Source organism: Sphingomicrobium sediminis (assembly GCF_023805295.1).
Classification (GTDB): Bacteria; Pseudomonadota; Alphaproteobacteria; order Sphingomonadales; family Sphingomonadaceae; genus Sphingomicrobium; species Sphingomicrobium sediminis.
In genome coordinates this window covers 1,123,018-1,176,276 of record NZ_JAMSHT010000001.1, presented here as the reverse complement: position 1 = coordinate 1,176,276, position 53,259 = coordinate 1,123,018, and the positions used below count along the sequence as shown (strand labels likewise).

Genomic DNA, 53,259 nt, shown 5'->3' with positions numbered 1-53,259 from the left:
GAGGACGGCCAGATAGCTCTCGCCCGGTACCGAGAAGATGCGATCGACGCCCTGCGCGATCAGTTGGTCAACGAGGATGCGTCCGCCGGTTCGTTTGGTCATGCGCATCGCTTAGCCCCCGCGCGACAAAGCGTCACCCCCATGTGCGTTTCGTTAACCAATTTTGAGGGACCGAGCGGTTAGGCCTTCGGCATGGATCCGAAAAGCTTCCTTGTCGCGCTCTATGCGCAGGTCGCATTCATCGCGCCCTTTCTGCTCGTCATCACGCTTGTCGAGATGCGTTTCGAGCGCAACAGTGTCGACATGAAGACGCGGATGCGCGGCGTGCCTCAGAACATCATCCAGCTAGGGATGCGCATTTTTGCGGGCTGGGCATTCTTCGTCGTCTATCGCGAGCTTGGCCTGTCGCCGGTTGTGGCACCGTTCAAGGAGATGGGGCCGGTCCTCGGCACGATCCTCACCAGCGTGCTCGCCTATCTGTGGCTCGATTTCCTGATCTACTGGGTGCATCGCTTCATGCACCGCTTCACCTGGCCGTTCCACGCGCCGCATCACAGCCTTGAGCAACTCTCGGCGATCAACAGCCACAATCATTGGGTCGACCCGCTTATCGTCGGTGCGCTCGTCGGTTTTGTCGGGGCGCTGGTCGATCGCGGCTACGAGATCATCATGCCGGTCATGGTCCTGATGATGCTGCAGACCTACTGGGTCCACTCGGATCTCAAATTTGGCGCCGGACCGCTCAAATATATCATCGTGGAGCCGGCCTTCCACCGCATCCACCATTCGCGCGACCCCAAGCATTTCGACAAGAATTTTGGGACGATCACGCCGCTTTGGGACGTGATTTTCGGTACCGCTTACTGGCCCGAGAAGGACGAGCGACCGGATATCGGTCTCGATGATTTCCCTGAGCCGAGCTTCAAGGAATGGTGGCTTGCGCCCTTCCACTACATTGCGCGCAACCGCAAAGCGAAGCGGGCTGCCGAAGCGTCGACAGTCCGTGAGGCAGCCGACGCCTGACCGGCCTCAGCCCATGTGGATGGCTTTGACGACCTGGTAGGTCTCCAGGCCCTCCTTGCCGCCTTCCGAACCGAAGCCCGAATCCTTGACCCCGCCGAACGGCGCGTCGGCGCTGGAGATGGCAAAGCTGTTGATGCCGACCATGCCGGCCTCGATCATGTCGCCGAGGATGTTGGCGCGGGTGAGGTCGTTGGTGAAGGCGAAGGCGGCGAGGCCGTAGGGCAGACGGTTGGCCTGATGCAACGCCTCGTCGAGATCCTTGAAGGGACGCGCGACGGCGACCGGGCCGAACGGCTCGTCATTCATGATCTTGGCTTCGAGCGGTACGTCGGCGAGCAGGGTCGGCTGGAAGAAGTTGGCATTCCCCATTGGCTCGCCGCCCGCCATCACGCGCGCGCCCTTGGCCTTGGCGTCGGCGACAAGGTCACCGACCGCAGGCAGGCGGCGTTCGTGGGCGAGGGGACCCATCTGGGTCGCATCATCCATGCCGTTGCCGACCTGCACCTTGCCAGTTCGCTCGGCGAAGCCGGCGATGAAGTCGTCGTAAATGCCTTCCTGCACATAGAAGCGCGTTGGCGAGACACAGACCTGGCCGGCATTGCGAAATTTCTGCGGGACGAGCTTGTCGAGCGTCGCATCGAGATCGACATCGTCGAAGACCAAAACGGGCGCATGGCCGCCCAGTTCGAGCGTCAGGCGCTTCAAGCCATCGGCTGCAAGGCCCATCAGGTGCTTGCCGACGCCGACCGAGCCGGTGAAGCTCACCTTGCGGACGATGGGCGAGCCCATGAGGTGGCGGCTGACCATGTCTGGATCGCCATGGACAAGCTGGAAGACGCCTTGGGGCAGGCCTGCCTCGGCGAGCGCCTTGGCGACCGCATTGGTCGAGCCCGGCGTTTCTTCAGGCGGCTTGCTGATCACGCTGCACCCTGCAGCGAGCGCCGCGGCGACCTTCTTGGCGAGCAGGTAGATGGGGAAATTCCAAGGCGTGAATGTCGCGACCACACCCACCGGCTGGCGCTGCACGATGGAACGCTGGCCCACCGGGCGCACCAGCGTGCGGCCATAGTCGCGCTTGGCCTCCTCGGCATACCAGTCGAACATGCTGGCGGCGCCATAGACTTCGCCGATCGCTTCCTTGAGCGGCTTGCCCTGTTCCTGCGTCAGGAGCGCGCCAATCTCTTTGGCGTTTGCCTTGAGATAGCTGCCGGCCTTGCGAAGGATGGCGCCGCGCTTCTCCACATCGGTGCCGCGCCAGACGGGAAAGGCGCGCTCGGCCGCAAGCAACGCGGCATCAAGGTCGGCCTTGCTGGCGAGCGGCAGCTCTGCGAGCGTTTCGCCGGTGGCGGGATTGGTCACGGCCATGCAGTCGCGGCCTTCGCCGGATTGCCATGCGCCATCGATGAATAGTTTGAGATCGGTCTGGTAAGTCATGAGGCGACACATAGGCGCGCTGATTGGCGGTTGAAAGGCCTGATCAGCCGTCCTAGGTCGGTGGGGTATCAACTTACATTTTGGTCAGGAGCCACTTCACATGGAAAAAGCCGAACTCGCCGCGAAAATGCAGGAAAACGAAGCCTGGGTGGAAGGCAAGAAGGTCAAGATCGACTATGCCGACAAGGGCGTCATCATGCTGGACGGCGTGAACAAGGCGGTCACCGAAGAGGATGGCGATGCCGACACCACGATCAAGGTGACCTGGGAAGACTGGCAGGCGATGGCCGATGGCCAGCTTGATGGCATGACGGCTTTCATGACCGGTAAGCTCAAAGTCGAGGGCGACATGTCCAACGCCATGCAGCTGCAGGGCGTGCTCGCTAAGCTGCGCGGCTGACGCCCAGCGAAACCGAAAAGAAAAGGCCCGCTCCGGGATGCCGGGGCGGGCCTTTTTCTTTGCGATCGCTGCGCGGGTTATTCGGCTTCGATGTCCCGCAGCTTCCAGCTCAGGATCAGCACCGGCAGGATCAGGACGTAGAGCATGAAACCCCAGAAGAAGCCGTTGAGATGGTCCGCCACATTGGGCAGCCACAGCCCGACATCGTTGGCGATCATCAGATAGCCCATGAACAGGACGACGACGACGGCCACCCCCTGATAGGCGCTGGTGATCGAGCGAAGGCGCATTTGCAGCTCGAACTCGTCGAGTTTGATCTTCTCGTTGGAGGCGATCTTGTAGACTCGCGACGACCAGATGGGGACAGTCGCGAAGGCGGCGCTCGCGATCAGCAACAGGCCGAGAATGGCGAGCCAGTCGACCGGCGAGAAGAGCCGGAGCAAAGCGCCGACCGAATAGGCTGACAGCGCGTAGATGCTGAGCGCGAGGATCTTGCGCGGGTGCGTGTTGAACCCCCAGGCGGTCGTGTCCTTGCTGGCCATGCCGATCTTCTCGCGGGCCGCCTTGGTACGCTCACTTTCCTTGAACGAAATCACTTGGTCGTCTCCTTGGTCGCCGCGGCGGCGAGCAATTCGCTGACCGACGGGAAGGGGCTCAAAGAGAAGATCGCTTCGACCGGCACGCCATAATGGTCCGCCATCTTGAGCGCGAGTTCGAGGCTCGGCTTGTAATCGCCGCGTTCGAGGAACCCGATGGTCTGCGGGTTTACATCGATCGCTTCAGCGAGCTCCTTGCGAGACTCACCGCATTCGGCGCGGAAGAGGGCAATGCGGTTGTGCATCAGTGCGAATCGTTTCTCTCAATTGCGATACGTTGTGTTTACACAACAAATCATCGCAATGTCAATCGGGGCAGGTCGCCGCCGGCGTTGAGGCTGACGGGCGCTCATTCGCTTCGTCTTGATGGTCGGCCCTATTTGGCGGGAGCCTTAAATCGCGCCAGGATGTGACCAAGCCCGCGCTTCTGCCCCTGCGCCAGCAGGCTCGCCTGGAACAGCCGCCCGAGCAGGAACAGCATCAGCGCGGTAAAGGCTGCGAGCACCAGGCCCGCGCCGATCAGTTCCACTGTCCCGATCCCGGCACCCAGACGCGCCAGCACCACAAACGGCGTCAGCGGTGGGACCCAGGTCATTGCCGACACGACGCCGCTCGCGCTGCCGGCAATCACCGCCTGCATGAGGAAGGTGACCGGCAACAGGATGACCATCATCACCGGCATGACGAAGCCGTTGGCCTCGTTCATGTCGTCGCTCAGCACGCCGATGCCGAGGAATATGGTCGACAGCGCGACATAGCCCATCAGGAAGAAATAGAGGATCGTCACCACCGCGCCCACATTGGCGAGCGGCTCCAGCGCCGGCCGGATGAATTCGGCGACCGCACCTTGCTGGGTGAAGGCCACGAATATCGCGCAGGCGACCCAGACGAGGACCATGGAGAAGCCGATGGCGGCGGTGCCCATCAGCTTGCCCAGCATGAGCTGTTGCGGGCGCACGCAGGCGAGCATGCTTTCGATGAGCTTGTTGGAGCGTTCCTCGACCGCGCCCTGCACCAGCCAGTTGCCCGAGAGGACCAGGCTCATCATCAGGACGTAAGCGAGGGCGACCGGCAGGATCGAGCGGATGATCGTGACGTCCGATGCACCGCCACCCGGCGGCGGCGTGGAAATGGAGATGGAAGGCGTGGCGCTTTCGATTGCCGCGATGCGCTCGGGCGCGATGCCTTCGGCGCCCAGCATCCGGCCGCGCAATTCGCCCTGCGTGACGCCTTGCAGGATATTCATCAGCGATTGGCGCGGCGGGTTGTCGGCCCAGACGTGAAGCACCAGCTGTTCGCCATAATCGGCATCGACAAGCACGATGACATCGGGGGCAGGGGGCGCATCCTCGCCTCTACCTTCGAACAGGCTTTCGCGCTGCGCCTCGATCTCCTCGACGCTGGCATCGGCGATGGCCGCAGGCGTCTCGACGATTTCGTACCAGGGCGGGGAAGGCTCGAAGGCCGGGGTTTCTTCGGCGCGGGCGGCATCGATGGTCTCGATCGCACCGTCGAGACCGCCTGCGTCGCGGAAGGCGAGGACATCGGCGGGCCCGAAAGCGCGGCCATCTTCGGCCCAAGGGGCATCGCCGACGGCATCCTGGAGGTCATGGCGGCGTACGTAGCGCGCCAGCGAGTTCATGACCCGCACATCCTCTTCGAACGCGATGCGCTCGGAGATGGCTTCGCCGACATTGCCGGGGTCGCGGTCGATGAGGACGATCCGGTCGGCACGATCATCGTCGAGGAAGTCGGCAATGAGCGGTCCGACCAGCAATAGGGCTGGCAGCAGCAGCATGGTGATCCAGAAGCTGCGCATCTTGGCGATGTGGCGATATTCGCGGGCGGCGATCAGCAGGATATTGTTCATCGTGCGGCCTCCTCTTCGCCGACAAGGTGGACAAAGACGTCGTGCAGGTCCGCGCGGTGAACGTCGAATCGCCTTAGCGGCGTGCCGCTGGCGGTCAATTGTTCGAGCAGGTTGGCGGCCTTGATGTCGGGGTCGAGCGCAAGCTGCCAGTCGGTCCAGCCGTCCGCGCCGGAACCGACGCGCTCAGCGCTGGCGACACCGCCAAGCGATGAGGGATCGATCTTGGCGGTGACATGCACTTTGGTGGCGAGCAATTCGCGTGCCTCGTCGGGCGTGCCCTCGAAGCGCTTCTTGCCCTTCTTGAGCACCAGCATGCGGTCGCACAGCCGCTCGACATGCTGCATCACATGGGTCGAGAACATGACCGCAGCGCCATTCTTCTGCGCGCGCACGATCTCGTCTTCCAGCAATTGCTGGTTGACCGGATCGAGGCCCGAAAAGGGTTCGTCGAGGATGAGGAGTTCAGGGCTGTTGACGATGGAGGTCGCCAGCTGGACCTTTTGCGCCATGCCCTTGGACATGTCGGCGATGGCCGACTTGGCGCGGTCGGCCAGCTCGAACCGTTCGAGCAGCGCCATGCCCTCGCGCTTGGCATCACCGGTGGTCATGCCCTTCATGCGCCCGAAAAAGATGATCGTCTCGATCGCGGTCATCTTGGGATAGAGGCCGCGTTCCTCGGGTAGGAAGCCGATGCGATTGCCCTGTTCGGGTCCCGGCTTGCCGCCCAGCACCTCGATCCGCCCGCTGGTCGGACGGATGATGTCGAGGATCATGCGCATGCTCGTCGTCTTGCCGGCGCCATTGCCGCCAAGAAAGCCGAAAATCTCGCCAGGCCGGACTTCGAACGACAGATCGTCGACGGCGACGATCTCGCCGAATGTCTTGCGGACGTCGTGCATGGAAAGAAGCGACATGACGCTGGATACCCCCTGTTGGAATTGCCGCGAGCATCCCCGACCGCTCGTAAAGGTCAAGCATTTCGTCGACGAACGGCTTGTCAGTCCCAACTGGCGTCCTTAGTCCGGGCCGCAACCAAGCAGGGAGGACATGGCCTCGATGAAAAAGATTTACGACAATGCTGCCGAGGCGCTCGACGGGCTGCTGACGGACGGCATGCTGATCGCCGCGGGGGGCTTCGGCCTTTGCGGCATTCCCGAGCGCCTCTTGGACGCGATCCGCGACAGCGGGGTCAAGGACCTCACTTTCGCCTCCAACAATGCCGGTATCGACAATGAAGGCATCGGCAAGCTGCTGCGCACGCGGCAGGTGAAGAAGATGATCTCTTCCTATGTCGGCGAGAATAAGGAATTCGAACGGCAGTTTCTCGCCAAGGAGTTGGAGGTCGAGTTCTGTCCCCAAGGCACCTTGGCCGAGCGCATGCGTGCGGGCGGCGCGGGCATTCCCGGCTTCTACACTAAGACCGGCGTCGGTACCGTCGTCGCCGAGGGCAAGGAGCATAAGGAGTTCGATGGCGAGACCTACATCATGGAGCGCGGCATCTTCGCCGACCTTTCCATCGTGAAGGGCTGGAAGGCCGACGAGATGGGCAATCTCATCTTCCGCAAGACGGCGCGCAACTTCAACCTGCCCGCCGCGACCTGCGGCAAGGTCTGCGTTGCCGAGGTCGAGGAAATCGTGCCGGTCGGCGCATTGGATCCCGACTGCATCCACTTGCCCGCCGTCTATGTGAACCGCCTCATCAGCGGCTCGCCCTACGACAAGAAGATCGAATTCGTGACGACCCGCGAACGGGAGGACGCATAAATGACCATCCGCACCATCGCCGCAGCCATTGCGCTGGCAAGCCCTGCGCTCGTCTTTGCCGGCACCGCCGACCATCACGCCGAGATGACCGAAGAGCAGAAGATCGAGCAGGTCATCACCGACGTCTATGCGGTCATTTCGGGGCCCATCGGACAGGAACGCGATTTCGACGCCATGCGCGCCATGTTCACCGAGGATGCGCGGCTCCAGATGATCGCGCCGGACAACAGCGTCCGCGGCGGTACGGTCGAGGATTATATCGCCAGCTCGGGGCCTTTCCTGGTCCAGAACGGCTTCACCGAAAGCGCGCTGGTCAACCGGATCGAAGTCCATGGCGACTTGGCTCAGGCCTGGTCCAGCTATTCGGGCACGTTCACGCAAAATGGCGAACCGCGCAGCCTGCGCGGGATCAACAGCTTCCAGCTGGTGCGCCAGGCCGACGGCCGCTGGCTCGTCCACTCCATCCTGTGGCAGCATGAAGGCCCCGGCCGTCCGCTTCCCGCCGACATGGAAGGGAGCGCCGAATAATGCCCTGGGATCGTAACCAGATGGCCGCGCGTGCGGCGCAGGAATTGGAAGACGGCTATTTCGTCAATCTCGGCATCGGGATCCCGACGCTCGTCGCCAACTATATCCCTGAGGGGAAGACGGTGACGCTACAGTCGGAAAACGGGATGCTGGGTATCGGCCCGTTTCCCTATCCCGACCAGGTCGATGCTGACCTCATCAATGCCGGCAAGCAGACGATCAGCGAGCTCCCGTCGTCGAGCTATTTCGACAGCGCGCAGAGCTTTGCGATGATCCGCGGCGGGCATATCGACCTCACCGTGCTTGGCGCGATGGAAGTCGCGGAGAATGGCGACATCGCCAACTGGATGATCCCGGGGAAGATGATCAAGGGCATGGGCGGCGCGATGGATCTCGTGGCCGGCGTCAAGAAAATCATCGTGGTGATGGAGCATGTCTCCAAGAATGGCGACCCCAAGTTCAAGCCGGCCTGCGAGCTGCCGCTCACGGGCCAGAATGTCGTCGACATGATCATCACCGATCTGGGAGTCTTCCACCGCAAGGATCATGACAGCCCGTTCCGCCTGATCGAACTGGCGCCCGACGTCACGGTCGAGGAAATCGCCGCCAAGACCACCGCTTCTTACGAAGTCGCAGTCTGATGCGCGCGCTGCGCAGCCACGCGCCGGGCGGCCCCGACACGCTCCAGCTCGACGAGCTCGACAGTCCCGAGCCGGGGCCGGGGCAGGTGCGCGTCGCGGTCAAGGCGGCGGCGATCAACTATCCCGATCTGCTGATCATCCAAGACCTCTACCAGATGAAGCCGCCGCGGCCCTTTTCGCCGGGCGGCGAGATTGCGGGCGTGGTCGATGCGCTGGGCGAGGGGGTCGAGAATGTGAAGGTCGGCGATCGTATCATCGCGGTCCCCGGTTTTGGCGGGCTGGCCGAGGAAATGCTGGTCCCGGCGGCCAGCTGCATCCCGCTGCCCGACAGCCATAGCTTCACCGACGGCGCCGCGCTGATCCTCACTTACGGGACGGCGATCCATGCGCTGAAGGATCGCGGACGGATTGCAGAGAAGCAGGACGTGCTTGTGCTGGGCGCGGCTGGCGGCGTCGGCCTCGCCACGGTCGAACTCGCCAAGGCCTATGGCGCCCGTGTGGTCGCGGCAGTGTCGAGCGAGGATAAGGCCGAGGCGGTCAGGAAAGCAGGCGCGGACGAGGCGCTCGTCTACGATCGCGGCCCCTTCGACAAGGAAGCGAGCAAGGCACTTGCCGGTCAGTTCAAGGGCGCGGCCAAGGGCGAGGGCTTCGACATCGTCATGGACCCGGTCGGCGGCGACTATGCCGAACCGGCGCTGCGCAGCCTCGGCTGGCAAGGCCGCTACCTGATTGTCGGTTTCCCGGCAGGCATTCCCAAGATCGCGCTCAATCTGGCGCTGCTCAAGGAAGCAGAGCTGAGCGGCGTCTTCTGGGGCGCGTTTGCGATGCGCGATCCGGCCGCCAATGCCGCGCACACACGCGAATTGTTCGAGCTTTGGAGCGCGGGCAAGATCGCGCCGCAGGTGACCGAGACCTTCCCGCTTGAAAAGGCGCATGAGGCCATCGCCGCGCTCGCGACGCGCAAGGTGATCGGCAAGCTCGTCGTCGAGATGGCGTAACGAAAAAGGGTCGACCCGAAGGCCGACCCTTTTCCGCATGTGACCATGAAGGTCGGTAACGCTTAACCGCGCTCGGGCTCGGGCTCGGGCGGGGGCGGCGTGTAAACCGGTTCGGGTGCCGGGCACGAGCTGGTGGCCGGGATCATCGACCCGTCGGGGCAGGTGATCATCGGCGTGGGCTCGGGCTCGGGCTCGACATAGACCGGCGGCGGCGGGGTCGGCGCGGGGGCCGGTGCCGGCGCCGGTGCAGGCGCACCGAACTTGTAAATCAGGCTGCCCAGCACGCTGTGCGATTCCCAATTGTCGTCGAGGCTCGTCGAGATGCTGCCATCATCGGTGTTGATGAAGGCAAGATTGTCGAACTGCAGATTGTCGGTCCGGAAATAGCGATATTTCAGGCCGGCATCGATGTTCGGGCTCAGCGCGAAGCGCACGCCGGCAATGCCCTGATAGGCAAGCCCGCCTTCACGTTGGCCAAGCAGGTCCACCTCGGCATAACCCGCACCACCACCGAAGTAGAAGTTGAGCGGACCGCCAACGTCGATGAGGCCGTTGATCATGGCCGACCAGACATTGGCGTCGAGATCGGTCAGCGCGAAATCGGTCGGCACCAGGATGACCTGCGGGCCGTCATTGCTGTCGTCATCGCCGCCGTCCACGACCGCCGTATTATAGGAGGTCAGGAAGGGCCCGAAATCCTCGACATCCGCGCCGTCGCTCCATTTATAGGAACCTTCGGCTTCGAGGCGGAACAGACCGAAGTCATAGCCGCCAATGATGCCGACATCATATCCTTGGTCGAGGTCCAGCGCGTAGCCGGGATTCGACACGACATTGGGAATGTCGGGATCGTCGAAATCGGCTGTGAGACTTCCGTCGATGTCGCTGGGGAACATGACCCCACCTTCAACACCGATATACCCGCCCGTATCCTGCGCAAATGCAGGGGTGGCGAGCATCGTGGTCGCGGCCATTGCCGCAAGCTTTGCTACTTTCATTTGAATACTCGTCCCTGTGTTAGTGACGGTCCTGCAACCTTCCAACACGGGCATGCGTTCCATTACGCAGTCGCAACAAGGCTTGTATTTGTGCCAAATTTGCAACTTTTCACTTCGAGGCGTGTTCAAAACGCGATGAACAACATCACTATTTTAGTAAGTTCTGCGTAGCGTTTGGGGGAATGATGCGAACCGTATCGAAAACTTTGCTTGCGGCTATTTCTGTCGGCCTGACCTTTGGTGTGAGTGTGTCCGGCTCGCTCGGCGTGCAGCCGGCCCACGCGCAGCAGGCGCAGTATCGGTGGGTCGACCAAAGCGGGGCTACACTTGCCGCGACGCGATTGATCGAGCGGCTGGACCATGCCGACCTCGAGGGGTTCGCAGAGGGTCCGGCACTCGCGCGCCAGGCACGCGGACTGGCCATGGCGGCAAGCTCGAGCCCGATCTCGGCGCGCAATTTCTCCGAATTGCTCGACCGTGCCTATCTCGATCTCGCCGAAATCCTGCATCAGGCGCCTGCCGACCTGCATGTCGGCGACCGCATCCAATCGCCTCTATTCTATTCGCGTAACGACCATTGGCAGATGCTACAGCATTGGCCCGATGCTGCCGCACTGATGGACCGCACGTTGGCCTTCAACCCGATGTATGATCGCGTCCTCGCGCAGGCCATCGGGACGAAAGAATTGCTCAGCGCCGACCAGCGCCGCGCCATCACCGCTAGCCTCGCCCGGCTGCGCGCCATCCCGGCCCGCAATCGCTTTGCGCTCGTCGACATTGCGACGCAGCGCCTGTGGATGTTTGAAAATGGCCGACCCGTCGACTCGATGAAAGTCGTCGTCGGCAATCTCGAGCAGAAGACTCCGCTCATCAGCAGCACCATCTATTATGCGACACACCAGCCCTACTGGCATGTGCCGGACCATCTCGTGCAGCGGACCATCGGCCCCAATATCCGGCGGCAAGGTGCGAGCTATATGCGGCGGCAGGGCTATGAGATTGTCGATCGCTGGGCCAACGATGCGCAAGTTATCGATCCGACGACGATCGACTGGAACGCCGCGCTGCGCCCCGGCGGGCTCAAGGTTCGCCAATTGCCGGGCCCCGCCAACTCGATGGGCGATTTCAAATTCAATTTTCCCAACGAACTCGGCATCTACCTGCATGACACGCCGGCGCGCGAGCATTTCGCGAAGGACAGCCGCCTCATTTCCAATGGCTGCGTGCGGCTGGAGGATGCCGATCGCTTCGCGCGCTGGCTCTATGCGGGCCAAGCGGTGCCGCAGATCGACACGACGGAAACGCATGACCAGCTGCCCGCAGCGACGCCGGTTTTCCTCACCTATCTGACGGCGCAGGCGGTCGATGGCGACTTGACCTTTGTCAGCGATGTGTACGGGCTCGACAGCTAGGCTGCCGGTCGAACGCTCCATTGCCTAGGCGGCGTGGCTCGCCTATCTCGCCAGTGAAGATCAAAAAGGGAGGCAGGAAGTGGCCGATTTCAACGATCGCGAAAAGGCGTTCGAGAACAAATATGCGCGTGACCAGGAAATGCAGTTCAAAGTGACCGCACGTCGCAACAAGCTGCTCGGCCTGTGGGCTGCCGAAAAGCTCAACCTAACCGACGTCGAGGCGGAGAATTACGCAAAGGAAGTCGTCCGCGCCGATTTCGAGGAAGCAGGCGATGAAGACGTCATCCGCAAGGTGCTGGGCGACCTCACCGGTGCGGGCTGCGAAGTGAGCGAAGCGGATATCCGCGCCGCGCTCGAGCACAAGACGGTCGAGGCGCGCCGTCACTTCATCGAAAGCATGGACTGATGCCGATGGCAGGCGACGATATCGTCGCCATGATCAAGGCGGCGATCCCCGACGCGGAGGTCGAGCTGACTGATCTTGCGGGCGACAATGACCATTGGGCGGCGGTCGTGACGAGTGCCGAATTCGAAGGCATGCCGCGGGTCAAGCAGCACCAGAAAGTCTATGCCGCATTGGGCGGCCGCATGGGCGTGGAGTTGCATGCGCTGCAACTCACCACCAAATGCCCTGCGTAAAGGAGATTTCAATGAGCAATGTGAACGAGCGGATCGCAGCCATGACGAAGGAGCATGACGTGGTCCTCTTCATGAAGGGCTCCAAGCTCTTTCCCCAGTGCGGATTTTCGAGCCGCGCGGTCGCGATTCTCGACCATACCGGTGTCGAGTTCGAAACCGTGGACGTCCTCCAGGACATGGAGATCCGCGAAGGCATCAAGGCTTATTCGGATTGGCCGACCATTCCGCAGCTTTATGTCGACGGCGAATTCGTCGGCGGCAGCGACATCATGATGGAAATGTTCGAGGCCGGCGAGCTTCAGCAGATGCTCGAGGGCAAGAAGGCCGCGACCAGCGAAAGCTAGAAATGAAAAGGGGACGATGACTTGCGGGACCAGATACCGCTTCTCATCGTCCCCTGATCGTTTGGTTTGTGGAACCAATGTGGACGCCAGATACTTTGCAGGCGTCGTGCCAAGTTTGAAAAACGGCAGAAAAGCGGGGGAAACATTTTGAAGGTTCGGTCGCTCGACCCTCAAGTCGTAAAAAATCCCGACAGCTTTGGCCGTCTTTTTCGCGTCTCGTGCGAAATTGGGGTAGGGGCTGGTTGATGCTGGACCGGACCGACAAGGCGGACGAGACGCCGCTGACGATTTGCGACCTGACGCAAAGCTGGTCAGAGACTGGCGGCGGCATCGGCACCTATATTCGCCGCAAGCGTCGCTACATTCTCGAGCAAACGCCGTTTCGCCATCTGCTGATCGTGCCCGGCGAAGAAGATAGCGTCCGCATCGACGGGCGCTCGATCCATTGCACCGTCAAGTCGCCGCTGGTGCCCAAGCGGACCAATTATCGCCTGCTGCTGCGCAACAAGAAAGTGCGCGAGCTGCTCGAGCGCTTCCAGCCCGATGTGATCGAGTGCCAGGATGCCTACAACCTTCCCTGGGCGGCGCTCCGTCACGCGCGCCAGCATCCCGGCACTGCGACGGTGGGTGGCTACTGCACCGACTTTCCCACCGTCTATGTCGGCGAGACGCTGGAGGGCTGGGGTTATCCCAAGATCGCCCGCTGGGCCCGCGACCGCGCCTATGCCTATTGCCGCAAGCTCTACAGCCGCTTCGATGCGGTCTATGCGATGAGCGTTCATGGCGGCGGTGCGAAGCTCAAGGCATTGGGCATCGATCCCGTCCACAACATGCACCGCGGCGTTCATCTCACGAGCTTCAAGCCCGAACGCCGCGATCCGCTGCTGCGCGAAGACTTGGGTGTCGCACCGGATGCGCCACTGCTGATCTATGTCGGTCGGCTGGATGGCGAAAAGGGTGCGGACGTCGTCGGTAACGCCTTCCGTCGACTCCCTGAAGAGCTAGGTGCGCACCTCTTGCTTCTGGGGCATGGTCCGATGCGCGAGGAGCTTGCCGCCTCGCATCCGCGCATCCATGCGCCGGGCTTCGTCTCCGATCGCGACCTCCTGGCCCGCTGGCTCGCAAGCGCGGACCTCTACGTTTCTGGCATGGCTTTCGAGACGTTCGGTATTTCCATCATCGAGGCGCAGGCTTCTGGGTTGCCGGTCGTCGGCGTCTCGGCCGGCGCGATGATCGATCGCGTGCCCGAAGGCGCGGGTTTGTTGGTCGAGCCTGGCGACGATGTCGCCATGGCAAAGGCAATCGAAAAAGTGCTTGGCGGCGATATGGCGGCAATGTCCGCCAAGGCGCGAACACTGGCCGAACCCTATAGCTGGGCAAATGCGATGGAGCGCCTGTTCGGGGCCATCTATCCCGCTGCACTCGCCGAAGCGGGGAAGCGGGCAGAAGCCGCCGGCAAGATCGATGCGGCGCAGGAAGCGCGGCTGGCTTCGCAAGCGATCAGCAGCTAATCATTCAGCAGCAATTCAGCGCGGCCGGCGCCAGTAAACGCGGGTCAACAAGGGAGTGAGTGTCATGTCGATCCTGATCATTGCGAGCCTGATGGCCGTCCAGGAAGTGCCGGCACCGCCGCCCCCGCCAACGCCCAAATATGAGACCGAGGCCGAAGATGCCACCGAAGTCACGGTGGACGTCGAGGAACTCGAGACGATGGAGGCCGCGCCGCCGCCCGCAGCGCCGCCCGAGCTTTCCGAAAACCCGACCGAGGCCGAGCGTACTGCCATTGCCGAACGCGTCGCCAAAAATTGCCCGACTCGCGGCTTCGAGGCCAATTTCGACCGCATCGAGGACGGGCAGGCGCGCCAGACGCGTGTGTATCTGTGCGCCCAGTCGGACGACCCGGCGGACTATCGCACCATGCTATTGAGCGCGCGCCAGCGTATCTCGATCGCCGAGGAACTGACCACCGCGAGCCGCGCAAAACTGCTATCGGACATCGATCGCGAGATTGCTGCGGTCGACGGCATCGTGCCGCAGCAGGGCGAACAGCCGGGCCGCTAGTGCGCCCGCAACCTCACATCCATTCGTCGAAAATATGAGCCGCGCGGCACTTTGCCCTTGACGATTACAGATGTAGCCGTAATGACTACAGGTGTAATCAAGAAAGGATGGCGCGTGGACAAAAGGGTTAGCGAAGCCGAACTCGACATCATGGAAACGCTCTGGTCGTCGACCGGGGCGATGACGGCGAACGAGGTGGCCGACAAGGTCGCACCGAAGCGGGGCTGGAGCCTGCCGACGGTGAAGACCATGCTATCGCGCCTCAGTCAGAAGGGGGCTGTCCGCTACGAGGCCGAGGGTCGCCGCTATCTCTACACTGCTGCGATTGAGCGCACCGCCTATGTCGGCGGCGAGTCGCGGCGCCTGGTCGAACGGCTGTTCGGCGGCAAATTGTCTCCGATGATCGCTCGCCTGGCCGAAGATGACGCGCTCACCCCCGACGACATTGCCGAAATCGAGGCGCTCTTGAAGGAGCTCAAGCAATGACCGATTGGCTCTTGGACACACTCATCTGGACCAGCGCGCTGATGCTGTTGGTGCTCGCCATTCGCGGCCCGGTCGCCGAACGGTTTGGTCCGCGCATTGCCTATGCATTGTGGGCGCTGCCTGCCGCGCGCTTCCTGATGCCGACGCTGACCACCGTGGTCGAACGCGAAGTGCCGGTGGCTCCGGCCAGCGCCACCGGCGGCGTCGATCCGCTGCTGACCGAACGTATTCTTGCGGCCGCGATCAATTCTCCCGCACCCGAGTCGGTCGCCGCGCCGTTCGACTGGATGCCGGTCATCCTTGGCGTCTGGCTTGCCGGTGCGCTGGGCTGCTTTGCCTTTCACCAGTATCGCTACATTCGCGACGCGCGGGCGATCCGCCAGGCCGGCGAGAAGATCGGCCGCTTCGGCGGGATCGACCTCATCGTCTCGCCCAAGGCACCGGGCCCTGTCGCTTTCGGCCTCTTCCGTCGCATCATCGCGCTGCCGCCCGGCTATGCCGAGGCTTGCACCGAAGCCGAACTGGATCTCGCGCTCGAGCATGAGCTTTCGCACCACCGGTCGGGCGATCTCTACGCCCGCGCCGCCGGGCTCGCTCTGCTCTCGCTGCACTGGTTCAACCCTATTGCGTGGAAGGCCTTTGCGGCATTCCACTTCGATCAGGAGGCCGCGTGCGATGCGCGCGTGCTTTCCCGCCGTGGACGCGAAGCGCGCGCCGATTATGGCCGCGCCATCGCCAAGACGGTCGCGCAACGCCAATTCCTGTTTGCCCATGCCCGGGACACTCAGTTGAAACGGAGATTGCAAATGATGAAGTCGTTTAACCACCGTCCCGCCGGCGCCCTTTTGGTCGCCGCTGCCGCGATGGTCCTGGTGCCCGCCACGGCCAGCCGCGCCGTCGAGTTCCTCGACGTGCCGGCCCCGCCCGAAGCGCCTGCCGCGCCGGTCGCACCGACCGCGCCTGCTGCGCCCACCAATGTCCCCGCGCCGCCGGCCCCGCCTGCGCCGCCTGCTCCCCCGACCGCACCTATGGTCGCGACAAGCGCCAACGCATTCGTCTGGTCGCAGGATCGCGACGGCGAGGAGAAGCGGATCGAGATCAACATCAAGGACAATGGCAAGGATTATTCGGAAATGACCGCGGAAGAGCGAGCCGAGTTCGATCGTAACATCGCCGAACTGCGCGAAGCGCTCGCCGAAATGCGTGCCGAACGTCCCGAGATCGAGCGCGAAATGCGCAGCGAGCTGGAAGAAGCGCGCCGCGAAGTGCGGATCGAAAAGATCGAGATGAAGGAAGAGCTCGCCGAAGCGCGCGCGGAAATCGAGGTGGCGATCGCGGAAATCGACGCCAATGCGGATGAGCTTCGCGCCGACGGCAAGGATCCGGAGGTCATCAAGATGAGCCTTCGAACCAGCCTCAATGCCATCGAAGAAATGGATTTGGAGTCCATCGTCGATGCAGCACTGTCGTCTGTCGATGTGGATGTGGTCTTGTCGAGCCTGGATGCGGCAGAAAAGTCGCTGGAAGAAATGCTCGCGGATATGGAAGCGCGTCGGAACCGCTAGGATCCGTCCCTAAACCCCACGGGCTCCGACGTGCGAGGGGCGCTCGAGATGCAAGGTCTCGGGCGCCCCTTTACACTTGTAAAAGAAAACAATTTACACCTGTAAATTGACTCGCTATGCAGGGTGTCGAAAGGAGCCGACTTGTGGCTGACGACGCCAACATCACTGCTGCCGAATGGGAAGTGATGGAAGTGCTGTGGCGTGCCGGCGCTCCCATGAGCAGCGCGGATATCGTCGCTGCTGTGCGCGGCGAACAGGAGTGGACCGAGGCGACCGTCAGGACGTTGCTCTTTCGGCTCACAAAGAAGGGCGTCGCCAAGGCGGAGCGTGACCGTCGCCGTTATCTCTACAGCCCGCTGGTCGAACGCGACGCTTATGTCGGCGGCGAGACCGACCGTTTCGTCGATCGCATGTTCGGTGGACGAATCGCGCCCCTGGTCGCCCAATTCGCCAGCCGCGACAAATTGACCGACGAGGAAATCGACCGGTTGGAAGCGCTCCTGAAAGATATCCGTAATGGCTGATTGGCTTCTTCACGCGCTCGCCGGCTCGACCATTTTGATTGTGGCATTGCTGCTCGCGCGTCGGCCTTTGTCGCGCAGCATCGGTGCGACCTGGATGTACGCCTTGTGGGGCATCATCGCGCTGCGCCTGTTCATCCCGCCTCTGCCGGTCGACCTGTCGTTTCTCGTCCCGCCGAGCGCGCCGATACCGGTCTCGACCATCAGTGTCGCCGCAACCGAAGCGCCCGGATTCCTGGCCGCGAATGCCGGAACCTTGTTCGCGCTCTGGGCAGGCGGTGCCGTGCTATTCCTTGTCATCGGCCTCGGCGCGTCGCTCCGCTACATGGCGCGCCTAGCTCGCGGCGCCACCTGCACTGCGCAGGATGGCAATGTCCGTATCTACATCTCGCCCGCAGCGACCGTGCCGGTCGCCGCCGGGCTCCTCGATCGCCGCATCTATCTCCCGGGCGATTTCTCGTCGCGCTGGAGCGAGGAGGAAGCGGCGATGATCCTTGCCCATGAGCTAGCGCATCACCGGCGCGGCGATTTGTGGGCCAACCTCCTCGGCTTCATCATTCTCTCCCTCCATTGGTTCAATCCCGTTGCCTGGGCTGCCTGGCACCGTTTCCGCATCGACCAGGAATGTGCCTGCGATGCCGACGTGCTGGCGCAGCGAAACGGCGCACAACGGGAAATCTATGGGCGGGCGCTCCTAAGGGCGTCGCAGCGCGAGACGCTGCCCGTCCTGACCCTCGCGCTCATCACCCCCAAAACCATCGTCGAAAGGATTGAAATGATGCGTCACGTTGAAAAGAAAGGCTCAAAAGCGAGCATGATCGGGCTCGCGGCTCTGGCCCTCGTCGCCGTTCCCGCCACTGCCGCCACGCTGCAGGACGCCGAACCCCAGAAGATCACCTTCCAAAGCAAGGACGGTGAAACCCAGACCTTCATCGTCAAGGGCAGCGGCGAGGTGAAAGTCGAGGGCACCATCGTCGAGTTTAAGGGCAAGGACGAGAACGGCAACGATGTCGAGAATGTCTTTGTCGTCAAAAAGGGCACCGAGGGCGAACTCGTCGAGATCGTGCTCGAGAAGTGCGAGGACGATAGCTGCCCGAACGACTTCGTCTTCGAAGAAAAGGAATAAGGCCGGCACCTGAAGCCGCTGGCCTTTTAGGGGGCGTCCATGCCAAGGGAGAGAGCGTGGACGCCCCCTATGCCATCCTCGAACCGCTGCGCCCCGGCATCGCCCGGCTGCTCGCGCGCAATCCGTCTCCCTACACCTATACCGGGACGCAGACCTATCTGGTCGGCGATGAAGAAGAAGTCGTCGTCATCGATCCCGGTCCAGACCTCGATGAGCATCTCGATGCGATCGTGGTTGCGGTCGGCTCGCGGAGCCTCAAGGCAATTAGTTGCACCCATACGCACCGCGACCATTCGCCCGCCTCGCGCCCGCTGAAAGAACGGACAGGTGCGCCGATCATCGGCTGCGCGCCGCTAGTGCTCGATGATGACGGCCCGCGTGCCGATGCCAGCTTCGATGCAGACTATGCGCCCGATCGCGTACTGGGGGATGGCGAGGCGCTCGCGGTCGATGGCCATGACCTCGTCGCCGTCGCGACGCCCGGCCACACGTCCAACCATCTTTGTTTCGCCTATCGCGGTGCGCTATTCACCGGCGACCATGTCATGGGCTGGTCAACGACCGTGGTCATCCCGCCCGACGGGGACATGGGCGCCTATATGCGCAGCCTCGGCAAGATGGCCGACCGCGAAGAGGATGAGGTCTACTTCCCCGCACACGGCGCGCAGGTCGACAATCCGCGGCGTCTGGCGCGGCATCTGCTCGGCCATCGCATGGCGCGCGAGAAGCAGATCATGAAGCGGCTGGAGGAGGGCGATTCCACGATCGATGCCATTGTCGCCAACATCTATCCCGGCCTCGACGAGCGGCTCGTGCCGGCCGCCGGCGGCTCGGTCCTCGCGCACCTCATCGAACTCGACCGTCAGGGCCGCGCCAGCCAGCATGGCGAAGAGTGGCGCGTCGCCTGACACACCCCCTCGACGCCGCCTCGTCGAGCCCTTACATCGGCCTCAAGAGCTATTGGGAGAGTAAGCCATGACCGCCCCCGTTTCCGCCCCGCCCACCGGCGCCGACCTGCTCGCCGAGATCGAGCGGCTCAAGAAAGAGCGCAACGCGGTCATTCTCGCCCACTATTACCAGAAGCCCGAAATCCAGGACCTCGCCGACTTTGTCGGTGACAGCCTCGATCTGTCGCGCAAGGCCGCGGCGACCGATGCCGACGTGATCGCCTTTTGCGGCGTTCGCTTCATGGCCGAGACCGCCAAGATCCTGAGCCCTGAAAAGACCGTGATCCTGCCCGACATGGATGCCGGTTGCAGCCTCGAGGACAGCTGCCCGCCCGACCAGTTCAAGGCGTTCCGCGAACAGCATCCCGACCATATAGCGCTCACCTACATCAACTGCTCGGCCGAAGTGAAAGCGCTGAGCGACATCATCGTCACCTCGTCGTCGGCGCAGGTCATCCTCGACCAGATCCCCGAGGACCAGAAGATCATCTTCGCGCCCGACCGGCACCTTGGCGGTTATCTTGCCCGCAAGTCGGGGCGCGACATGCTGCTGTGGCCGGGCATCTGCATCGTCCACCAAGCGTTTAGCGAGACCGAACTGCTGAAGCTGAAGGAAGAGCATCCCGACGCCCCGGTTGCCGCGCATCCCGAATGCCCGCCGCATATCGTCGAGCATGCCGATCATGTCGGTTCGACCAGCTCGATCCTCAAATTCTGTACCGAGACCGACGCCAAGACCGTGCTGGTCGCGACCGAGCCGCATATCATCCACCAGATGGAGAAAGCACGTCCCGAGACGACCTTCATCGGTGTCCCCGGCGGCGACGGGAACTGCAACTGCAACATGTGCCCGTACATGGCGCTCAACACGCTCGAGAAACTCTACGTCGCGCTACGCGACCTCGAGCCGCAAATCGAACTCAGCCCGGAGCTGATGGATGCTGCCCGCAAGCCGCTCGACCGCATGCTCGAAATGGCTGGCCGTACAGTGGGGCAGGGAGACGTCGGCAAGCCGCAAATGCGTTAGACCGGCGCGCCCGGTTCGGCCGGGTGATGCTTGTCGAGATGCTTGCGGATGATCCGCAGGTTGCGGCTGTTCGAGCGGAAGAAGAAATCGGGAATGACCCCGACGAATGGGATCGCGCCGAGCGCCATGTCGAACAAGGTGTTGAGGTTCATTCGCGCCATCTGCCACTTGCTGAGGCCGAGATTGCGCGCCTCCCAGACGAGATAGCTGCCGAGCGCTGCGCCCGAAATCGTGCCCACGCCGGGGATGAGCGACAGGATCGCATCGAGGCCGATCGGCTTGTCGATCCCCGGCACGACGAACAGGCGTTCGAGCAAGGCTTCGAGCCGCTCAACCCGCTTGCGCACGTCATGCGGTTCCTTGGAGAGGCGGGCGCGGTCGTAAAGGTCGGTTGTGTCGATCATCTATCGGCTCGCTGCTGAAGGTCGGCGCAAGGCACCGGGAAAATGGCGGGCAAAGCGGTTGGGAGTGAACCCGTTCATGTCCTGATCAACGAGCGACCAGCGTACCGGGGTCCCCAGCGAAAAGAAGAGACGGTCGGCGTCCATCAATTGCGCGGCGCGTCCGAGCAGGGCGGCTCGCTCGCTGGCGCTGGAGGCTGCGCGCGCTTCGGCAAGCAAGGTGTCGGCCTCTTCGTTGCAGATGGCACGCAGGTCGCAGCGGAACTGCCGGAGATACCAAGCTGCGGTCTGGGCGGGTGCGACCTTGTCGATCAGCGCGAGCGTGGCATCTTCGGCTTCGCCGCGTTCGACGAGCAGGCCGACAGTGCCCCAGTCTGCTGCAAGCCGGGCATAAAGCAAGGCGGACCCAGGCCCGTCCGGAAGCGCGATGCGAACGATACTGCCACCGAGGCCGGCCTCCTGCAGTAGATCGCGGGCAATGTCGCGACGCTCGTCGATGTCGCGCGTATCCTCGGGTTCGGGCGAAGCACCGACATTGGAATCGAGGATGTTGGCTCTCGCGCTGGCGACCGGAAGACCAAGATCGGAGGCCAAGGCAGCGCGATCGATGAGGTCGCTTAGGGCGCGGCGGACTTCGGGACCGGCGAACAAGGGGGCGTCGCCCACCGGCACGAGCCCGAACAGGCCGTGCACCGGGTCAAGTCGCGGGCCGCCGAACAGGCCGCTCGCCTCGCGCGCTAGAGGCAGGCTCGAAAAGCCGCCGCCCGTCACCATGTCGACGTCGTTCGCGAGGAAGCGGGCAATTGCATCGCCGACCGTATCGGCTTCTATACGGACTTGCTGCTCGACCATCTCGTCGCTGCGCGGGCGCGGGACAAGGCGGCCGACGAGGACGCCGTCACCTTCATTACCTTCGAGCCGGCGGAAGGGGCCGCCGGGCATGTCACCATGTGTGACGCCAAGCGCCGGCTGCGCGAGCAGTTGCAGGAAATGCGGGCGCGGGCTGTTGAGCCGGATCTCGATGACGCGGTCGGTCATCGCGCGAATATCGCGGATTGCGCCGAGCATGTCGGCCAGATCATTCTCGTCGTCGGCCAAGGTCGCACGCAGCGCTGCCGCCACATCTTCCGCCTCGATGTCAGAGCCGTCCGGCCAGCTGCCATCCTCCAAACGGAAAATGTAACTGCGCCCATCATCGCTGACATGCCAGCTGCGCGCCAAAGCAGGGACGATATCGCCGCCGGCATCGAAGCGGACGAGGCCCTGTCGCTCGGCCATCGCCACCATCTGTTCGAGTGACGTGTCATCGGGCCCGCCCTCGACCAGCACGACATGCGTTTCGCGCTCGACATTGCTCCCGCAGCCCGCGAGCAGGGCGGCAAGGGCGAGGGGGAGGAGGCGGGTCGTCAGCGGCTGCATTTGGTCTTCATATGGGGGTTTCAGTCAGGGTTCAGCAAGGCCCGGCAATTCGACGAACGACATTGGACTTGGCTGTCTTATACGTATAAAACAGTTGAGTTCGTATCAACCAGTATGTCGGGAGCCGATGGCCGAGCGCGATGTAGATTTTGACCCCACCGGCGACGGTCCCGACTGGCTCCAGGAAATGGCCGAGCCCGAGCCGCCGCGAAAAAAGCGTCGCTGGCGCTGGCTGCGCTGGGGGTTCACCGGCTTTTCCGCAATTTTCCTCGTCACCTTGCTGTGGCTGATCTTCACGGCGCCGCTCGGGCGCAGCCTCGAGCCGCTCGAAGAGCCCGCCATGCTATTCCTCTCCGCCGAAGGGCAGCCGATAGCGCGGCGCGGCGCGATCAAGGACGAGCCTGTCGACGTGACCCGCTTGCCCGCCCATGTGACGCAGGCCTTCATGGCGATCGAGGACCGTCGCTTCTACAGTCATTGGGGCGTCGACCCGCGCGGTATTGCGCGCGCCATGTGGGCCAATGCGCAGGCTGGCGGCGTGCGTCAGGGCGGCTCGACCATCACCCAGCAGCTTGCCAAGACCGCCTTCCTCGACGGCGAACGAAAATTGTCGCGCAAGGCGCAGGAAGCGATCATCGCCTTCTGGCTCGAGGGCTGGCTGACCAAGGATGAGATCCTCTCGCGCTATCTTTCCAGCATCTATTTCGGCGACGGCGTCTATGGCCTGCGCGCCGCGAGCCGCCACTATTTCGATCGCGAGCCCGAAGATCTGACGCTTGCCGAATCCGCCATGCTCGCCGGCATGGTCAAGGCGCCCTCGCGGCTTGCGCCGACCCGCAACCTTGACGGTGCGCAGGCGCGCAGCCGCATCGTCCTCCAGTCGATGGCCGATCTCGGCATGCTCGACCAGCAGACAGCGTCCAATACGGCCAGCGCGACATTGCGCGGCAGCCGCGCCAGCCTTCCGACCGGCACCTATTTCGCCGACTGGGTCGCGCCGCGGGCCCGTTCGACCATGGCCGCCGACTATGGCGTGACCGAAGTGCCGACGACGCTCGATGCCGACCTGCAACGCATCGCCGTGCGCGCGACGATCAATGCCAATCTCGGTGACCGACAGGTGGCGCTGGTCGCCATGCGTCCGACCGGCGAAGTCGTCGCGCTGATCGGCGGGCGCTCCTACAAGGCCAGCCCCTTCAATCGCGCGACCCAGGCCAATCGCCAGCCGGGCAGCGCGTTCAAGTTAGTCGTCTATCTCGCGGCCCTTCGCGCCGGCTGGGAGGCAGACGACCTGATCGATGACAGCCCAATCACGGTCGATGGCTGGAGCCCGCGCAACGCCGATGGCGAATATCGCGGCCAGATCACCTTGCGCGAAGCCTTTGCGCGCTCCTCCAATGCGGCGACCGTCCGTCTCGCGCAGGAAGTGGGGCGTGACCGCATCGTTCGCACCGCGCGCGAATTGGGCATCGATGCCGATATCCCTGACGGGCCCAGCTATGCGCTCGGCACCGGCGGCATTCCGCTCATCGAGATGACCGCAGCCTATGCCGCCGTTGCCAGCGGTCGCTATCCGGTCGAGGAACGCGGCCTTGCCGACGGGGCAGGACCGGCGATGCTCGGCCGCCAAGCGCAGATGGACAGCGACGAGGAATGGGAGCCCATGCTCGACCTCCTCTACGCGGCCGCCAATGAAGGAACCGGCCGCCGCGCCGCCCTGCGAACCCAGACTTTCGGCAAGACCGGCACTACGCAGGACAATCGCGACGCCATCTTCATCGGCTTTGCCGGCAACCTCGTCGTCGGTGTCTGGGTCGGCCATGATGATGACCGCTCGCTCGGCAACGTATCGGGCGGCACGCTTCCGGCCTCGATCTGGAAGGACTTCATGTCCGGTGCCTTGAGTGTCGACGGCACGCGCGGACCGCAATTGCCGCGCGATTTCCGGCCGCTCCCGCCGCCGTCCGAACGCCAATCCCCGATCCCCGAGGATTGGGAGGTCGATGATGGCGTTTTGCGTAATATTTTCCGCGAGTTGGAAGACTTTTTTGAACGTCTTTAGAAATTTTTGGCGGAAAACAGCCAAATCAACTAGATTAGGTTAACGGATAATAACCTGCCGGTTTTACGATTTCTCAACCCCCTAGGGTCTATTCCACAACTACCGATCGCGGGATCCCCGTGTCGGGGGACATGGGGAAACCCAATTAAATTTGTGGAATCACTAGGAGACCAGAGATGACCAAGATTCTTAAGAAGCTGAACAACAAGGGTGCGACTGCTATTGAATACGGCCTGATCGCCGCCCTGATCGCTGTTGCCGCGATTGCTGCCATGAACAGCATCGGCAGCCAGCTCGGCAACACCTTCAACGAAGTTGCCAACGAACTCTAAGCTTCGTTAGAGCCCAAAAAGAGGGGCGGCGGAGACCACACGGTCTCCGCCGCCTCTTTTTTTGTGTCTCGTCGGCGTCTAGGGGGAGGGCGACCATGCTGACGCGCACCCTCCTGGCCCTCGCGATGCTGATGCTGGCGGCAATCCCGTCCGGTTTCATGCCCGTCGCCACCGCCTCGGGCTGGGTGCTGCATCCCTGTCCCGCACAGCAAGTGGCGGACATGGGCGAGATGATCCATCATGCGGACATGGACCATGGCGAGATGGGTGCGTCCCATGTCGACCATGAAACCGCATTCGAGAAACCCGATTGCGGATTTGCCGGTGTAGCGCAGGCCGCGCTTGGCGGCAGCGATGCAATGAAGCTCTCGACCGCCCAGGCGGGCGACCTTCGTGATCCGCTCGAACTGGCAGCCATCATCGGTGCGCAGCGGCGCGCCCCGCGGCCGCCCTCGCGCGCGCCTCCTTCGGCCTGATCGACCCCCAAAACTCGATCAACCGAAGGAAAATTCAAATCATGAAACGCTTTATTGGCGCGGCGCTGGCCGTGGCCCCTTTCACTTTTGCCGCGCCCGCCTTTGCCGACGGGACTCACGCCATCGATCATGCCCCCATCGGCGTGATGGCCGACCATAGCCATGGCGCTGGGGAGGTGATGTTCTCCTACCGCTTCATGCACATGAACATGTCGGGCAACCGCATCGGGACCGACTCGATTTCGCCCGATGAGATCGTGACCACCATTCCGAACCGCTTCGCCGGGATGCCGGGCATGCCGCCCACGCTGCGGGTGGTGCCGCTCGACATGCCGATGAACATGCACATGGCCGGCGTCATGTATGCGCCGAGCGACAAGGTGACCCTGCTCGTGATGGGCAGCTACATCACCAAGGACATGGACCATGTCACCTATCAGGGCGGCATGGGCACGACCGAGCTTGGTAATTTCGAAACCGAAGTGTCGGGCTTTGGCGACCTGACGGTCGGCGCCCTTTTCCCGCTCATCAAGGAAAAGCGCTCGACCGATGCCGGTACCAATCGCGAGCTGGTGGTCCGGGCCGCCGTCTCGATCCCCACCGGGTCGATCGGCGAAATCGATACGATCCTCACGCCCATGAACATGACGCCCGAGGTCAACCTGCCCTATGCGATGCAGCTCGGCAGCGGGACGTGGGACCTGAAGCCTGCGATCACGTACCGCCAGGTCGACGGAAAGCTCGGCTATGGCGCGCAATATGCTGGGACCATTCGACTTGGCGAGAATGATCGTGGCTATACATGGGGCGATCGCCACGAGCTGACCGCCTATGTCGCCTACGAGCCGATCCGCGCTGTCTCTTTCTCGCTGCGTGCCAAGGCGACGACGCAGGGCGGTATTTCAGGCCAGGATCCCGCCATCATGGGGCCGGTCCAGACCGCCGACCCTGCCAATTTCGGCGGCGACACGGTCGAACTGCTCGCGGGTGTAAACCTTGCGGGGCAGGGGAGCCTCGCCGGCCAGCGCCTCGCGCTGGAAGTCGGATTGCCTGTCTATCAGGATCTCAACGGTCCCCAGATGGAGACCGACTGGACGCTCATGCTCGGCTGGCAGGGCGCATTCTGATGAAGGTGCGGCGGCGGGTTCAGTCCCGTCGCCGCGCACATCCCTGGTCGAAGTCGATCCACGGATCGGCATGATCGCAATGCAAGAGGCGAAGCATCCAGCCGCGGCGATTGCCGCCGGCATGCAGGCCAATGAGTTCGCCCACGGGGCCCAGCTCGGGTTCGTCCGATGCCTCGCCTTCCGTAATCGTCCCGGCCAGCCCTACGGGCAGGTCGAGGAGTCGGTCGGCGGCGTCGTGATCGAACAGGCGGGACATGGGTTCAATCCTTCAAGTGGCTTGATGAAGGCAAGTTGAACCGCGGCGGACGGCAAATCTTGGTCCGTCCCTGAAAAGATTCTGAGGAAATGCTGAGCGCCCAAATTTCGTGCGCGCCGAATCAAAAAAGGCGCCGCGACTGCGACGCCTTTTTGATGGATGGTGGAGCCTAGCGGGATCGAACCGCTGACCTCAACACTGCCAGTGTTGCGCTCTCCCAGCTGAGCTAAGGCCCCGTATCCAATTGCTTGGCGGGGTTTATAAATTCTGGCTCACATTGCAAGCCCGAATTTCACGCCGACGCTGAATTTTCTATTCTAGCTGTCGTCGTCGTCGCCGTCATCGGTCTTTGCGACCTTGATGTCGTCATCGCCGGTGTCGAGATCGACATCGTCGTCGGCGCTGCCGCCATCATCGTCCTCGACATCATCGAGATCGTCATCGTCGGCGAGGTCCGCATCCTTCTTCTTGGCGTCCTTGTCGTCGAACGGCATCGGCTGCTTCGACTTCAGGACCGGCTCGGGAATCCATTCCTCGCCGCATTCGATGCAGGTGACCGGCTCGTCATTGCCAAGGTCGTAAAAGCGGGTTCCGCATTTCGGGCAGGTCCGCTTGCTGCCCCATTCGGCTTTGACCATGTGTGATCCTCTTATTTGGTTGCCGGCACCGCGATTGGTCGAGCGGGCCGGAAGTGTTGCGCGGCGCCTTGCCATAGGGCGGGGGCGCTGTCAAAGCCCTGTCATGACAGAATCGTCAAAAGCCCCGCTCGTCATCGCGGTGGATGGCCCGGCCGCCAGCGGCAAGGGGACCATCGCCAAGGCTCTCGCCCGCCATTACGACCTGCCGCACATGGATACCGGCCTCTTATATAGGGGCGTGGCGTTGTCGCTGTTTCGGTTCGGCGGTGATCCCGGCAATCCGTTCGAGGCAGTGCGCGCGATCGGCGATCTCGACCAGGTCGACCCCGATGACGAGGAACTCAGGAGCGAGACGGTGGGCGAAATTGCCAGTCGCGTCTCGGCTTATCCCGCGGTGCGCCAGGCGTTGCTCGAACGGCAGCAGGCTTTTGCAGCACAGTCCGGCGGCGCCGTTCTCGATGGCCGCGACATCGGGACGGTCATTGCGCCCGACGCGACGGCCAAGTTGTTCGTCACCGCAGCGCCCGAAGTGCGCGCCGAGCGCCGCTACAAGGAACTGATCGGACGCGAGCTTGATGTGCATCTGGAAGATGTCCTCCTCGACATCCGCGCCCGCGACGCGCGCGATGCGGGCCGCGATGCCGCGCCGCTCGTGCAGGCAGAGGATGCGGACTTGCTGGATACCTCCGAAATGAGTATAGAGCGCGCCGTCCAGCGAGCGATCGAGCTCGTGGAGGCCCGTCTCCAGACGAGCTGATTGATTTACCGGATTTTTTCCGGCCAGTCGCCTCGCCCTTGTTGAAGCCGCCACGACCCTTCGTCATCGGGGATGTTCGTCCGGGATGAGCCCGGGCGGGCGGATCAAGGTTTGTCCAAGTCCGCGGACGAAGGCGCTCCATGGTGGAACGCTAAGCGGCAGACCCAGAGACGAAAGATACTTTTATATGGCCGAAACGGCTTTTCCGACCCGCGACGAATTCGCGGAAATGCTCAATGAAAAACTCGGCGGCGAAGATGAAGGCTTCGAGGGCAAAGTTGTCACCGGCAAGGTGACCGGCATCGAAAACGACCTCGCCGTCATCGACGTTGGTTTGAAGAGCGAAGGCCGTGTCCCGCTGCGCGAATTCGCACCGCAGGGCCAGAAGGCCGAACTCGCCGTCGGCGACGAAGTCGAAGTCTATGTCGACCGCGTCGAAAACGCCCATGGCGAAGCGATGCTCAGCCGCGAGCGCGCGCGCCGCGAAGCTGCCTGGGACAAGCTCGAGAAGCAGTTCGAAGCCGACGAGCGCGTCGAAGGCCAGATCTTCGGCCGCGTGAAGGGTGGCTTCACCGTCGATCTCGGCGGTGCCGTGGCCTTCCTGCCGGGCAGCCAGGTCGACATCCGTCCGGTCCGCGACGTTGGTCCGCTGATGGAAATCCCGCAGCCCTTCCAGATCCTCAAGATGGACCGTCGCCGCGGCAACATTGTCGTGTCACGTCGTGCCATTCTCGAAGAGACCCGCGCCGAACAGCGTTCGGGCCTCATCCAGAGCCTCACCGAAGGCCAGGTCATCGAAGGCGTCGTCAAGAACATCACCGATTATGGTGCGTTCGTTGACTTGGGCGGCATCGACGGCCTGCTCCACGTCACCGACATCAGCTACAAGCGCGTCGGTCACCCGAGCGAAGTTCTGGGCATCGGCGACACGGTCAAGGTGCAGATCATCCGCATCAACCGCGAGACCCAGCGCATCAGCCTCGGCATGAAGCAGCTGGAAGCCGATCCGTGGGAAGGCGCGACCGCCAAGTATCCGGTCGACGGCACCTTCACGGGCCGCGTCACCAACATCACCGAATATGGTGCGTTCGTGGAACTGGAAGCTGGCATCGAAGGCCTCGTCCACGTTTCCGAAATGAGCTGGACCAAGAAGAACGTCCATCCGGGCAAGATCGTCAGCACTTCGCAGGAAGTCGAAGTGAAGATCCTCGAGGTCGACGAAGAGAAGCGCCGCATCTCGCTCGGTCTCAAGCAGGCCCAGGAAAATCCCTGGAGCGAGTTTGCCGAGAAGTTCCCGGTCGGCACCGAAGTTGAAGGCGAAGTCAAGAATTCGACCGAATTCGGCCTCTTCATCGGCCTGCCCGGCGACGTCGATGGCATGGTTCACATGTCGGACATCGCCTGGGGAGTGTCGGGCGAAGAAGCGCTGGCGCTTCACCACAAGGGTGAGACGGTCAAGGCCGTCGTTCTCGACGTCGACGTCGAGAAGGAGCGCATCAGCCTCGGCATGAAGCAGCTCGAGCGCGGCGGTGTCGCGGTTGGTGGCGCCGATGGCGTGAAGAAGGGCGAGACGATGACCGTCACAGTCCTCGACGTGCGCGACGGTGGCCTCGAAGTGCAGGCTGGCGACGATGGCGCGATCGGCTTCATCCGCCGCTCGGACCTCGGCCGCGACCGCGACGAGCAGCGTCCGGAGCGTTTCCAGGTCGGCCAGAAGTTCGACGCTCTCGTCACCGGTTTCGACCGTTCGAAGAAGCCGAACTTCTCGATTAAGGCGCTGCAGATCAGCGAAGAGAAGCAGGCCGTTGCGCAGTACGGGTCCTCGGACTCGGGCGCCTCGCTCGGCGACATTCTGGGCGAAGCGCTGAAGCAGAAGGACGAAAAGTAAGTCTTTTCCAATCTGTTGCAGTTGCGACACGAAAAATCGGGCGGTGCAAGCAAAGGCTTGCGCCGCCCTTTTTTTGCTGACAATCCTTATGGCGAGTAGCCGCCGGGAGGGGCGGCGTTTGCGTATATGAATTCGAGGGGGTTTACCGACACCATGATCCGTTCCGAACTGGTCCAGAAGATTTGCAGTGACTTTCCCGACCTCACCCAGCGTGAAGTCGAAAATGTCGTCTCCAGCCTTTTCGACAGCATCACGCAGCAACTGGCCGATGGCGGCCGCGTGGAGCTGCGCGGTTTCGGTGCCTTTTCGACGCGTCAGCGCGATGCGCGGATCGGACGCAATCCGCGGACCGGCGAACCCGTCGAGGTCGCGGCCAAGCGTGTGCCCTACTTCAAGCCCGGCAAGGAAATGCGCGAGCGCTTGAACTTAAACGCGCAAAAGGCGGATAACGACTAGGTCGAGGATGCGGGCCTAGGACGCCACTACCCAGCCCGCATCGTTCAGGGATGCGGACGTGGCGGAATGGTAGACGCTGCCGACTTAAAATCGGCTTCCAGAGATGGAGTGCGGGTTCAAGTCCCGCCGTCCGCACCAGAAATCCCGGAAAACCGGCGTTAACCGGTGCTGCATTTCGCGGCATTGTGACCTGTTTCTTAACGATTGATCGGCCATGGTGCGCGCCATGGACGCTGCGGATCAGGCACCCCTACGCGTATCGGGGGCAAGTGAAGGGCGCGCTTGGCGCGGCCTCATCGTCCTTTGCATCCTCATTGGCGCGATGGGCCTGTTCATCTGGAACGGCGCCTCGCTCTTCATCGATCTCAGCCGCGGCATTCCCGAGGTCACCGACGACCTCACCATGGCCGCCACCGCGCTGGCGCTCAACGTCGCGCTGATCCTCTTCGGTTGGCGCTATTATGTCGATCTTCAGCACGAGACGATGCGCCGCGAGGAAAGCGAAGCGCGTGCGCTCAAGCAAGCGTCGACCGACGGCATGACCGGCCTACTCAATCGCAAGGGTTTTTCCGAAGCGGCGATGAAGCTGGCTGCCGAGGCCAAGGATGGCGAGACCGAGATTGCGGTCATCTCGCTCCAGCTCAATCGCTTCAAGATGGTCAACGAACGCCATGGCTTCGATGCAGGTGACGAATTGCTGCGCCGCATCGCCAAGGCGATCGAGGACACGACCGGGGGCCGTCCCGTTGCGCGCGTCGCCGGTGACGAATTTGCGGTCATCATGGTCCAGCGCCCCGGTCGCCGCGATACGATCGACGCATTCGCCAAGAGGCTGCTCGAGCTCGCCGGGCGGCCCTACGAAATCGACGACAAGGTAATCCAGGTCGGGGCCCATGTCGGGATTGCCAGCGCCGAAATTGGCGAGATGAAAGCCCGCGACCTGCTGCGCCGCGCCGATATCGCGCTTGCCGCCGGCAAGGCTGGGCGCCTTGCTCGCGCCGTCTGGTTCGATGAGGGAATGGAGCGCGAATTGCTCGCCCATTCGGAGATCGAGCAGGGAATTCGCTACGGTATAGAGGCCGGGCAGTTCATTCCCTATTTCGAGCCGCAGGTGGATCTCACGACGGGCAAGGTGCTGGGGTTCGAAGTGCTCTCGCGCTGGGATCATCCCCTCGCCGGGATGGTCGGCCCGTCGCGCTTCATCCCGGTCGCCGAAGAGCATAATCTCATCGAGGCGTTGAGCGAGGTCGTATTCAAGCAGGCGATGAAGGCCGCGCTCGAATGGCCCGACCATGTCGACCTGTCGATCAATGTTGCTCCCTCGCAGCTCGCGGACAGCTGGCTCGCCCAGAAACTGGTGCGCATGCTGACCGAAACGGGCTTTCCGGCCGAACGGCTTGTGGTCGAAATCACCGAAAATTCGCTGTTCGCCGACCTCGATCTGGCGCGCAGCATCGTCAGCAGTCTCAAGAATCAGGGCATCCGCATCGCGCTCGATGATTTCGGGACAGGCTATTCCTCGCTCTCGCACCTGCGGGCGCTGCCCTTCGACGTCATCAAGATCGACCGCAGCTTCGTCTCGTCGCTATCCCGCGACCGCGAAAGCCGCGCCATCGTCCGCGCCGTCTCGACGCTCGCCGAGGCGCTCGACATTCCGGTCACCGTCGAAGGCGTCGAAACCGCCAAGACCCATGCCGCCGTACTCGAAATGGGCTGCCGCTTCGGGCAGGGCTGGTATTTCGGCAAGGCGATGTCGGCGGACCAGGCAGAACAGCTGCTGCGTCAGCCGATTTCGCTCGATGAGAGCGACCGCGATACGGACGACGACGTCGCCGCCAACGGCTAACGCCTCTCCAATATTTGACCAGTCGTCCCGTCATGGGACGTTTTGCGCGACCCGCGTTGCCCTTCTGGTAAATGAAGCGTTAGGGATTGGTCATGGAGACCACGGCCCGCCTCGCTTTCACCGATTTCTTGCGCAGCCTGCGCGATGCCTATCGCGTGACATTCGCGGGTGAGTGCGCGGCTGCTGCCAAGCGCCGCGAAGAGCTTGAGCTATTCGCGATGACCTTCGCGGCGGGCTTCATCGCCACCAGCCTTTTCATCGCCTAGCTGGCGCGGTCGAGCCGCCGGCCGAGATAGGCTGCTACAAACGCCACCCCGACAATGCCGAGCAGGCTGTCGACGATGGTGATGCCACCCTGCACCGCGAAGGTGAGCGCGAGCGAACCGGCGACCATCAGGCCCGAATTGACGATATTGTTGACTGCGATCGCCCGCGCGGTGAGCGAGGGCGGTACATGGGTCGTGAGATAGGCATAGAGCGGCACGACATAGGCGCCGCCCATCAAGGCCAGTCCGAACAGGTCCAGCGCAACCCACCAACCGCCGTCGAGGTCGAGAAATTGCCCGATGGACAGCAATTCGGCAGCGGGCGTCCAATCCTGCAGGCGTCGATAGAGGTCGAGTACGAACACGCCCATGCCGATGGCGGCCCACGGTGCAAAGCGCGCGCTGATGCGGCCACCGAGCAAGCGATTGACGAGGATGCTGCCACCCGCAACGCCCACCGAGAAAATGGCAAGAAAGGCTGTCGCGACGCCTTCGTCGCCGCCCAAGCCATTTTTAACCAGGGGCGGGAATTGCGCGAGCAGGACCGCGCCCAATGCCCAGAAGATGCTGATCGCCCAAATGGCCAAGCGTGCGATGCGGTTGGACATGACCTCGCGCGTGACCCGCACCGAGGCCCGCACGATATTCCAGTCGGGTTTTTCGGCGGCCGCTTCACCCTGCGGCGGGGCAGGGGGCAGATATTGCGCGGCAAACCTGCCGAGCGCGGCAACGACCAAGACGCCGATCGCGGCCTGTCCGGCCTCCATGCCGCCATTGTCGATGCGCACCAGCAACGCACCGCCCAGCAACGTCCCGCAAAGGATCGCGACATAAGTGCCGGCTTGGACCATGCCGGTGCCGCCCAGCACCTCGTCCTTCTCGAGATGCTGCGGGATGATCGCATATTTGATCGGGCCGAAAAATGCCGACTGCAGCCCCGTCGCGGCGAGCGTCAGCAGGAGGAGCGGTACGCTTTGCAGCACGAGACCGAGCGCGCCGACGCACATGATCAAGATTTCTGCGGTCTTGATGCGGCGAATGAGCAGCGACTTGTCCATATGGTCGGCAAGGCTGCCGGCAAAGGCGCTGAACAAGACGAAGGGCAGGATGAAGAGGCCGCCCGCAATCGCCGACAGGCTCGCCTCGCGGGTGGGGTCGTCGTAGATGCCGAAAATGACCAACAGCACCATCGAGGTGCGGAACAGATTGTCGTTGAAGGCGCCCAGGAACTGGACCGTGAACAGGGGCGCAAAACGCCGCTTGGTCATCAGGCCGATCGAACTTTTCATGGGCGCACTCCTCTCGGCCGAGCCGCAGGCATAGCGTGCTTTTCCGGCAAAGCGAAAAGGAATTGGCACTTTGCAGGGCTTTTGCCTAAGGTCGGCGCCAACATGCTGACCCTCCCCAACATCCTGACCCTGTCGCGCATTTTCGCGGTGCCGATCCTCGTCTGGCTATTGTGGGAGCCGAGCCCGCTCGATTATTTCATCACCTGGGTGCTCTACTCGCTCGTCGGCATCACCGATTATATCGATGGCTATCTCGCCCGTGCACAAGGCCAGATCAGCCGCCTCGGGCAATTTCTCGACCCCATCGCCGACAAGATCATGGTGGCGGCGGTCATCATCATGCTCATCGCGACCCGCCGCGTCGCCGAAGAGCCAGAACCGGTCATTGCCGGCCTGACGATCATCCCCGCTTTGGTGATCCTGCTGCGCGAAATCATCGTTTCCGGGCTGCGCGAATTTCTTGGCCCGCTCAACGTGTCGGTGCCGGTCAGCCGGCTCGCCAAGTGGAAGACGACGCTCCAGATGCTGGCGCTCGGCGCGCTGATCCTCGCCGGCGCTTTCCCGGCACAGACCTGGATCCACGAGGTCGGCATCTACAGCCTGTGGGGCGCTGCGGCGCTGACGCTGGTGACCGGCTATGACTATTTGCGGGTCGGCCTCAAGCATATGGACTAGGCATCGCGCCTAGGCCTTGCGCTTCAATTCCTTCGCCAGTTCCGACAAGGCCTCGGCCATGAGGCGGAATTCTTCGCCGCGCGGGCTGTTCTTGCGCCAGGCGAGTGCGATGTCGCGCGTGCCATGTTCGCTCTCCAGCGGTTTGGCCTCGATCCCGGTATGGTCGATGATCCCCGCCGCCAGCGCCATTTCGGGAATGAAGGTGACGCCAAGCCCATTGTCGACCATTTGGACAAGCGTGTGCAGGCTCGTCCCCATCATCGAGGCCGAGGCGCGGATTTCGGGGCGATTGCAGGCGGCGAGCGCATGATCCTTGAGGCAATGCCCGTCCTCGAGCATCAGCAGGCGGCCTTCCTCGATCAGGGCAGGCGGAATGGCCTTGAGGTCGGGCGCTTCACCCTTGGGATAGGCGATAAACAGCCGGTCTTCGGCGACCTTCACGGTCTCGACCTCGCCGCATGAATAAGGCAGCGCCAAAAGCACGCAGTCGAGCTGGCCGCGATGCAGCGCCTCGCAGCTTGCCTGGCTGGTTTCCTCACGCAGATAGAGCTTCAGGTCGGGATAGCTCTTGCGCAAATGCGGCAGCAGGCGTGGCAGCAGGAAGGGCGCGATGGTGGGAATGACCCCCATGCGCAGTTCGCCCGTCAGCGGCTTGCCCTCGGCGCGCGCATAGCCGGCCAAAATCTCGGTTTCGCGCAACACGCGGCGGGCCTGTGCGGCAATTTTCTCGCCAAGTGCGGTGAAGCGGACGACGCGTCGGGTGCGCTCGACCAAGACGGTGTCGAGCAGCGTTTCCAGCTCGCGAATCCCGGCGCTCAGGGTCGACTGGGTGACGAAACATTGCTCGGCGGCGCGGCCGAAATGGCCCTGCTCGTGGAGAGCCACGAGATATTGCAACTGCTTCACCGTGGGCAGGTGGACCGTCATGCTTCCCTTATCGAACGAGTCGTTTAATGCCCTCCCTATAAATGGCGTGGGCGATAAGACAATGCGCGCCCGCCTTTTCATGGCAGGGTCCAGCCCCTACATGTGGCAAAAGTTCGTAAGCACGAAGGAAAGTGGCTTGGCCGGCGGCCTTATCGACTATCTCGACAGTGTCAAAGCACGTGATCCCGCGGCGCGGAGCCGTTGGGAAGTGTTTTTCTATCCCGGCGTGCTGGCGCTCGGGCTGCACCGGCTTGCGCATTGGCTCTGGTCGGGCGGGCTCCATTTCCTCGGGCGCATGGTCAACCATTTTTCGCGCGCGCTAACCGCGATCGACATCCATCCGGGCGCCAAGATCGGGCGGCATCTGTTCATCGACCATGGCTTCACCGTGATCGGCGAGACCAGCGAGATTGGCGACAATGTCACCATCTACCAGTGCGTGACGCTGGGCGGGACCGCGCCCTTCAACGGCATTGGCGGCAAGCGCCACCCGACATTGGAGGACGATGTCGTGATCGGCTCGGGCGCGCAGATCCTCGGGCCAATCACCATCGGTCGCGGTGCGCGGATCGGGGCCAATTCGGTGGTTACCAAGGAAGTCGCGCCGGGCGCGACGATGGTCGGGCCGCTTGCCCGTCCGGTGCCGACCATGGCCGACAAGGCCGGCGAATTCATGCCTTACGGCACGCCCTGCGACGAACTGTCGGACCCGCTGGAGAAGCGGCTCTGCCAGATGGAGCAGGAATTGAAGAAGCTGCGCGCCGAGGCGAAAGCCGCCAAGGCCAAGGCAGCGCCCAAATCGGATGAGGAGAGCCGCTCGGCATGAGTGTCGTCACTCCATTCCCGAGCGGGCAGGGCGGCCAGGTCGGCTTCGACCGCGACGAATTCATGACCATCCTCGACCTTTATGGCCGGATGGTCGCGGCGGGCCACTGGCGCGATTATGCGATCCGCATGGACAAGGATGTGGCGGTCTTCGCCTGTTTTCGCCGCCATGCCGAAAACCCCGAAATCCGCATAGAAAAGCGCCCTGCGCTTCGTCAGCGGCAGGGCGCTTATGCGGTGATCACCGAACATGGTCAGGTGCTCAAACGGGGCCACGACCTCAAACCGGTCCTGGCCCCGCTCGAGCGCCGCCTCATGCGGCTGGTTCGGGACTAGCCTCGACCTTTTTGACACCGTGCAGGTCCGGCAGCTTGGACTGCAGGCCGGCAGGCAGCATCGCCACTACTTTGTGGCGGGCCTGGTGCCACAGCGCCGAGAGCAGTAGCAGTGCCGAGCCGATCACCAGCGCGGTCAGCGCGATGTTGAGTTCGACCGCGCCGAATTCACGGAACAGTTCGGTCAGCGCGTAGAGCACATAGGCCAGCGCCGATACGAGCAAGGCGCGGCGGTCGATCGCCAGCGCGGCGATCCCCAGCGCGACATAGAGCACGAGGACGATGAAGCCCTCGGCGATGCTGGCATTGCCATCATTGAGGCCGAGCAGGCTGAAGACCGGGTGGACAATCATCGGCGCGGCGGCGAGGTGCAGCCAGAAGGCGACATCGCTGCGGCGCGTGACGCGTGCCGGGTCCGACCCGTCCCACTTCATCGCATAGGCGAAGATGGCGAGGCCTAGGCCGAGCACGACCCACAGCATGATCGTCATCATGGTTTCGATCGCCACGCTGTCGCCGATCATCGCGGCGGTGAGGCCGGCAACGATCCCGGCAGCGGCAACGGCACCGGCAGCAACTGTGATCGGCACACGGAACTTCTTCCAGTGCAGGTAGGCCGCAGCAGCCGTGATGGCAGCCGAGATGGACAGCACGACGGCCGCAGCGCGAGCGCCGGGCTGTTCGATCATGCTTTCCGCCATCATCGCGAGCAGGCTGCCCGCGGTCCAGAAGATGCCGAGCAGGAAGCCACCCAGGAACAGGATCGACGGAAGCGCCATGCGACGCTTGGCGGTGAAGTAGAGCGCAAGGCCCCAGCTCACGGCGGCGAGTAGGACGCCGGCTAGCGGCGAAGGTCCGCCACCGTCGAAGGTCAGACCCATATTGTCGCCCATCGACTGGCCGATCCAGCCGATCGCGAACAGCAGGATCGCGCCTGCAATGGTGACGAAAATGTCGTTGAAGCCCGTGATGAGGCGGAAATGCTCCTCATCGACGAGGCTGGCATTGCGCTGGTTGGCGACAAATGCCCTCAGCGCATTGGCGCTGTCGGACGTGATCGCACCAGCGGCGACGGCATCGTCCAATTCTTGTTGGCTATACATGAGCGGTAAAATCCCCCCTGATGTTGAATATTGCCGACATAGACCCTACTGTATTATCAAGTCAATACAGTGAGACAGCGGAGCGATCGTCCAAGGCCATGTGCAATCTTTATCGAATGACCGCGTCGGTGGACGAGATGAAGGCGCTGTTCGGCGCGTTCGAGGGCGACCGTTCAAACCTGCCTGCACAGGCGGAAATCTATCCGAAATATGAGGCGCCAGTGCTGCGCCGCGAAGACGGCGGGCTGGTGCTCGACCGGATGAGCTGGGGCTTTCCGGGCCCCAAGGCGGCGGGCGGGCGCCCGGTCACCAATGTGCGCAACCTTTCTTCCCCCTTCTGGCGTTCGGCCCTGGCCAATCCGGAGCGGCGTTGCCTGGTGCCGGTGACGCGCTTTTCGGAATGGAGCCAGAAGCCCGATCCGGAAACGGGACGCAAGGTGAAACACTGGTTTGGCCTCGAAGGCGATGGCGATCCCTTGTTCGCCTTTGCCGGCATCTGGCGACCCGGGGACGAGGCCAGCGAGGGCGCAAGCTATATGGCGTTCCTCACCTGCGAACCCAATGCATTGGTTGGCGCGGTGCATCCCAAGGCGATGCCCGTCATGCTCCACTCTGAAGATTACGACCAATGGCTGGGCGGGGAGACCGAGGAGGCGACAGCACTCGCGGTGCCCTATCCGGCCGAGAAAATGACCCAGTTCGCTTAAAGGAGAGCGGTGATGGCGAAGAAGAAAAAGAAGCAGAGCGAGGCGATGGAAGAGGCGGAAGCCGCCAAGGCCGTGAAGCCCAAGAAGAAAAAGAAGAAGGCCAAGAAGGCGGAAAAGGCCAAGAAGGCGGAAAAGGCCAAGAAGGCCAAGAAGGTCAACGTCGCCGAACGGATCGACGAGAATGGCGAGACGGTCGACGAGGCCAAATCGTCGAAGAAGAAGCCGATCGACGAGGGTATGGAAGCGATCGGCAAGCTGATCGACCATCCGCTGGTTGCCGATATCGTGGCCGCCGGCGCGGTGGCTGCAGTGGCCTCCATGGCCGAAAAGCAGGTCACGCGGGCGCGCAGCGACAAGGGTGGCTCGAAGGACGCGCTCAAGATGGCGGGTGCGGCTGCTGCTGCGGCGATGGGCAAGCGCTTCATGGCCGAAATGGAAGCGGCCAAGGCCAAGCGCGAGGCCAAGAAGGATTCAGGGGGCGAGGAAGAGTAAGGTCAGCCGGGCGCGGCCCACCTTGCGATCCTTGGCGAGCGCGAAGGGGCCTGGCGCGACGCTCTCTTTCGCGTCGGTCTCGATCGCCATCCAGCCGCCCGGCGCGAGCCAGTTTGCCTTGGCAACCGCGTCCACCACCGCATCGCCGCTTCCCGGCGCATAAGGCGGGTCGGCAAAGATCACATCATAGGGACGGGTCGGGGGCGGCAGCGCGAGCGCGGAGCCGCCCGCAATGCTCGCACGGTCGGCGAGCTGGAGCGTATCGAGATTGGTCTCGATCGCCCTACGCGCCGCGACATCCTGGTCGACGAAATGCGCATGGGCAGCCCCGCGCGACAAAGCTTCGATGCCGAGCGCGCCCGAGCCGGCGAACAGGTCGGCGACATGCAGTTCGCCGAACGCACCGATCCTGCTGGTGAGCATCGAGAAGAGCGTCTCGCGCGCCCGGTCGGCGGTAGGCCGCGTCGCCAGCCCTGCGGGCGCGACCAGCGGACGACCGCGATGCTGGCCGGCAATGACCCTCACAGGCTGGCCCGGAACTCGCGGATCGTGTCGCGGTCGACTTCGCCCAACTGCCCGCGGACGAGGCCTTCAGTCGTGAAGGGGCCGTAGGCGACGCGGATGAGGCGCGACACTTCCATGCCGAGATATTCGAGGACGCGGCGCACTTCGCGATTCTTGCCCTCGGTCAGGGTCATCTGGATCCACTGATTGTCGCCCTTGGAACGCTCGAGATTGGCATCGATCGAGCCATAGCGAATGCCCTCGATCTCGACACCTTCGGCCAGCGCTTCCAATTGCTCCTGCTGGACCCGCCCGAAGGCACGCGCGCGATAGGTACGCGGGACGCCGGTTGCAGGCAGCTCGAGCTGGCGCTTGAACTCGCCATCATTGGTCAGCAGCAAGAGGCCCTCGGTATTATAATCCAATCGCCCGACTGGCATCAGGCGGGGAATGTTGGGGCCCTTGGGCAGCGCGTCGTAGATGGTACGGCGGCCCTTGGGGTCGCGCTCGGCCGTGAGGCAACCGCGCGGTTTGTAGAAGGCGAACAGGCGCGTCTGTTCAGTCGGGCTGACGGGCTTACCGTCGACGGTCACGCCGCGCAGGTTTTTCACGAGGGTGGCAGGTGTCTCCAAAACCTCGCCATCGATGGCGATCCGGCCTTCGCCGATCATGCGTTCGACCTCGCGGCGCGAGGCGACCCCGGCGCGGGCGAGCAGCTTGGCGATGCGCTGTTCCTCGCGCGCGGGCGGCTGGCCCTTGGCGGCGCGGCGCGGGGCCCCACCACTTTTATTCCGTTTCGGGGCCGAATTGGAGGAACCTCGACGCGGGTTCTGGCGCTTGTCTTTTGACGTCATGCCCGCCCTCCTAGGAGCCTAAACCCTGTTCGGAAAGAAAAAGCGACTGATCCAGCGTATCCTCGTCGTCGAGGACGAGCCGCTGACCGCGTTCGATAACGAGCAGCGGCTGGAGCAGCTCGGTTATGAAGTGGTGGGCACGCGCGACACCTATGAGGATGCGCGCCGCGACATCGAATTCGAACAGATCGACCTTGTCCTCGCCGATATCCAGCTGTCCGGGACCAAGAGCGGGATCGATGTTGCCGAGGCCGCCAAGGCACGCGGCATTCCCGTCCTGTTCGCCACCGGCAACCCGCCCAGCGAATGCGCCATCTATGCCGTCGGTGCACTGGTCAAACCCTATACCGACAAGCAGCTGAAGGAAGCGATTCAGGTCGTCGAGAAAGTGCTCGAGGGCGACCGGGTCGATGCGCCCAAGGGCCTTAAACTCTACGCCTGACGCTCACCTTGCATTCACCCACTAGCCGCCAGCGTGAGGAGCGCTTAGCGTGGCGGCAATCGAATTGAATTGAAGGGAGTGGGTGCATGGCGACAGCGGCAGCGAAGAAGGGCGGATTTTTCTCGGGGCTTGCGCCTTACTTCCGGCCGATGCCGCTGACGGCGGGCCTGATCGGCATTTCCTCGGGTTTCCCGCTGACCTTGCTGCTTGCCACCATGACCTATTGGCTGTCGAAGGTCGGGATCGAGAAATCGACCATCGGCTTCGCCATCGGCCTCACCACCCCCTACACGCTCAAATTCCTCTGGGCTCCCTTGGTCGACAAGGTGCCGCTACCCATCCTCACCAAGGCGTTCGGACAGCGCCGCGCATGGCTCTATTTCATTCAGGCTTTGCTCTTCATGGCGCTGTGGCAGTTGGGTGCCTCCAACCCCAGCAATGGCAATCTCGGCACGTTCGCCTTCTGGGCGATCGTCGTCGCCTTCCTGTCGGCGACGCAAGATATCATCATCGATGCCTATCGCATCGAGATCCTGTCCGATGAGGAGCTGCCCTACGGCACCGCGATGAACCAGTTCGGCTATCGCTTCGGCAACCTGCTGGCCGGCGCGGGCACCATCTACCTGGCCAGCCAGGAAGGCGCGGGCTTCGGTTGGGCGGTTGCCTACGGCCTTACTGGTTTCCTCGTCCTGCCGGCAGCCATCGCTGCCTTGCTTGCGGGCCCCGGCCGCTATGTCGATCGCGCCAAGGAGCTCGCCGGTCGCACCGTTGGCCAATGGCTCAAGGAAACAGTGTGGATGCCCTTCAAGGAATTCCTCTCGCGCCGCGGCGCCGTCCTCATCCTGCTCTTCGTCCTCATCTACAAGGTGGGCGATGCGATGGGGCAGGTGATGCTCGGCCCGATGATCGACGAATTGGGCTTTTCCGACACCGACTATATCGCCGCCAACAAGCTGGTCGGTTTCTGGGCGCTGATTGCCGGCGCCGCCGTATCCGCGCCCTTCATCTACTGGCTCGGCATGGGCAAGGCGCTGTTCGTCAGCGGCGTCTTCATGATGATCACCAACTTCCTGTTCGCGATCCTCGCGTCGATGGGCGACAATGTCTTCATGCTCGGCCTCGCGGTCGGGTTTGAGAACTTCTCCTCGGGTCTCGGCCTCACCGTGTTCGTGACCTATTTGTCGGGCCTGTCGAGCCTTGCCTATACCGCAACGCAATTCGCGCTTTTGTCGAGCTTTGCCGCTGTCGGCCGCACCTGGCTCGCCGCGCCCGCCGGCTATCTCGCCGAAGGTCTCGGCTGGGTGTGGTTCTGGATCGCGACCATGCTCGTCGCCATTCCCGGCCTCATCCTGCTTGGCATCATGTGGAGGAAGGGCTTCGTCGTCGAAAGCGTGCGCCAGCCGGGCGTGGACGGTGAAGAAGCGGTCGAGGAAGTCGTGCCGGCATCCGAGCCGGAAGCCGACCTCAAACCCAAGGGCTAGTTAGGCGGCGTACCGTTTTCGTCGAGGAAACGGCCCGCCAGATAAAGCGAGCCCATGACGAGCACGGTGTCGCCGGGCTGCACAATCGATGCGAGCCGTTTGAAGGCTGCGGCAAAGTCGGGCACTGCCTTGCTGTCGGTGCCATCGACCATTGCGGCGAGCGCTTGCGGGTCGTGATGTTCATGGCCGGTGACAGGCAGGGCGGTGAAGCTCTGTAGTCGACGCGCGAATGGCGTGAGCAAGGCCATCGGGTCGCGATTGGCGAGCAGTCCCATGACGAGATGCACTTTGCCGGTGACGGCGCGGGCCACCGCCTGCGCGGCCTCCGGATTGTGCGCGCCATCGAGTAGCAGCGTCACATCGCCAAGCTGCTCGCGTAGGCGACCCTGCCCGATCCGCTGCAACCGCGCCGGCCATTCTGCCCAGCCCATCGCGGCCTCGAAGGCGGCGTCGGGCAGGTCGAATCCGTCCGCATGGCGAAGCATCGCAATGGCGAGCCCCGCATTGTCGAGCTGATGCCGACCGGAAAGTTTCGGATCGGGTAGGGCAAGGTCGCCGTGCCGGTCGGTATATGTCCATCCGCCCACGTCCCTCGGCGCAACGTTCCAGTCACGGCCCTGCAGGAGCAGACGAGAGCCTTTCTGATGGGCGATCTCGGCAATGCGTGCCACGACAGCACCATCAGCCTGAGCCTGCACGACGAGCGGCACGCCCTTCTTGGCGATCCCGGCTTTCTCGCTGGCAATCGCGGTGAGCTCATTACCGAGAAAGCGTTGGTGATCGCGCCCGATGGCGGCGATGCCAGTCGCCACCGGCGCCGAGACCAGATTGGTCGCGTCCAACCGTCCGCCCATGCCGACCTCGAGCAGCAGCGCGTCTGACGGCTGCCGCGAAAAAGCCAGGAACGCGGCAGCTGTCGTCGCTTCGAAAAAGCTGGGTGCCACACCTGCCTGTTCGGCCGTGTCCAGCACCTCCTCGAGCAAGGGGGCGAGCGCGGCGTCGTCGATGAGATCGCCGCCCAGCCTGATCCGCTCGTTGAAGCGCACGAGGTGCGGGCTCGTATAAGCGTGGACCGACTTGCCCGCTGCCGCGAGCGCGGCGCGCACGAAGGCGATGGTCGAGCCCTTCCCGTTGGTCCCAGCGACATGGAGGACGGGTGGCAGGCGGTCCTGCGGATTGCCGAGCGCAGCCATCAGACCGCGCATGACTTCCAAGGCCTGGCGGTCGCCGCCATGGCCGAGCGCCATCAATCGGTCGAGTTGGTGCTGGACGGCGGGATCGTCCGACCGCGCGCCGTCAGCCATCAGGCCGCGTCGGCCGCCTCGGGGGCCAGATAATCGATCAGCGTCGCCAGCTGCGCCTTCAGGTCATGGCGATGCACGACCATGTCGAGCATGCCGTGATCGAGCAGATATTCGGCGCGCTGGAAGCCTTCGGGCAGCTTCTCGCGGATCGTCTGTTCGATGACGCGCTGGCCGGCAAAACCGATAAGCGCGCCGGGCTCGGCAATCTGGACGTCGCCCAGCATCGCATAGCTAGCGGTCACGCCGCCCGTGGTCGGGTCGGTGAGCACGACGATATAGGGCAGGCCCGCCTCGCGGAGCTGCGCCAGCGCGACCGTCGTCTTGGGCATCTGCATCAGCGAGAGGATGCCTTCCTGCATCCGCGCCCCGCCCGCAGCGGTGAATAGGATGTAGGGGCATTTGCGCTCGATCGCGGCCTGGATGCCGGCAACGATAGCGGCGCCCACGGCAATGCCCATCGATCCGCCCATGAAGGCAAAGTCCTGCACGCCGACGATCGCCTCGTGGCCGTCAATCTCACCATAGGCGTTGATCAGCGCATCGCGCTCGCCCGTCTTGGACCGCGCCGCCTTCATGCGGTCGGGATATTTCTTGGTATCGCGGAACTTGAGCGGATCCTCGCGGACCTCGGGGCTGGACAGGCGCTCGGGCGGGGCATCGAACAGCTGTTCGAAACGCTCGTTGACGCCGATCCGGTCATGGTGCTCGCAGCGCGGGCAGACATAGGCATTGTCTGCCCATTCGCGCGTGAAGATCATGCTCTCGCACTTCTTGCACTTGTGCCACAATTGGTCGTCGCTCTGCCGCTTGGGCAGGAACGGAATGCCGTTACGGACGCGGTCGATCCAGCTCATTTGATCCTCATCGAATTGATTGGCGCCGTGGCTAGGCCAGCGCGGGCCCCAAGTCCAGTATCAGAGCGTCGCTGCGATCTCGGCGACAGCGGCATTGGGGTCCTCTGCAGCCGTGATCGGGCGACCGATGACCAGCACCGATGCGCCATCGTCTAGCGCCTGGCGCGGCGTGACGACACGCTTCTGGTCGCCGCTCGCACCGCTTCCCTCGGGACGCACGCCGGGCACGACGAAGAAGCCGTCATTCCACTGCTTCTTCATCGCAGCGACTTCGAGGCCTGAGCAGACGATCCCGTCCAGCCCGGCCTCGCGCGCATTGTCGGTGAGGCGGTTCACATAGTCGGCAGGCGATCCCTTAATACCGGCGCGGTCAAGGTCGTCTTGGTCGAGGCTTGTCAGCATCGTGACACCGACCACCTTGGTTTCGGCGGGCGCTGCGGCGCGCGCGGCTTTCATCATCTCCATCCCGCCGCCGGCATGAATGGTGAGGATGCGCGGATGCAGGGGGTGCAACGCCTCGATCGCCTTCGCGACGGTATTGGGAATGTCGTGCAGCTTGAGGTCGAGGAAGATGGGCAGGCCGCGCTCGGCCATGCGGCGCACCCCGTCCTTGCCATTGGCGTTGAAGAATTCGAGGCCCAGCTTGAGACCACCGGCATGGCTTTTGACGGCCACGGCGAGTCCTTGGGCAGTGTCGAGGCGAGGCGTGTCGATCGCGACGTAGATGGGTCCGGCCATGATGCTGCTAACGCCTAGAAGGGACTGTCGGGTTCCACCGGACGCTCGCGCGCGGGTGCGGATGGGGGCGGGGGCGTCGTCGGATGCGCGGCAAGGTTGCGCTCGCTCTGCTTCAATCGCCGTTCAATGCGCCAGACCTTGGCGCGATAATAGACGAGCGTCGGCACGAGACCGAGGCCGAAGGCGACGGCCAGCAGCAGCGGCAGCTTGATGGCCATGCGCATGTCGCCCCACAGGTCGATCATGACGTCATGCCAGTTGGCGGTCGCGAATACGGCCAGCGCGACGGCCAGCAGGATCCACAGCAAAGTGTTCAGGAAACGCATCTGGGCTCCAAGTCCTTCCGGTTGTTGCGGCCTTCATAAGCGCGCGAGCGCGGCATCGCCAGCCTTGCGGTGAACCGTTCCGATACGGCTGCGAAACCTCTTTGTCACGCTTGCCAATTTGCGACCCAAGCAACATTGAGGGGGCTATGGGGTGGAAGGTTACGATGGGCGCCGTCGGGGTGCTTGCCATGTTGGGTACCGCACTTGCCAGTTGGAGCGAGGGCGAGGACGCCGCTGCGGACGAGCTGCGCGGCGAACGCATCGTCACGGTGCCGCTGCAGGCCGCGCCAGCGCGGACCGATGGCGTCGATTATGATCGACTTGAGCAGGACATCGACCGGCTGATGGACGAGCGTGGCATGGTCGGCCTGGCCATCGGCGTCGTCGAAAATGGCGAAATCGCTTACATCAAGGGATTTGGCGAGACCGTCGCTGGGTCGGGCGAACCGGTCACGACCGCGACGATGTTCCGCTGGGCCTCGCTGTCCAAGGGCGTGGCGGGCACGATGGCGGCCAAGCTCGATGCCGAAACCGACTTCGACCTCGACCATAGCGTCACCCATTATTCGAATACGCTGCAGCTCGAGGGCGGGACGCAGTTCGAGGCGCGGATGCGCGACGTGTTGAGCCATCGCCTGGGGCTGTGGCGCAACGCCTATGACGACCGGCTGGAAGATGGCGGCGATGCCGACGAAATTCGCCGTTCCTTGGGGGACCTGCCGCAAATCTGCCCGGTCGGCACCTGCTGGAGCTACCAGAATGTCGCCTTCGATGCCGCCTCCGAAGCGGTCGAGAAAGTCACGGGCGAAACCTATGAGGCTGCGCTCCAGCATCGTCTCTTCGCACCGCTCGGTATGGATAGTGCCAATGCTAGCCTCGAGGGGCTGACGAGCGCGCCGGACTGGGCGCATCCGCATAATGCCGGTGCCCGCGAGATTGCGCTGACCGACAGCTATTATCGCGTCCCGGCGGCGGGCGGGGTGAATAGTGACATTGTCGACCTCACCTTGTGGATGCAGGCGCAGATGGGCCTGTTCCCCGATGTGCTGACGGCCGAAATGCTGGGCGAGGCGCATGAGCCGCTGGTCAACACGCCGAGCGAGATGCGGCGGATGCGGCGCTATCGCGAGCGACTTTCGGATGCGCGTTACGGGCTTGGCTGGCGGCAATATGATTATGCCGGCCATCATGTCGTCGGGCATCGCGGCGGGGTCGATGGCTATCGCGGCACGATCCTGTTTGACCCCGAGCGCAAATTCGGTGTCGTGGCGCTCTGGAACAGCTCGGTGAGCAAGCCGCATGGCCTGCCATTCCTGCTCTTCGACATGGTCTACGGACTGGAGCCGCAGGACTGGCTGCGCCTTGGAGAATCGGGCGAATCCGCAGGGTGATTCGCACGCCTCCGGGGCCAAATGAGGCGATTTTCGGGCAATCCATGTTGCGATGGCGTGACGAAAGCGGCGGAAATGGCGGTTTTTTGCGTTTTTTCGCGTAATGTCCTACAAGATCGCCACTATCGCTCGAATGTCCCCCATCGATCGGCGCCGCGCCATCCTGCCCCCTCGGGCTTCTGGGACGATTCTGGCGAACACCCCCATCAGCGAGACGCTTTTCACGACCATCACGCTCGTTCGCGTCAGCTGAACACCCGACCCCAATGCGGCCGGGTCCAACCGGTCGCTCAAGACCGTAGGAGACCCAATTTGGCCCATCAGATCGAATTTCTGATCGAACGTATGGAAGAAGAGCGCGCCAAGGCCGATGCTTCGGACCTTGTGAAGGTGAAAGAACGCCACGAACGCGCCGCCGCCAGCTGGGAAAAGCTCGTCAATCGTGCCGTAGCAGCGGACAAGCTCCGCGCCGCCGAAGAAGAGCGCAAGGCGGAAATGCGCGCCGCGCAGGCCGAGATGGCCTAGCGCACCAAGCGCAATCCAACCCAATGAAAAGGGCGGGCGGCCGGATGCGGCCCCCGTCCTTTTTCATTAGTCGAAACGGGTTTGACCCCAGCTCCCCGGACCGCGATCCTCTCGCGCGAACATCGACAAGAGGGGACGATACGACATGACCAGTAAACGCCTTGCCTTCCTGACCCTGCTTGCCGCGAGCACCGCGCCCATCGCCATGCCCGCCGCCGCGCAGGACGCCATCGCCCCGGTAGCGGTGGAGGAAAGCGCACAGGTCACGCCGCGCGGTGTTGCCTATGTCATCCCCGACGACTGGACGCTTGAGATTGTCGACGGTCGCTATGTCTTCACGCTTCCCGAGGGCGATACGGTCCTCAATTATCTGGAAATCGAAGGCGCGGAAGATGGCGAGGCCGCCATCGCTGCCGCCTGGGCCATTGTCGATCCCGACTTCGCACTGGAGCCAGTCCAATCGGCCGAGCAGCCCGCCAATGGCGGCTGGGACGGGGCATTGGTAAAGACCTATGCTTTCCCGCCCGCCGAACAGCGCGTCGCACAAGCCGCAGCGCTGCAGAAGGATGGCGAGTGGTCGGTGATCATCGCCAAGGTTTTCATCCCCACCGCCAGTCGCCGGGGGTCGCAGCTGGCCGAGTGGAACCAGGGGCTGAAGCCGACCGATTACGAGGAGCAAAGCCTCGTCGAGAATGAAATGGCGGCAATGGACGCCGAACTGTTCGGCGAATGGACCGACTTCATTGTCGATGCGATGGACAAGCTCGAAGTCCCCGGCGCGGCGGTCGCGGTCATCGAGGATGGCGTGGTGAAGTATCAGGCCGGGCTGGGCGTCAAGGATCTGGAAACGGGCGAGCCGGTCGACACCGACACGCTCTTCATGGTCGGCTCCAATACCAAGGGCATGACGACCCTGCTCATCGGCACGATGGCCGAGGACGGGCTGGTCGACTATGACGCGCCGGTCCAGCAATACATGCCCGATTTCCGCCTCGGCGACGAGGAGACCTCCAAGGAGGTGCTGGTCAAGCATCTTATCTGCGCCTGCACCGGCCTGCCGCGCAACGATTATGAATGGATCTTCTCGCAAACAGAGGAGCAGCCGGCGAGCAACACCTTCGCGATCCTGTCGCAGACCCAGCCGACCACCGAGTTTGGCGAGCTTTTCCAGTATAACAACATCATCGCCTCGGCGGCGGGCTATGTTGCCGGCGCGATCCTCCATCCCGAGATGGAAGTGGGCGCCGCCTACGATCTCGCGATGGAGGAGCGGGTGTTCGGCCCGCTTGGCATGGGAAATGTCCATTTCGCGATCGACGACGTGCTTGCCGACGGCAATTTTGCCGCGCCGCACGGGTTCAATCGCGAGGGCGTAGCAGGGCGTGAACCGCTCGATCCCAACCGCACGCTGTTGCCGGTCCGCCCGGCGGGCGCGCTGTGGGCCAGCATCGAGGATTTCGCCGACTATGTCCGCAACGAGCAGACGGCGGGACTCGACGCCGCCGGCAACCGCATCATGCCGGCCGAGGCCGTGCTGGCCCGCCGTGCGCCGCAGGTGAAGATGGGCGCCGACAGTGCCTATGGCATGGGCGTGATGATGGGCGATGAAGGCGGGCTCAAGACGACCTTCCACGGTGGGTCGACCTTTGGATACCAGAGCAACTATCTCGTCATTCCCGAACGCAACGTCGCCATCATCATGCTGACCAATGCGAGCCATGGCACCGGCCTCATCGCCGAAAGCTTCGACCGCTTCTTCGAACTGGCGTTCGATGCCGACGAGGATGCGGCAGACGATGTCGATCGCTCTGTCGAGCGGCGCAAGGAGGACTTGCCCAAATTCTGGGAAGACCTCGCTATCCCGCCCGCCGCCGAAGCGGCCGCCGTGCTGGCCGATCGTTATTCCAACGATGTGCTCGGTGAGCTGACGGTCGACAGGGATGGCGAGCGCGTCTTCTTCAACCTGCCGACCATGCGGGTCGAACTGGCGACCAAGGAAGAAGATGACGGTTCGACCAGCTTCGTGGTGATCGCGCCGGGCTTCGTTCGCGGGCTGGGCTACCAGTTGGTCGACGGCACGTTGGTGCTGCGCGATGCCCAGCACGAATATGTCTACGAGCCGGCCAAATAACCGTTATGAAACCCTTAACTCGCATTTAGTTAACAAAAGTTATATAAGTTGCCTTCGGGAGGATGAAGGCAATGGGGCTGAGTCTCGAACCGTTGATCGATTTTTGCGTAGCCGAAGCAGCCGGTCGCCTGGAAGGCGATCGCAAATTTGCGCCGTTCGGCGCGGTGATGGTGGGCGGCGATCCCAAGGGAGTGGAAGCGCCGGGCCATATCGAGGCCGTGGAAGAAGAATTGGCGGCGCTCGCGCGCGGCGGCATCGTCCGCGCCGTGGCGGTGGTGGATGCCGTCGACCTCGAGGCCGAAATGCCCGACGGCGCGACCAAGGCGATCCGCGTCCATGCCGAAAGCTATGCCGGAGCCAGCGAGTGGATCATCCCCTATCGCCGCCTGCGCCGCGGCCTGCTCGGCCTCAAGCGCGAAGTCGAGACCGGGGACAAGCATGGCGAGCGCAGCGAGGCGCGTTTCTTCGCCTGATCGGCGCTTGCCTGCCCGGTCGCAGCGGCTAAGGTCCCATGCATGGAAGGGGCCATCGTCTTCGCATCGCTTATCGTCGGGGTCGCGATTACCGACCAGCTGACGAGCCTGCATCGCCTGCTGCGCGTGCGCCACAAGGTCCGCTGGGACCCGCTCCCGCTCCTGTTCGCCTTCTTTATCATGATGAGTGTCATCATGGCCTGGTGGTCGGTCGCGGGGCAGTCGTGGGACGACAGCATCACCATCGGCGAATTCCTGCCCATCTTTTTCAACCTCGTCCTGATCTTCCTCTTGGCGAGCGCCTCGCTTCCCGATGCGGACGATCCGGCCGGACACGACTTGCGCGCCTTCTGGGAAGCGCAGAGCAAATATCTCTGGGGCCTGTTCCTGTTCACGGTCGTGTTCGACAATGTCCTCAATGTCAGCGAAGTCATCCGCAGCGGCGAACCGATCGGCCAATATGCGTTGCGGCGGCAGGCGGACATCGTCATCATCGCGCTGCTCTTTGCCGTCTTTTTCATCCGCAAACGCTGGCTCGACTGGGTCGTGGTCCTGCTGCTCTCGATCGTACCGCTGGCGTGGATGAGCCGAAGCCTCGGCTAGACCATGATCACGCTCAAGCCACTCAAGCCCTACAAGAAACCGCGCGGCATCAAGGCGCGATGGCAGTCCGTGCGGTCGGACGAGTTCAAGTGTGACTGGGCGATCGGGGTGGTCAGTTTCCATGGCAAGGTGCCCGATGGGTCGCGGGGGCGCGAGCATGCCGACTATATCGCGCTCGAATGCCTGCATGGCATGGCGCGGATGGAGGCGATCGCGCTGGTGATGGACATGCGCGCCCTGATCTATCGCTGGGGCAATTCGATCGGCAAGGTGTTCGACGTGCTGCGGCGGCACTATCATTATGAGTGGGAAGAGGTGGGCAAGATCGTGCCCATCCGGATGGTGACGAGCGACAAGTCGGCGGGCTTCCAATCGCTGGTCGACGGGGATGGGTTCCTCTGCGATAGCGTCGAGGAAGCGGTGCGCGAATGTGCCGAAGAGGTCGCGGTCTGGGCTGCGGACTGATGGCGGGCGCAGATCCCGCAGCATTGCTCTCCGAGAAGGAAAAGGAAGCGCTGCGCCTGCTGATTGCGGGGCATGATGCCAAGTCTTCGGCGCGCACGCTCGGCGTGTCGCATCATGCCATCAACGACCGGCTGCGCAGTGCGCGGCGCAAGCTGGAGGTGACGAGCAGTCGCGAGGCGGCGCTGTTGCTCTCTGAGGCGGAGCAGGCGGACCCCGAACCGCTTGTGCACAAGCCGTTGGGGGATGTCGTCGCGGGGGCCGGCGACGATGATCGATCCATGGCCGGACAGGAGGAGCGGGGCACTTCCCGCTTCGTCCGGTATCGGAAAGGATTGATCTTCATGTCCATCACCATCCTGGCCGCCGCAGGCGCCATTTTCGTGTCCACCATCGCCGAGGCGCCGCGGCAGGAAGATGCCGACGCCGCCGTGCCCGTCGCGTCACAAGGCCTTGCGGGGCAGGCGGAGTCCGCAGCAGAAGCCACGGCCTTCATGGCGCTGGTCGATGCGGGCGATGCCGAGGCCAGCTATGCCGCGGCGAGCGAGACGTTCCGCGATGCCTACACCTTCAAGCTGTGGGACTTCGGCGTATCGCTCCGCGCGCTCCAGGGCGGGGTGTTCCAGCGCGTCCTCACCAAGGTCGAGCGCCCGACCGACGGGGTCGAGATTCTCTATTACGAAACCGAAATGCTGAGCGGCGAAAAGAAAGCCGAAAGGATCTTCATGGAGCGCGTGGGCTCGGGCTGGAAGGTCGCCAACGTCACCATCACCGACTTGGGCGCAGAATAAGGCTCACCCCACCGTCACAAAACTATCCAGCACGCGTTTCTGCCCGGCTTTCTCGAAGTCGATCTCGAGCTTGTTGCCTTCGATCGCGGTGATCTTGCCGTAGCCAAACTTGCCGTGGAAGACGCGCATGCCGAGGGTGAGATCGTCGCGGCCCTTGTTGCCGAGGCTCACGGCGCTCGACTTGACGTCGGCGGGGCCAGCTGAGCGGGTGCGCGTGGAGGCGGCGGCTTTCTGGGCGACGGCGCGCTGGAAGCCGGGGCCGCGTGAGGCGGGTCTTGCGACATGGGCGAAGGGGTCGTCCTGCGCGCTGAACTGGGCGCGCCAGAGGCTTTCGCCGCCGCTCATGGTCGCATCGCTCTCAATATGCTCTTCGGGTAATTCATCGACGAAGCGCGAGGGGATGGAGCTGGTCCACTGGCCGTAGATGCGGCGGTTGGCGGCGTGGAGGATGTGCGCCTTTTGCCGCGCGCGGGTGATGGCGACATAGGCCAGGCGGCGCTCTTCCTCGAGGCTGGCCTGGCCGCCTTCGTCCAAGGACCGCTGCGAGGGGAAGAGGCCTTCTTCCCAGCCGGCGCAGAAGACGATGGGAAATTCGAGGCCCTTGGCGGCGTGGATGGTCATGATGGTGACGCGCTCGCCATCGGCGTCGCGGTCGGTGTCCATAACGAGGCTGACATGTTCGAGGAAGCTCTCGAGCGTGTCATATTCCTCCATCGCGCGGGCGAGTTCGGAGAGGTTTTCGAGGCGGCCCTGCGCTTCGGCGCTTTTGTCGGCCTGGAGCATGGCGGTGTAGCCGGCTTCCTCGACGATCAGCTGCATGAGTTCGGATGGCGAGAGCTCGGCAATCTTGCCGCGCCAGCGGGCGATGTCGGCGACGAAGCGGCCGAGCGAATTGCGGGCGCGGGCCTGGAGTTCGTCGCTGTCGAGCATTTGCGCGGCGGCGAGCAGCAGCGGCAGGTCGGCGGCTCTTGCATATTGGTGGATGGTCGCGACCGCCTTGTCGCCGAGGCCGCGCTTGGGCTGGTTGACGACGCGGTCGAAGGCGAGGTCGTCGGCGGGCTGGTTGACGAGGCGCAGGTACGCGATGGCGTCGCGGATCTCGGCGCGCTCGTAGAAGCGGAAGCCGCCGATAATCTGATAGTCGATGCCGATCGAGATGAAGCGTTCTTCGAATTCGCGCGTCTGGTGCTGCGCGCGCACGAGGATGGCGATGTCGTTGAGGCTGCCGCCTTTGGAGATGTGGTTCTCGATTTCCTCGCCGACGCGGCGGGCTTCCTCGGGGCCGTCCCAGACGCCGAGGACGCGAACTTTCTCGCCATCGCCCGCTTCGGTCCAGAGCGTCTTGCCGAGGCGGCCCGAATTGTTGGCGATGACGCCGGAGGCGGCGGCGAGGATATGGCCGGTCGAGCGGTAATTCTGTTCGAGGCGGACGATCTTGGCGCCCGGAAAGTCGCGCTCGAAGCGCAAGATGTTGGTCACGTCCGCGCCGCGCCAGGAGTAGATGGACTGGTCGTCATCGCCGACGCAGCAGATATTGTTCTCGGGCGCGGCGAGGAGCTTGAGCCATTCATACTGGCTCGCATTGGTGTCCTGATATTCGTCGACGAGGACGTAGCGGAAGCGTTTGCGCCATTCCTCCAGCACGTCGCCATGCTTCTTGAAGATGGTGAGCATGTGGAGGAGGAGGTCGCCAAAGTCGCAGGCGTTCACGGCGCGGAGGCGG

General features: G+C 63.3%; 62 protein-coding genes and 2 tRNA genes (2 of these 64 cut by a window edge). 42 read left to right on the top strand and 22 right to left on the bottom strand.

Going from position 1 to position 53,259, the window contains the following annotated elements; genetic code table 11:
* Nucleotides 1–108: the beginning of a thiamine pyrophosphate-binding protein gene (locus NDO55_RS06095; protein WP_425276881.1), read on the bottom strand. 1,557 nt of this gene lie to the left of the window's left edge; the window shows 108 of its 1,665 coding nt (coding positions 1–108); the start codon lies at nt 106–108; the stop codon falls past the left edge of the window.
* An 84-nt stretch (nt 109–192) separates the two neighbouring features.
* Here NDO55_RS06095 and NDO55_RS06090 point away from each other — a divergent pair, with 84 nt between their 5' ends.
* Entirely contained in the window at nt 193–1,023 is an 831-nt protein-coding gene (locus NDO55_RS06090) for a sterol desaturase family protein (RefSeq protein ID WP_252113418.1), read from the top strand.
* Between the two features lie 6 nt (nt 1,024–1,029).
* Here the strand turns inward: NDO55_RS06090 and NDO55_RS06085 are convergent, their stop codons facing one another.
* Nucleotides 1,030–2,457, bottom strand: a complete 1,428-nt coding sequence (locus tag NDO55_RS06085) for an NAD-dependent succinate-semialdehyde dehydrogenase (protein WP_252113416.1) — start codon at nt 2,455–2,457, stop codon at nt 1,030–1,032.
* A 100-nt stretch (nt 2,458–2,557) separates the two neighbouring features.
* Here NDO55_RS06085 and NDO55_RS06080 point away from each other — a divergent pair, with 100 nt between their 5' ends.
* Nucleotides 2,558–2,857 carry an SCP2 sterol-binding domain-containing protein gene (locus NDO55_RS06080; protein ID WP_252113414.1) on the top strand — a complete coding sequence of 100 codons (300 nt, stop codon included), beginning with the start codon at nt 2,558–2,560 and terminating at the stop codon, nt 2,855–2,857.
* Between the two features lie 77 nt (nt 2,858–2,934).
* Here the strand turns inward: NDO55_RS06080 and NDO55_RS06075 are convergent, their stop codons facing one another.
* The 4 genes from NDO55_RS06075 to NDO55_RS06060 all read right to left on the bottom strand — a co-directional run bounded on the left by NDO55_RS06075 (nt 2,935) and on the right by NDO55_RS06060 (nt 6,237).
* Entirely contained in the window at nt 2,935–3,453 is a 519-nt protein-coding gene (locus NDO55_RS06075; RefSeq protein ID WP_252113412.1) for a hypothetical protein, read from the bottom strand.
* Nucleotides 3,450–3,698: a helix-turn-helix transcriptional regulator gene (locus tag NDO55_RS06070; protein WP_252113410.1), complete on the bottom strand. Its 249-nt coding sequence runs from the start codon at nt 3,696–3,698 to the stop codon at nt 3,450–3,452. Before NDO55_RS06070 ends, NDO55_RS06075 begins: the two co-directional genes overlap by 4 nt.
* A 131-nt stretch (nt 3,699–3,829) precedes the next feature.
* Entirely contained in the window at nt 3,830–5,323 is a 1,494-nt protein-coding gene (locus tag NDO55_RS06065; RefSeq protein ID WP_252113408.1) for an ABC transporter permease, read from the bottom strand.
* Nucleotides 5,320–6,237 (bottom strand): ABC transporter ATP-binding protein, encoded by a 918-nt coding sequence (locus tag NDO55_RS06060; protein WP_252113406.1) that lies wholly within the window; start codon nt 6,235–6,237, stop codon nt 5,320–5,322. Before NDO55_RS06060 ends, NDO55_RS06065 begins: the two co-directional genes overlap by 4 nt.
* Nucleotides 6,238–6,379: 142 nt before the next feature.
* Between NDO55_RS06060 and NDO55_RS06055 the strand changes: the two genes are divergently transcribed.
* The 4 genes from NDO55_RS06055 to NDO55_RS06040 are packed head-to-tail and all read left to right on the top strand — an operon-like array spanning nt 6,380 to nt 9,254.
* Complete coding sequence (locus NDO55_RS06055; RefSeq protein WP_252113404.1) at nt 6,380–7,087, top strand: CoA transferase subunit A; 708 nt, start codon at nt 6,380–6,382, stop codon at nt 7,085–7,087.
* Nucleotides 7,088–7,615 (top strand): YybH family protein, encoded by a 528-nt coding sequence (locus tag NDO55_RS06050; RefSeq protein ID WP_252113402.1) that lies wholly within the window; start codon nt 7,088–7,090, stop codon nt 7,613–7,615.
* A complete protein-coding gene (locus NDO55_RS06045; protein WP_252113400.1) occupies nt 7,615–8,256 on the top strand; it encodes a 3-oxoacid CoA-transferase subunit B in 642 nt (213 codons plus the stop codon). Before NDO55_RS06050 ends, NDO55_RS06045 begins: the two co-directional genes overlap by 1 nt.
* Nucleotides 8,256–9,254 (top strand): NADPH:quinone oxidoreductase family protein, encoded by a 999-nt coding sequence (locus NDO55_RS06040; protein WP_252113398.1) that lies wholly within the window; start codon nt 8,256–8,258, stop codon nt 9,252–9,254. The genes NDO55_RS06045 and NDO55_RS06040 overlap by 1 nt, the downstream gene beginning before the upstream one ends.
* A 62-nt stretch (nt 9,255–9,316) precedes the next feature.
* Here the strand turns inward: NDO55_RS06040 and NDO55_RS06035 are convergent, their stop codons facing one another.
* Nucleotides 9,317–10,252 carry an outer membrane protein gene (locus tag NDO55_RS06035; protein ID WP_252113396.1) on the bottom strand — a complete coding sequence of 312 codons (936 nt, stop codon included), beginning with the start codon at nt 10,250–10,252 and terminating at the stop codon, nt 9,317–9,319.
* 242 nt (nt 10,253–10,494) lie between these two features.
* Between NDO55_RS06035 and NDO55_RS06030 the strand changes: the two genes are divergently transcribed.
* The 12 genes from NDO55_RS06030 (at nt 10,495) to nadA (ending at nt 20,380) form a co-directional block, all read left to right on the top strand.
* Nucleotides 10,495–11,664, top strand: a complete 1,170-nt coding sequence (locus NDO55_RS06030) for a L,D-transpeptidase family protein (RefSeq protein WP_252113394.1) — start codon at nt 10,495–10,497, stop codon at nt 11,662–11,664.
* 79 nt (nt 11,665–11,743) lie between these two features.
* The gene (locus tag NDO55_RS06025) at nt 11,744–12,070 is read left to right on the top strand and encodes a DUF1476 domain-containing protein (protein ID WP_252113392.1); all 327 of its coding nucleotides are present in this window, start codon (nt 11,744–11,746) and stop codon (nt 12,068–12,070) included.
* Nucleotides 12,070–12,303, top strand: a complete 234-nt coding sequence (locus tag NDO55_RS06020; protein WP_252113390.1) for a BolA/IbaG family iron-sulfur metabolism protein — start codon at nt 12,070–12,072, stop codon at nt 12,301–12,303. Before NDO55_RS06025 ends, NDO55_RS06020 begins: the two co-directional genes overlap by 1 nt.
* Nucleotides 12,304–12,314: 11 nt before the next feature.
* The gene (gene grxD / locus NDO55_RS06015; RefSeq protein WP_252113388.1) at nt 12,315–12,647 is read left to right on the top strand and encodes a Grx4 family monothiol glutaredoxin; all 333 of its coding nucleotides are present in this window, start codon (nt 12,315–12,317) and stop codon (nt 12,645–12,647) included.
* 245 nt (nt 12,648–12,892) lie between these two features.
* Complete coding sequence (locus NDO55_RS06010) at nt 12,893–14,158, top strand: glycosyltransferase (RefSeq protein WP_252113385.1); 1,266 nt, start codon at nt 12,893–12,895, stop codon at nt 14,156–14,158.
* Nucleotides 14,159–14,222: 64 nt separating this feature from the next.
* Nucleotides 14,223–14,708: a hypothetical protein gene (locus NDO55_RS06005; RefSeq protein WP_252113383.1), complete on the top strand. Its 486-nt coding sequence runs from the start codon at nt 14,223–14,225 to the stop codon at nt 14,706–14,708.
* Nucleotides 14,709–14,822: 114 nt separating this feature from the next.
* On the top strand, nt 14,823–15,194 hold the full coding sequence (locus NDO55_RS06000; RefSeq protein ID WP_252113381.1) for a BlaI/MecI/CopY family transcriptional regulator: 372 nt from the start codon (nt 14,823–14,825) through the stop codon (nt 15,192–15,194).
* Nucleotides 15,191–16,759 carry a M56 family metallopeptidase gene (locus NDO55_RS05995; RefSeq protein ID WP_252113379.1) on the top strand — a complete coding sequence of 523 codons (1,569 nt, stop codon included), beginning with the start codon at nt 15,191–15,193 and terminating at the stop codon, nt 16,757–16,759. The genes NDO55_RS06000 and NDO55_RS05995 overlap by 4 nt, the downstream gene beginning before the upstream one ends.
* Nucleotides 16,760–16,902: 143 nt before the next feature.
* On the top strand, nt 16,903–17,283 hold the full coding sequence (locus NDO55_RS05990) for a BlaI/MecI/CopY family transcriptional regulator (protein WP_252113377.1): 381 nt from the start codon (nt 16,903–16,905) through the stop codon (nt 17,281–17,283).
* Nucleotides 17,276–18,406: a M56 family metallopeptidase gene (locus NDO55_RS05985; protein WP_252113375.1), complete on the top strand. Its 1,131-nt coding sequence runs from the start codon at nt 17,276–17,278 to the stop codon at nt 18,404–18,406. The genes NDO55_RS05990 and NDO55_RS05985 overlap by 8 nt, the downstream gene beginning before the upstream one ends.
* Nucleotides 18,407–18,462: 56 nt before the next feature.
* Nucleotides 18,463–19,314 carry an MBL fold metallo-hydrolase gene (locus tag NDO55_RS05980; RefSeq protein WP_252113373.1) on the top strand — a complete coding sequence of 284 codons (852 nt, stop codon included), beginning with the start codon at nt 18,463–18,465 and terminating at the stop codon, nt 19,312–19,314.
* Between the two features lie 67 nt (nt 19,315–19,381).
* A complete protein-coding gene (gene nadA / locus NDO55_RS05975) occupies nt 19,382–20,380 on the top strand; it encodes a quinolinate synthase NadA (protein ID WP_252113371.1) in 999 nt (332 codons plus the stop codon).
* On the opposite strand, the gene NDO55_RS05970 is transcribed toward nadA, so the two are convergent.
* Both NDO55_RS05970 and NDO55_RS05965 read right to left on the bottom strand, forming a co-directional pair.
* On the bottom strand, nt 20,377–20,784 hold the full coding sequence (locus NDO55_RS05970; protein ID WP_252113369.1) for a DUF4112 domain-containing protein: 408 nt from the start codon (nt 20,782–20,784) through the stop codon (nt 20,377–20,379). The two genes, nadA and NDO55_RS05970, sit on opposite strands and share 4 nt — an antisense overlap.
* Nucleotides 20,785–22,200: an ABC transporter substrate-binding protein gene (locus NDO55_RS05965; protein WP_252113367.1), complete on the bottom strand. Its 1,416-nt coding sequence runs from the start codon at nt 22,198–22,200 to the stop codon at nt 20,785–20,787.
* Nucleotides 22,201–22,327: 127 nt separating this feature from the next.
* Here NDO55_RS05965 and NDO55_RS05960 point away from each other — a divergent pair, with 127 nt between their 5' ends.
* The 4 genes from NDO55_RS05960 to NDO55_RS05945 all read left to right on the top strand — a co-directional run bounded on the left by NDO55_RS05960 (nt 22,328) and on the right by NDO55_RS05945 (nt 26,197).
* Nucleotides 22,328–24,262, top strand: a complete 1,935-nt coding sequence (locus NDO55_RS05960; RefSeq protein ID WP_252113365.1) for a transglycosylase domain-containing protein — start codon at nt 22,328–22,330, stop codon at nt 24,260–24,262.
* Between the two features lie 176 nt (nt 24,263–24,438).
* Nucleotides 24,439–24,594 (top strand): Flp family type IVb pilin, encoded by a 156-nt coding sequence (locus tag NDO55_RS05955; protein ID WP_252113363.1) that lies wholly within the window; start codon nt 24,439–24,441, stop codon nt 24,592–24,594.
* 95 nt (nt 24,595–24,689) lie between these two features.
* Complete coding sequence (locus NDO55_RS05950) at nt 24,690–25,070, top strand: DUF2946 family protein (RefSeq protein ID WP_252113361.1); 381 nt, start codon at nt 24,690–24,692, stop codon at nt 25,068–25,070.
* Between the two features lie 41 nt (nt 25,071–25,111).
* Entirely contained in the window at nt 25,112–26,197 is a 1,086-nt protein-coding gene (locus tag NDO55_RS05945) for a transporter (RefSeq protein WP_252113359.1), read from the top strand.
* Nucleotides 26,198–26,216: 19 nt separating this feature from the next.
* Here NDO55_RS05945 and NDO55_RS05940 read toward each other — a convergent pair whose 3' ends face one another.
* From NDO55_RS05940 to NDO55_RS05930, 3 genes are all read right to left on the bottom strand, one after another.
* The gene (locus NDO55_RS05940; RefSeq protein WP_252113357.1) at nt 26,217–26,453 is read right to left on the bottom strand and encodes a hypothetical protein; all 237 of its coding nucleotides are present in this window, start codon (nt 26,451–26,453) and stop codon (nt 26,217–26,219) included.
* A 160-nt stretch (nt 26,454–26,613) separates the two neighbouring features.
* Nucleotides 26,614–26,689 (bottom strand) — tRNA-Ala (locus NDO55_RS05935).
* Between the two features lie 81 nt (nt 26,690–26,770).
* Nucleotides 26,771–27,091 (bottom strand): FYDLN acid domain-containing protein, encoded by a 321-nt coding sequence (locus NDO55_RS05930; protein WP_252113355.1) that lies wholly within the window; start codon nt 27,089–27,091, stop codon nt 26,771–26,773.
* 103 nt (nt 27,092–27,194) lie between these two features.
* Here NDO55_RS05930 and NDO55_RS05925 point away from each other — a divergent pair, with 103 nt between their 5' ends.
* The 6 genes from NDO55_RS05925 (at nt 27,195) to NDO55_RS05900 (ending at nt 32,304) form a co-directional block, all read left to right on the top strand.
* Nucleotides 27,195–27,848 (top strand): (d)CMP kinase, encoded by a 654-nt coding sequence (locus tag NDO55_RS05925; RefSeq protein ID WP_252113353.1) that lies wholly within the window; start codon nt 27,195–27,197, stop codon nt 27,846–27,848.
* A gap of 187 nt (nt 27,849–28,035) precedes the next feature.
* Nucleotides 28,036–29,736, top strand: a complete 1,701-nt coding sequence (gene rpsA / locus NDO55_RS05920; protein WP_252113351.1) for a 30S ribosomal protein S1 — start codon at nt 28,036–28,038, stop codon at nt 29,734–29,736.
* 153 nt (nt 29,737–29,889) lie between these two features.
* Nucleotides 29,890–30,192, top strand: a complete 303-nt coding sequence (locus NDO55_RS05915) for an integration host factor subunit beta (RefSeq protein ID WP_252113349.1) — start codon at nt 29,890–29,892, stop codon at nt 30,190–30,192.
* Nucleotides 30,193–30,244: 52 nt separating this feature from the next.
* Nucleotides 30,245–30,330, top strand: a tRNA-Leu gene (locus NDO55_RS05910).
* An 88-nt stretch (nt 30,331–30,418) separates the two neighbouring features.
* Complete coding sequence (locus NDO55_RS05905; RefSeq protein WP_252113347.1) at nt 30,419–32,038, top strand: putative bifunctional diguanylate cyclase/phosphodiesterase; 1,620 nt, start codon at nt 30,419–30,421, stop codon at nt 32,036–32,038.
* Nucleotides 32,039–32,130: 92 nt separating this feature from the next.
* Nucleotides 32,131–32,304 carry a hypothetical protein gene (locus NDO55_RS05900; protein WP_252113345.1) on the top strand — a complete coding sequence of 58 codons (174 nt, stop codon included), beginning with the start codon at nt 32,131–32,133 and terminating at the stop codon, nt 32,302–32,304.
* Here NDO55_RS05900 and NDO55_RS05895 read toward each other — a convergent pair.
* Nucleotides 32,301–33,593: an MFS transporter gene (locus NDO55_RS05895; RefSeq protein ID WP_252113343.1), complete on the bottom strand. Its 1,293-nt coding sequence runs from the start codon at nt 33,591–33,593 to the stop codon at nt 32,301–32,303. The two genes, NDO55_RS05900 and NDO55_RS05895, sit on opposite strands and share 4 nt — an antisense overlap.
* Nucleotides 33,594–33,695: 102 nt before the next feature.
* Here NDO55_RS05895 and pgsA point away from each other — a divergent pair, with 102 nt between their 5' ends.
* Nucleotides 33,696–34,268: a CDP-diacylglycerol--glycerol-3-phosphate 3-phosphatidyltransferase gene (gene pgsA / locus NDO55_RS05890; RefSeq protein WP_252113341.1), complete on the top strand. Its 573-nt coding sequence runs from the start codon at nt 33,696–33,698 to the stop codon at nt 34,266–34,268.
* A gap of 9 nt (nt 34,269–34,277) precedes the next feature.
* On the opposite strand, the gene NDO55_RS05885 is transcribed toward pgsA, so the two are convergent.
* Nucleotides 34,278–35,195: a hydrogen peroxide-inducible genes activator gene (locus tag NDO55_RS05885; RefSeq protein WP_252113339.1), complete on the bottom strand. Its 918-nt coding sequence runs from the start codon at nt 35,193–35,195 to the stop codon at nt 34,278–34,280.
* A 136-nt stretch (nt 35,196–35,331) separates the two neighbouring features.
* Here NDO55_RS05885 and epsC point away from each other — a divergent pair, with 136 nt between their 5' ends.
* Both epsC and NDO55_RS05875 read left to right on the top strand, forming a co-directional pair.
* Nucleotides 35,332–36,021, top strand: a complete 690-nt coding sequence (epsC, locus tag NDO55_RS05880; RefSeq protein ID WP_252113337.1) for a serine O-acetyltransferase EpsC — start codon at nt 35,332–35,334, stop codon at nt 36,019–36,021.
* Nucleotides 36,018–36,356: a DUF2794 domain-containing protein gene (locus tag NDO55_RS05875; protein WP_252113335.1), complete on the top strand. Its 339-nt coding sequence runs from the start codon at nt 36,018–36,020 to the stop codon at nt 36,354–36,356. Before epsC ends, NDO55_RS05875 begins: the two co-directional genes overlap by 4 nt.
* On the opposite strand, the gene NDO55_RS05870 is transcribed toward NDO55_RS05875, so the two are convergent.
* The gene (locus NDO55_RS05870; protein ID WP_252113333.1) at nt 36,334–37,458 is read right to left on the bottom strand and encodes a hypothetical protein; all 1,125 of its coding nucleotides are present in this window, start codon (nt 37,456–37,458) and stop codon (nt 36,334–36,336) included. The two genes, NDO55_RS05875 and NDO55_RS05870, sit on opposite strands and share 23 nt — an antisense overlap.
* Before the next feature lie 98 nt (nt 37,459–37,556).
* Between NDO55_RS05870 and NDO55_RS05865 the strand changes: the two genes are divergently transcribed.
* Both NDO55_RS05865 and NDO55_RS05860 read left to right on the top strand, forming a co-directional pair.
* Entirely contained in the window at nt 37,557–38,165 is a 609-nt protein-coding gene (locus NDO55_RS05865; RefSeq protein ID WP_279639085.1) for an SOS response-associated peptidase, read from the top strand.
* A gap of 12 nt (nt 38,166–38,177) precedes the next feature.
* Nucleotides 38,178–38,657 (top strand): hypothetical protein, encoded by a 480-nt coding sequence (locus tag NDO55_RS05860; protein ID WP_252113329.1) that lies wholly within the window; start codon nt 38,178–38,180, stop codon nt 38,655–38,657.
* On the opposite strand, the gene rsmD is transcribed toward NDO55_RS05860, so the two are convergent.
* Together rsmD and NDO55_RS05850 are read right to left on the bottom strand one after the other, a co-directional pair.
* Complete coding sequence (rsmD, locus tag NDO55_RS05855) at nt 38,637–39,182, bottom strand: 16S rRNA (guanine(966)-N(2))-methyltransferase RsmD (protein WP_252113327.1); 546 nt, start codon at nt 39,180–39,182, stop codon at nt 38,637–38,639. The genes NDO55_RS05860 and rsmD overlap by 21 nt on opposite strands.
* Entirely contained in the window at nt 39,179–40,015 is an 837-nt protein-coding gene (locus tag NDO55_RS05850; RefSeq protein ID WP_252113325.1) for a pseudouridine synthase, read from the bottom strand. The genes rsmD and NDO55_RS05850 overlap by 4 nt, the downstream gene beginning before the upstream one ends.
* A gap of 25 nt (nt 40,016–40,040) precedes the next feature.
* On the opposite strand from NDO55_RS05850, the gene NDO55_RS05845 reads away from it, so the two are divergent.
* Both NDO55_RS05845 and NDO55_RS05840 read left to right on the top strand, forming a co-directional pair.
* The gene (locus NDO55_RS05845) at nt 40,041–40,457 is read left to right on the top strand and encodes a response regulator (RefSeq protein ID WP_341869981.1); all 417 of its coding nucleotides are present in this window, start codon (nt 40,041–40,043) and stop codon (nt 40,455–40,457) included.
* An 86-nt stretch (nt 40,458–40,543) separates the two neighbouring features.
* The gene (locus tag NDO55_RS05840) at nt 40,544–41,938 is read left to right on the top strand and encodes an AmpG family muropeptide MFS transporter (protein WP_252113323.1); all 1,395 of its coding nucleotides are present in this window, start codon (nt 40,544–40,546) and stop codon (nt 41,936–41,938) included.
* Here the strand turns inward: NDO55_RS05840 and NDO55_RS05835 are convergent.
* Genes NDO55_RS05835 through NDO55_RS05820 form a run of 4 tightly spaced genes read right to left on the bottom strand, consistent with a single transcriptional unit; the run spans nt 41,935 to nt 45,160 of the window.
* Complete coding sequence (locus NDO55_RS05835) at nt 41,935–43,242, bottom strand: bifunctional folylpolyglutamate synthase/dihydrofolate synthase (RefSeq protein WP_252113321.1); 1,308 nt, start codon at nt 43,240–43,242, stop codon at nt 41,935–41,937. The two genes, NDO55_RS05840 and NDO55_RS05835, sit on opposite strands and share 4 nt — an antisense overlap.
* On the bottom strand, nt 43,242–44,096 hold the full coding sequence (accD, locus tag NDO55_RS05830; protein WP_252113319.1) for an acetyl-CoA carboxylase, carboxyltransferase subunit beta: 855 nt from the start codon (nt 44,094–44,096) through the stop codon (nt 43,242–43,244). The genes NDO55_RS05835 and accD overlap by 1 nt, the downstream gene beginning before the upstream one ends.
* A gap of 60 nt (nt 44,097–44,156) precedes the next feature.
* Entirely contained in the window at nt 44,157–44,834 is a 678-nt protein-coding gene (gene pyrF / locus NDO55_RS05825; protein ID WP_252113317.1) for an orotidine-5'-phosphate decarboxylase, read from the bottom strand.
* Nucleotides 44,835–44,848: 14 nt separating this feature from the next.
* The gene (locus NDO55_RS05820) at nt 44,849–45,160 is read right to left on the bottom strand and encodes a LapA family protein (protein ID WP_252113315.1); all 312 of its coding nucleotides are present in this window, start codon (nt 45,158–45,160) and stop codon (nt 44,849–44,851) included.
* A gap of 146 nt (nt 45,161–45,306) precedes the next feature.
* On the opposite strand from NDO55_RS05820, the gene NDO55_RS05815 reads away from it, so the two are divergent.
* From NDO55_RS05815 to NDO55_RS05785, 7 genes are all read left to right on the top strand, one after another.
* Nucleotides 45,307–46,551 (top strand): serine hydrolase domain-containing protein, encoded by a 1,245-nt coding sequence (locus tag NDO55_RS05815; RefSeq protein ID WP_252113313.1) that lies wholly within the window; start codon nt 45,307–45,309, stop codon nt 46,549–46,551.
* A 312-nt stretch (nt 46,552–46,863) separates the two neighbouring features.
* On the top strand, nt 46,864–47,076 hold the full coding sequence (locus tag NDO55_RS05810; RefSeq protein WP_252113311.1) for a hypothetical protein: 213 nt from the start codon (nt 46,864–46,866) through the stop codon (nt 47,074–47,076).
* A gap of 145 nt (nt 47,077–47,221) precedes the next feature.
* Nucleotides 47,222–49,207 (top strand): serine hydrolase domain-containing protein, encoded by a 1,986-nt coding sequence (locus NDO55_RS05805; protein WP_252113309.1) that lies wholly within the window; start codon nt 47,222–47,224, stop codon nt 49,205–49,207.
* A 71-nt stretch (nt 49,208–49,278) separates the two neighbouring features.
* Nucleotides 49,279–49,680: a hypothetical protein gene (locus tag NDO55_RS05800; RefSeq protein ID WP_252113307.1), complete on the top strand. Its 402-nt coding sequence runs from the start codon at nt 49,279–49,281 to the stop codon at nt 49,678–49,680.
* 42 nt (nt 49,681–49,722) lie between these two features.
* The gene (locus tag NDO55_RS05795) at nt 49,723–50,283 is read left to right on the top strand and encodes a hypothetical protein (protein ID WP_252113305.1); all 561 of its coding nucleotides are present in this window, start codon (nt 49,723–49,725) and stop codon (nt 50,281–50,283) included.
* 3 nt (nt 50,284–50,286) lie between these two features.
* Nucleotides 50,287–50,748: a hypothetical protein gene (locus NDO55_RS05790; protein WP_252113303.1), complete on the top strand. Its 462-nt coding sequence runs from the start codon at nt 50,287–50,289 to the stop codon at nt 50,746–50,748.
* Nucleotides 50,748–51,536, top strand: coding sequence for a LuxR C-terminal-related transcriptional regulator (locus tag NDO55_RS05785; RefSeq protein WP_252113301.1), 789 nt, complete (start codon nt 50,748–50,750; stop codon nt 51,534–51,536). Before NDO55_RS05790 ends, NDO55_RS05785 begins: the two co-directional genes overlap by 1 nt.
* 3 nt (nt 51,537–51,539) lie before the next feature.
* Here NDO55_RS05785 and NDO55_RS05780 read toward each other — a convergent pair whose 3' ends face one another.
* A protein-coding gene (locus NDO55_RS05780) for an ATP-dependent helicase (protein WP_252113299.1) crosses the window boundary here: on the bottom strand, nt 51,540–53,259 show its 3' portion. Its footprint extends 596 nt past the window's final position; the window shows 1,720 of its 2,316 coding nt (coding positions 597–2,316); its start codon lies off the right edge, out of view — the gene reads right to left on this strand; its stop codon occupies nt 51,540–51,542.

What these genes read in the sequence shown, in the direction of transcription:
- NDO55_RS06090 (WP_252113418.1), top strand. Translation starts at nt 193, where the DNA reads ATGGATCCGAAAAGCTTCCTTGTCGCGCTCTATGCGCAGGTCGCATTC.
- NDO55_RS06085 (WP_252113416.1), bottom strand. Translation starts at nt 2,457, where the DNA reads ATGACTTACCAGACCGATCTCAAACTATTCATCGATGGCGCATGGCAA.
- NDO55_RS06080 (WP_252113414.1), top strand. Translation starts at nt 2,558, where the DNA reads ATGGAAAAAGCCGAACTCGCCGCGAAAATGCAGGAAAACGAAGCCTGG.
- NDO55_RS06070 (WP_252113410.1), bottom strand. Translation starts at nt 3,698, where the DNA reads ATGCACAACCGCATTGCCCTCTTCCGCGCCGAATGCGGTGAGTCTCGC.
- NDO55_RS06065 (WP_252113408.1), bottom strand. Translation starts at nt 5,323, where the DNA reads ATGAACAATATCCTGCTGATCGCCGCCCGCGAATATCGCCACATCGCC.
- NDO55_RS06060 (WP_252113406.1), bottom strand. Translation starts at nt 6,237, where the DNA reads ATGTCGCTTCTTTCCATGCACGACGTCCGCAAGACATTCGGCGAGATC.
- NDO55_RS06055 (WP_252113404.1), top strand. Translation starts at nt 6,380, where the DNA reads ATGAAAAAGATTTACGACAATGCTGCCGAGGCGCTCGACGGGCTGCTG.
- NDO55_RS06050 (WP_252113402.1), top strand. Translation starts at nt 7,088, where the DNA reads ATGACCATCCGCACCATCGCCGCAGCCATTGCGCTGGCAAGCCCTGCG.
- NDO55_RS06045 (WP_252113400.1), top strand. Translation starts at nt 7,615, where the DNA reads ATGCCCTGGGATCGTAACCAGATGGCCGCGCGTGCGGCGCAGGAATTG.
- NDO55_RS06040 (WP_252113398.1), top strand. Translation starts at nt 8,256, where the DNA reads ATGCGCGCGCTGCGCAGCCACGCGCCGGGCGGCCCCGACACGCTCCAG.
- NDO55_RS06035 (WP_252113396.1), bottom strand. Translation starts at nt 10,252, where the DNA reads ATGAAAGTAGCAAAGCTTGCGGCAATGGCCGCGACCACGATGCTCGCC.
- NDO55_RS06020 (WP_252113390.1), top strand. Translation starts at nt 12,070, where the DNA reads ATGCCGATGGCAGGCGACGATATCGTCGCCATGATCAAGGCGGCGATC.
- grxD (WP_252113388.1), top strand. Translation starts at nt 12,315, where the DNA reads ATGAGCAATGTGAACGAGCGGATCGCAGCCATGACGAAGGAGCATGAC.
- NDO55_RS06010 (WP_252113385.1), top strand. Translation starts at nt 12,893, where the DNA reads ATGCTGGACCGGACCGACAAGGCGGACGAGACGCCGCTGACGATTTGC.
- NDO55_RS06005 (WP_252113383.1), top strand. Translation starts at nt 14,223, where the DNA reads ATGTCGATCCTGATCATTGCGAGCCTGATGGCCGTCCAGGAAGTGCCG.
- NDO55_RS05995 (WP_252113379.1), top strand. Translation starts at nt 15,191, where the DNA reads ATGACCGATTGGCTCTTGGACACACTCATCTGGACCAGCGCGCTGATG.
- NDO55_RS05985 (WP_252113375.1), top strand. Translation starts at nt 17,276, where the DNA reads ATGGCTGATTGGCTTCTTCACGCGCTCGCCGGCTCGACCATTTTGATT.
- nadA (WP_252113371.1), top strand. Translation starts at nt 19,382, where the DNA reads ATGACCGCCCCCGTTTCCGCCCCGCCCACCGGCGCCGACCTGCTCGCC.
- NDO55_RS05970 (WP_252113369.1), bottom strand. Translation starts at nt 20,784, where the DNA reads ATGATCGACACAACCGACCTTTACGACCGCGCCCGCCTCTCCAAGGAA.
- NDO55_RS05965 (WP_252113367.1), bottom strand. Translation starts at nt 22,200, where the DNA reads ATGCAGCCGCTGACGACCCGCCTCCTCCCCCTCGCCCTTGCCGCCCTG.
- NDO55_RS05960 (WP_252113365.1), top strand. Translation starts at nt 22,328, where the DNA reads ATGGCCGAGCGCGATGTAGATTTTGACCCCACCGGCGACGGTCCCGAC.
- NDO55_RS05955 (WP_252113363.1), top strand. Translation starts at nt 24,439, where the DNA reads ATGACCAAGATTCTTAAGAAGCTGAACAACAAGGGTGCGACTGCTATT.
- NDO55_RS05950 (WP_252113361.1), top strand. Translation starts at nt 24,690, where the DNA reads ATGCTGACGCGCACCCTCCTGGCCCTCGCGATGCTGATGCTGGCGGCA.
- NDO55_RS05945 (WP_252113359.1), top strand. Translation starts at nt 25,112, where the DNA reads ATGAAACGCTTTATTGGCGCGGCGCTGGCCGTGGCCCCTTTCACTTTT.
- NDO55_RS05940 (WP_252113357.1), bottom strand. Translation starts at nt 26,453, where the DNA reads ATGTCCCGCCTGTTCGATCACGACGCCGCCGACCGACTCCTCGACCTG.
- NDO55_RS05930 (WP_252113355.1), bottom strand. Translation starts at nt 27,091, where the DNA reads ATGGTCAAAGCCGAATGGGGCAGCAAGCGGACCTGCCCGAAATGCGGA.
- NDO55_RS05925 (WP_252113353.1), top strand. Translation starts at nt 27,195, where the DNA reads ATGACAGAATCGTCAAAAGCCCCGCTCGTCATCGCGGTGGATGGCCCG.
- rpsA (WP_252113351.1), top strand. Translation starts at nt 28,036, where the DNA reads ATGGCCGAAACGGCTTTTCCGACCCGCGACGAATTCGCGGAAATGCTC.
- NDO55_RS05915 (WP_252113349.1), top strand. Translation starts at nt 29,890, where the DNA reads ATGATCCGTTCCGAACTGGTCCAGAAGATTTGCAGTGACTTTCCCGAC.
- NDO55_RS05905 (WP_252113347.1), top strand. Translation starts at nt 30,419, where the DNA reads ATGGACGCTGCGGATCAGGCACCCCTACGCGTATCGGGGGCAAGTGAA.
- NDO55_RS05900 (WP_252113345.1), top strand. Translation starts at nt 32,131, where the DNA reads ATGGAGACCACGGCCCGCCTCGCTTTCACCGATTTCTTGCGCAGCCTG.
- NDO55_RS05895 (WP_252113343.1), bottom strand. Translation starts at nt 33,593, where the DNA reads ATGAAAAGTTCGATCGGCCTGATGACCAAGCGGCGTTTTGCGCCCCTG.
- pgsA (WP_252113341.1), top strand. Translation starts at nt 33,696, where the DNA reads ATGCTGACCCTCCCCAACATCCTGACCCTGTCGCGCATTTTCGCGGTG.
- NDO55_RS05885 (WP_252113339.1), bottom strand. Translation starts at nt 35,195, where the DNA reads ATGACGGTCCACCTGCCCACGGTGAAGCAGTTGCAATATCTCGTGGCT.
- NDO55_RS05875 (WP_252113335.1), top strand. Translation starts at nt 36,018, where the DNA reads ATGAGTGTCGTCACTCCATTCCCGAGCGGGCAGGGCGGCCAGGTCGGC.
- NDO55_RS05870 (WP_252113333.1), bottom strand. Translation starts at nt 37,458, where the DNA reads ATGTATAGCCAACAAGAATTGGACGATGCCGTCGCCGCTGGTGCGATC.
- NDO55_RS05865 (WP_279639085.1), top strand. Translation starts at nt 37,557, where the DNA reads ATGTGCAATCTTTATCGAATGACCGCGTCGGTGGACGAGATGAAGGCG.
- NDO55_RS05860 (WP_252113329.1), top strand. Translation starts at nt 38,178, where the DNA reads ATGGCGAAGAAGAAAAAGAAGCAGAGCGAGGCGATGGAAGAGGCGGAA.
- NDO55_RS05850 (WP_252113325.1), bottom strand. Translation starts at nt 40,015, where the DNA reads ATGACGTCAAAAGACAAGCGCCAGAACCCGCGTCGAGGTTCCTCCAAT.
- NDO55_RS05840 (WP_252113323.1), top strand. Translation starts at nt 40,544, where the DNA reads ATGGCGACAGCGGCAGCGAAGAAGGGCGGATTTTTCTCGGGGCTTGCG.
- NDO55_RS05835 (WP_252113321.1), bottom strand. Translation starts at nt 43,242, where the DNA reads ATGGCTGACGGCGCGCGGTCGGACGATCCCGCCGTCCAGCACCAACTC.
- accD (WP_252113319.1), bottom strand. Translation starts at nt 44,096, where the DNA reads ATGAGCTGGATCGACCGCGTCCGTAACGGCATTCCGTTCCTGCCCAAG.
- pyrF (WP_252113317.1), bottom strand. Translation starts at nt 44,834, where the DNA reads ATGGCCGGACCCATCTACGTCGCGATCGACACGCCTCGCCTCGACACT.
- NDO55_RS05820 (WP_252113315.1), bottom strand. Translation starts at nt 45,160, where the DNA reads ATGCGTTTCCTGAACACTTTGCTGTGGATCCTGCTGGCCGTCGCGCTG.
- NDO55_RS05815 (WP_252113313.1), top strand. Translation starts at nt 45,307, where the DNA reads ATGGGGTGGAAGGTTACGATGGGCGCCGTCGGGGTGCTTGCCATGTTG.
- NDO55_RS05805 (WP_252113309.1), top strand. Translation starts at nt 47,222, where the DNA reads ATGACCAGTAAACGCCTTGCCTTCCTGACCCTGCTTGCCGCGAGCACC.
- NDO55_RS05800 (WP_252113307.1), top strand. Translation starts at nt 49,279, where the DNA reads ATGGGGCTGAGTCTCGAACCGTTGATCGATTTTTGCGTAGCCGAAGCA.
- NDO55_RS05795 (WP_252113305.1), top strand. Translation starts at nt 49,723, where the DNA reads ATGGAAGGGGCCATCGTCTTCGCATCGCTTATCGTCGGGGTCGCGATT.
- NDO55_RS05790 (WP_252113303.1), top strand. Translation starts at nt 50,287, where the DNA reads ATGATCACGCTCAAGCCACTCAAGCCCTACAAGAAACCGCGCGGCATC.
- NDO55_RS05785 (WP_252113301.1), top strand. Translation starts at nt 50,748, where the DNA reads ATGGCGGGCGCAGATCCCGCAGCATTGCTCTCCGAGAAGGAAAAGGAA.